At 69.0% G+C, this 55045-nt stretch carries 59 protein-coding genes and 1 pseudogene (2 of these 60 cut by a window edge); 31 read left to right on the top strand and 29 right to left on the bottom strand.

All coding sequences use genetic code 11. From position 1 onward, the window contains the following. Both FB560_RS19930 and FB560_RS19935 read left to right on the top strand, forming a co-directional pair. Positions 1-26: the 3' portion of an ABC transporter ATP-binding protein gene (locus tag FB560_RS19930; RefSeq protein ID WP_141874437.1), read on the top strand. The gene continues 757 nt to the left of window position 1, outside the view; 26 of the gene's 783 nt are visible here — the last part of the coding sequence; the start codon falls outside the window, past its left edge; the stop codon is at positions 24-26. Continuing rightward, positions 23-757, top strand: coding sequence for an ABC transporter permease (locus FB560_RS19935; protein WP_141874438.1), 735 nt, complete (start codon positions 23-25; stop codon positions 755-757). Before FB560_RS19930 ends, FB560_RS19935 begins: the two co-directional genes overlap by 4 nt. Positions 758-775: 18 nt before the next feature. Here FB560_RS19935 and hrpB read toward each other — a convergent pair whose 3' ends face one another. The 3 genes from hrpB to FB560_RS19950 form a co-directional block, all read right to left on the bottom strand. Beyond that, a complete protein-coding gene (gene hrpB / locus FB560_RS19940; RefSeq protein ID WP_141874439.1) occupies positions 776-3328 on the bottom strand; it encodes an ATP-dependent helicase HrpB in 2553 nt (850 codons plus the stop codon). A gap of 207 nt (positions 3329-3535) precedes the next feature. Further along, positions 3536-5140 carry an SPFH domain-containing protein gene (locus FB560_RS19945; protein ID WP_141874440.1) on the bottom strand — a complete coding sequence of 535 codons (1605 nt, stop codon included), beginning with the start codon at positions 5138-5140 and terminating at the stop codon, positions 3536-3538. Positions 5141-5352: 212 nt separating this feature from the next. Next, entirely contained in the window at positions 5353-5781 is a 429-nt protein-coding gene (locus tag FB560_RS19950; RefSeq protein ID WP_141874441.1) for a MarR family winged helix-turn-helix transcriptional regulator, read from the bottom strand. A 262-nt stretch (positions 5782-6043) separates the two neighbouring features. Between FB560_RS19950 and FB560_RS19955 the strand changes: the two genes are divergently transcribed. The 3 genes from FB560_RS19955 (at position 6044) to FB560_RS19965 (ending at position 8144) form a co-directional block, all read left to right on the top strand. Then, positions 6044-6928: a phosphotransferase gene (locus tag FB560_RS19955; RefSeq protein ID WP_141874442.1), complete on the top strand. Its 885-nt coding sequence runs from the start codon at positions 6044-6046 to the stop codon at positions 6926-6928. Positions 6929-7218: 290 nt separating this feature from the next. Continuing rightward, positions 7219-7575 carry a hypothetical protein gene (locus FB560_RS19960; RefSeq protein ID WP_141874443.1) on the top strand — a complete coding sequence of 119 codons (357 nt, stop codon included), beginning with the start codon at positions 7219-7221 and terminating at the stop codon, positions 7573-7575. Between the two features lie 119 nt (positions 7576-7694). Then, positions 7695-8144 (top strand): hypothetical protein, encoded by a 450-nt coding sequence (locus tag FB560_RS19965; RefSeq protein WP_141874444.1) that lies wholly within the window; start codon positions 7695-7697, stop codon positions 8142-8144. 157 nt (positions 8145-8301) lie between these two features. Here the strand turns inward: FB560_RS19965 and FB560_RS19970 are convergent, their stop codons facing one another. Next, the gene (locus tag FB560_RS19970) at positions 8302-9213 is read right to left on the bottom strand and encodes a VOC family protein (RefSeq protein WP_325058573.1); all 912 of its coding nucleotides are present in this window, start codon (positions 9211-9213) and stop codon (positions 8302-8304) included. Beyond that, a complete protein-coding gene (locus FB560_RS19975) occupies positions 9204-9602 on the bottom strand; it encodes a DoxX family protein (protein ID WP_229673030.1) in 399 nt (132 codons plus the stop codon). Before FB560_RS19975 ends, FB560_RS19970 begins: the two co-directional genes overlap by 10 nt. A gap of 66 nt (positions 9603-9668) precedes the next feature. Between FB560_RS19975 and FB560_RS19980 the strand changes: the two genes are divergently transcribed. The 3 genes from FB560_RS19980 to FB560_RS19990 all read left to right on the top strand — a co-directional run bounded on the left by FB560_RS19980 (position 9669) and on the right by FB560_RS19990 (position 11371). Beyond that, positions 9669-10133, top strand: a complete 465-nt coding sequence (locus FB560_RS19980; protein WP_211350008.1) for a MarR family winged helix-turn-helix transcriptional regulator — start codon at positions 9669-9671, stop codon at positions 10131-10133. 90 nt (positions 10134-10223) lie between these two features. Next, positions 10224-10859 (top strand): hypothetical protein, encoded by a 636-nt coding sequence (locus FB560_RS19985; RefSeq protein WP_141874446.1) that lies wholly within the window; start codon positions 10224-10226, stop codon positions 10857-10859. Further along, positions 10856-11371 carry an RNA polymerase sigma factor gene (locus FB560_RS19990; RefSeq protein ID WP_141874447.1) on the top strand — a complete coding sequence of 172 codons (516 nt, stop codon included), beginning with the start codon at positions 10856-10858 and terminating at the stop codon, positions 11369-11371. Before FB560_RS19985 ends, FB560_RS19990 begins: the two co-directional genes overlap by 4 nt. Before the next feature lie 14 nt (positions 11372-11385). On the opposite strand, the gene FB560_RS19995 is transcribed toward FB560_RS19990, so the two are convergent. Both FB560_RS19995 and FB560_RS20000 read right to left on the bottom strand, forming a co-directional pair. Next, a complete protein-coding gene (locus FB560_RS19995; protein WP_141874448.1) occupies positions 11386-11892 on the bottom strand; it encodes a hypothetical protein in 507 nt (168 codons plus the stop codon). A gap of 45 nt (positions 11893-11937) precedes the next feature. Continuing rightward, a complete protein-coding gene (locus tag FB560_RS20000) occupies positions 11938-12843 on the bottom strand; it encodes a helix-turn-helix transcriptional regulator (protein WP_141874449.1) in 906 nt (301 codons plus the stop codon). A gap of 135 nt (positions 12844-12978) precedes the next feature. On the opposite strand from FB560_RS20000, the gene FB560_RS20005 reads away from it, so the two are divergent. From FB560_RS20005 to FB560_RS20015, 3 genes are all read left to right on the top strand, one after another. Continuing rightward, positions 12979-13956, top strand: coding sequence for an aldo/keto reductase (locus FB560_RS20005; RefSeq protein ID WP_141874450.1), 978 nt, complete (start codon positions 12979-12981; stop codon positions 13954-13956). Between the two features lie 212 nt (positions 13957-14168). Next, positions 14169-15191, top strand: a complete 1023-nt coding sequence (locus FB560_RS20010; RefSeq protein WP_141874451.1) for a TerC family protein — start codon at positions 14169-14171, stop codon at positions 15189-15191. Between the two features lie 94 nt (positions 15192-15285). Further along, positions 15286-16557: a hemolysin family protein gene (locus FB560_RS20015; RefSeq protein WP_141874452.1), complete on the top strand. Its 1272-nt coding sequence runs from the start codon at positions 15286-15288 to the stop codon at positions 16555-16557. A gap of 42 nt (positions 16558-16599) precedes the next feature. Here the strand turns inward: FB560_RS20015 and FB560_RS20020 are convergent, their stop codons facing one another. The 6 genes from FB560_RS20020 to FB560_RS20045 all read right to left on the bottom strand — a co-directional run bounded on the left by FB560_RS20020 (position 16600) and on the right by FB560_RS20045 (position 21573). Continuing rightward, positions 16600-17505 (bottom strand): arginase family protein, encoded by a 906-nt coding sequence (locus FB560_RS20020; RefSeq protein ID WP_141874453.1) that lies wholly within the window; start codon positions 17503-17505, stop codon positions 16600-16602. Between the two features lie 45 nt (positions 17506-17550). Beyond that, on the bottom strand, positions 17551-18444 hold the full coding sequence (locus FB560_RS20025) for an SDR family NAD(P)-dependent oxidoreductase (protein ID WP_141874454.1): 894 nt from the start codon (positions 18442-18444) through the stop codon (positions 17551-17553). A gap of 9 nt (positions 18445-18453) precedes the next feature. After that, positions 18454-19680: a Dyp-type peroxidase gene (locus tag FB560_RS20030; protein WP_141874455.1), complete on the bottom strand. Its 1227-nt coding sequence runs from the start codon at positions 19678-19680 to the stop codon at positions 18454-18456. Then, positions 19680-20219 (bottom strand): copper chaperone PCu(A)C, encoded by a 540-nt coding sequence (locus FB560_RS20035; RefSeq protein ID WP_141874456.1) that lies wholly within the window; start codon positions 20217-20219, stop codon positions 19680-19682. Before FB560_RS20035 ends, FB560_RS20030 begins: the two co-directional genes overlap by 1 nt. A gap of 11 nt (positions 20220-20230) precedes the next feature. Beyond that, complete coding sequence (locus FB560_RS20040) at positions 20231-20845, bottom strand: copper resistance CopC family protein (RefSeq protein ID WP_141874457.1); 615 nt, start codon at positions 20843-20845, stop codon at positions 20231-20233. Positions 20846-20964: 119 nt separating this feature from the next. Continuing rightward, positions 20965-21573: a hypothetical protein gene (locus FB560_RS20045; protein WP_141874458.1), complete on the bottom strand. Its 609-nt coding sequence runs from the start codon at positions 21571-21573 to the stop codon at positions 20965-20967. 45 nt (positions 21574-21618) lie between these two features. On the opposite strand from FB560_RS20045, the gene FB560_RS20050 reads away from it, so the two are divergent. Both FB560_RS20050 and FB560_RS20055 read left to right on the top strand, forming a co-directional pair. After that, positions 21619-22038 (top strand): hypothetical protein, encoded by a 420-nt coding sequence (locus tag FB560_RS20050; protein ID WP_141874459.1) that lies wholly within the window; start codon positions 21619-21621, stop codon positions 22036-22038. Beyond that, positions 22035-22445: an arsenate reductase ArsC gene (locus FB560_RS20055; RefSeq protein ID WP_141874460.1), complete on the top strand. Its 411-nt coding sequence runs from the start codon at positions 22035-22037 to the stop codon at positions 22443-22445. The genes FB560_RS20050 and FB560_RS20055 overlap by 4 nt, the downstream gene beginning before the upstream one ends. A gap of 6 nt (positions 22446-22451) precedes the next feature. On the opposite strand, the gene FB560_RS20060 is transcribed toward FB560_RS20055, so the two are convergent. Together FB560_RS20060 and FB560_RS20065 are read right to left on the bottom strand one after the other, a co-directional pair. Continuing rightward, entirely contained in the window at positions 22452-23126 is a 675-nt protein-coding gene (locus tag FB560_RS20060; protein ID WP_141874461.1) for a cation diffusion facilitator family transporter, read from the bottom strand. Beyond that, positions 23126-23461 (bottom strand): ArsR/SmtB family transcription factor, encoded by a 336-nt coding sequence (locus FB560_RS20065; RefSeq protein WP_141874462.1) that lies wholly within the window; start codon positions 23459-23461, stop codon positions 23126-23128. Before FB560_RS20065 ends, FB560_RS20060 begins: the two co-directional genes overlap by 1 nt. 167 nt (positions 23462-23628) lie before the next feature. On the opposite strand from FB560_RS20065, the gene FB560_RS20070 reads away from it, so the two are divergent. After that, complete coding sequence (locus tag FB560_RS20070; RefSeq protein ID WP_141874463.1) at positions 23629-24564, top strand: alpha/beta fold hydrolase; 936 nt, start codon at positions 23629-23631, stop codon at positions 24562-24564. 262 nt (positions 24565-24826) lie between these two features. On the opposite strand, the gene FB560_RS20075 is transcribed toward FB560_RS20070, so the two are convergent. Next, positions 24827-25369, bottom strand: a complete 543-nt coding sequence (locus FB560_RS20075) for a small multidrug efflux protein (RefSeq protein ID WP_141874464.1) — start codon at positions 25367-25369, stop codon at positions 24827-24829. Between the two features lie 156 nt (positions 25370-25525). Between FB560_RS20075 and FB560_RS20080 the strand changes: the two genes are divergently transcribed. The 4 genes from FB560_RS20080 (at position 25526) to thrC (ending at position 29354) form a co-directional block, all read left to right on the top strand. Further along, a complete protein-coding gene (locus tag FB560_RS20080; RefSeq protein ID WP_229673032.1) occupies positions 25526-26725 on the top strand; it encodes a sensor histidine kinase in 1200 nt (399 codons plus the stop codon). Continuing rightward, positions 26722-27324: a response regulator transcription factor gene (locus tag FB560_RS20085; RefSeq protein ID WP_141874466.1), complete on the top strand. Its 603-nt coding sequence runs from the start codon at positions 26722-26724 to the stop codon at positions 27322-27324. Before FB560_RS20080 ends, FB560_RS20085 begins: the two co-directional genes overlap by 4 nt. 46 nt (positions 27325-27370) lie before the next feature. Then, entirely contained in the window at positions 27371-27865 is a 495-nt protein-coding gene (locus FB560_RS20090; RefSeq protein WP_141874467.1) for a methylated-DNA--[protein]-cysteine S-methyltransferase, read from the top strand. Positions 27866-27950: 85 nt separating this feature from the next. Beyond that, positions 27951-29354 (top strand): threonine synthase, encoded by a 1404-nt coding sequence (thrC, locus tag FB560_RS20095; RefSeq protein WP_141874468.1) that lies wholly within the window; start codon positions 27951-27953, stop codon positions 29352-29354. A 92-nt stretch (positions 29355-29446) separates the two neighbouring features. Here the strand turns inward: thrC and FB560_RS20100 are convergent, their stop codons facing one another. The 4 genes from FB560_RS20100 to FB560_RS20115 all read right to left on the bottom strand — a co-directional run bounded on the left by FB560_RS20100 (position 29447) and on the right by FB560_RS20115 (position 31744). Next, the gene (locus FB560_RS20100; RefSeq protein ID WP_141874469.1) at positions 29447-29857 is read right to left on the bottom strand and encodes a VOC family protein; all 411 of its coding nucleotides are present in this window, start codon (positions 29855-29857) and stop codon (positions 29447-29449) included. Between the two features lie 98 nt (positions 29858-29955). Next, positions 29956-30228, bottom strand: coding sequence for a glutaredoxin family protein (locus tag FB560_RS20105; RefSeq protein WP_141874470.1), 273 nt, complete (start codon positions 30226-30228; stop codon positions 29956-29958). Between the two features lie 68 nt (positions 30229-30296). Next, positions 30297-30695 carry a DUF1801 domain-containing protein gene (locus FB560_RS20110; RefSeq protein WP_141874471.1) on the bottom strand — a complete coding sequence of 133 codons (399 nt, stop codon included), beginning with the start codon at positions 30693-30695 and terminating at the stop codon, positions 30297-30299. A 38-nt stretch (positions 30696-30733) separates the two neighbouring features. Beyond that, complete coding sequence (locus tag FB560_RS20115) at positions 30734-31744, bottom strand: FUSC family protein (RefSeq protein ID WP_141874472.1); 1011 nt, start codon at positions 31742-31744, stop codon at positions 30734-30736. 95 nt (positions 31745-31839) lie between these two features. On the opposite strand from FB560_RS20115, the gene FB560_RS20120 reads away from it, so the two are divergent. Together FB560_RS20120 and FB560_RS20125 are read left to right on the top strand one after the other, a co-directional pair. After that, positions 31840-33189 carry a M20/M25/M40 family metallo-hydrolase gene (locus FB560_RS20120; protein WP_141874473.1) on the top strand — a complete coding sequence of 450 codons (1350 nt, stop codon included), beginning with the start codon at positions 31840-31842 and terminating at the stop codon, positions 33187-33189. Positions 33190-33241: 52 nt separating this feature from the next. Continuing rightward, positions 33242-34702, top strand: a complete 1461-nt coding sequence (locus FB560_RS20125) for an MFS transporter (RefSeq protein WP_141874474.1) — start codon at positions 33242-33244, stop codon at positions 34700-34702. Between the two features lie 21 nt (positions 34703-34723). On the opposite strand, the gene FB560_RS20130 is transcribed toward FB560_RS20125, so the two are convergent. From FB560_RS20130 to FB560_RS20145, 5 genes are all read right to left on the bottom strand, one after another. After that, on the bottom strand, positions 34724-35533 hold the full coding sequence (locus tag FB560_RS20130; protein ID WP_170198224.1) for an acyl-CoA thioester hydrolase/BAAT C-terminal domain-containing protein: 810 nt from the start codon (positions 35531-35533) through the stop codon (positions 34724-34726). Beyond that, entirely contained in the window at positions 35517-35663 is a 147-nt protein-coding gene (locus tag FB560_RS20770) for a hypothetical protein (RefSeq protein ID WP_170198166.1), read from the bottom strand. The genes FB560_RS20130 and FB560_RS20770 overlap by 17 nt, the downstream gene beginning before the upstream one ends. Before the next feature lie 125 nt (positions 35664-35788). After that, positions 35789-36958: an RtcB family protein gene (locus FB560_RS20135; protein WP_141874476.1), complete on the bottom strand. Its 1170-nt coding sequence runs from the start codon at positions 36956-36958 to the stop codon at positions 35789-35791. 269 nt (positions 36959-37227) lie between these two features. After that, entirely contained in the window at positions 37228-37632 is a 405-nt protein-coding gene (locus FB560_RS20140) for a VOC family protein (RefSeq protein WP_141874477.1), read from the bottom strand. Positions 37633-37697: 65 nt separating this feature from the next. Beyond that, on the bottom strand, positions 37698-38465 hold the full coding sequence (locus FB560_RS20145) for a siderophore-interacting protein (protein WP_141874478.1): 768 nt from the start codon (positions 38463-38465) through the stop codon (positions 37698-37700). A gap of 100 nt (positions 38466-38565) precedes the next feature. Between FB560_RS20145 and FB560_RS20150 the strand changes: the two genes are divergently transcribed. The 4 genes from FB560_RS20150 to FB560_RS20165 are packed head-to-tail and all read left to right on the top strand — an operon-like array spanning position 38566 to position 42365. Beyond that, positions 38566-39561 carry a siderophore ABC transporter substrate-binding protein gene (locus FB560_RS20150; RefSeq protein ID WP_141874479.1) on the top strand — a complete coding sequence of 332 codons (996 nt, stop codon included), beginning with the start codon at positions 38566-38568 and terminating at the stop codon, positions 39559-39561. A 47-nt stretch (positions 39562-39608) separates the two neighbouring features. Next, complete coding sequence (locus FB560_RS20155) at positions 39609-40595, top strand: ABC transporter permease (RefSeq protein ID WP_141874480.1); 987 nt, start codon at positions 39609-39611, stop codon at positions 40593-40595. A 4-nt stretch (positions 40596-40599) separates the two neighbouring features. Beyond that, positions 40600-41613 carry an iron chelate uptake ABC transporter family permease subunit gene (locus FB560_RS20160; protein ID WP_141874481.1) on the top strand — a complete coding sequence of 338 codons (1014 nt, stop codon included), beginning with the start codon at positions 40600-40602 and terminating at the stop codon, positions 41611-41613. Further along, positions 41610-42365 (top strand): iron ABC transporter ATP-binding protein, encoded by a 756-nt coding sequence (locus FB560_RS20165; protein WP_141874482.1) that lies wholly within the window; start codon positions 41610-41612, stop codon positions 42363-42365. Before FB560_RS20160 ends, FB560_RS20165 begins: the two co-directional genes overlap by 4 nt. 16 nt (positions 42366-42381) lie before the next feature. Here the strand turns inward: FB560_RS20165 and FB560_RS20170 are convergent, their stop codons facing one another. The 3 genes and pseudogenes from FB560_RS20170 to FB560_RS20180 form a co-directional block, all read right to left on the bottom strand. Continuing rightward, on the bottom strand, positions 42382-42588 hold the full coding sequence (locus FB560_RS20170; RefSeq protein WP_141874483.1) for a hypothetical protein: 207 nt from the start codon (positions 42586-42588) through the stop codon (positions 42382-42384). A 24-nt stretch (positions 42589-42612) separates the two neighbouring features. Next, a pseudogene (locus FB560_RS21220) lies at positions 42613-43573 on the bottom strand (DNA-3-methyladenine glycosylase family protein). 34 nt (positions 43574-43607) lie between these two features. Further along, the gene (locus FB560_RS20180) at positions 43608-44309 is read right to left on the bottom strand and encodes a winged helix-turn-helix domain-containing protein (RefSeq protein WP_141874484.1); all 702 of its coding nucleotides are present in this window, start codon (positions 44307-44309) and stop codon (positions 43608-43610) included. Positions 44310-44635: 326 nt separating this feature from the next. Here FB560_RS20180 and FB560_RS20185 point away from each other — a divergent pair, with 326 nt between their 5' ends. The 5 genes from FB560_RS20185 to FB560_RS20205 all read left to right on the top strand — a co-directional run bounded on the left by FB560_RS20185 (position 44636) and on the right by FB560_RS20205 (position 51509). Then, positions 44636-44944, top strand: a complete 309-nt coding sequence (locus FB560_RS20185; RefSeq protein ID WP_141874485.1) for a GNAT family N-acetyltransferase — start codon at positions 44636-44638, stop codon at positions 44942-44944. Positions 44945-44998: 54 nt separating this feature from the next. Continuing rightward, entirely contained in the window at positions 44999-45466 is a 468-nt protein-coding gene (locus FB560_RS20190; protein ID WP_141874486.1) for a DIP1984 family protein, read from the top strand. A gap of 324 nt (positions 45467-45790) precedes the next feature. Continuing rightward, positions 45791-47236: an MFS transporter gene (locus FB560_RS20195; RefSeq protein ID WP_141874487.1), complete on the top strand. Its 1446-nt coding sequence runs from the start codon at positions 45791-45793 to the stop codon at positions 47234-47236. Between the two features lie 113 nt (positions 47237-47349). Further along, entirely contained in the window at positions 47350-48519 is a 1170-nt protein-coding gene (locus FB560_RS20200; RefSeq protein WP_141874488.1) for an exonuclease SbcCD subunit D, read from the top strand. Beyond that, positions 48519-51509, top strand: coding sequence for an AAA family ATPase (locus tag FB560_RS20205; protein ID WP_141874489.1), 2991 nt, complete (start codon positions 48519-48521; stop codon positions 51507-51509). The genes FB560_RS20200 and FB560_RS20205 overlap by 1 nt, the downstream gene beginning before the upstream one ends. A gap of 60 nt (positions 51510-51569) precedes the next feature. On the opposite strand, the gene FB560_RS20210 is transcribed toward FB560_RS20205, so the two are convergent. Continuing rightward, complete coding sequence (locus FB560_RS20210; RefSeq protein WP_141874490.1) at positions 51570-52127, bottom strand: phosphorylase family protein; 558 nt, start codon at positions 52125-52127, stop codon at positions 51570-51572. 109 nt (positions 52128-52236) lie between these two features. On the opposite strand from FB560_RS20210, the gene nadE reads away from it, so the two are divergent. Further along, a complete protein-coding gene (gene nadE, locus FB560_RS20215) occupies positions 52237-53055 on the top strand; it encodes an ammonia-dependent NAD(+) synthetase (protein WP_141874491.1) in 819 nt (272 codons plus the stop codon). Positions 53056-53197: 142 nt separating this feature from the next. Continuing rightward, a protein-coding gene (locus FB560_RS20220; protein WP_229673036.1) for a TM0106 family RecB-like putative nuclease crosses the window boundary here: on the top strand, positions 53198-55045 show its 5' portion. It continues 1623 nt past the right edge of the window; 1848 of the gene's 3471 nt are visible here — the first part of the coding sequence; its start codon is at positions 53198-53200; its stop codon lies off the right edge, out of view.

A 55045-nucleotide genomic window follows, 5' to 3' on the forward strand; every position in this document is an offset into this window, starting at 1 on the left:
CCGACGACGGGGAGGCGTCGGCATGAACGGCCTGCGAATGTTCGCGACAGCCGGTCGGGTGCTGACCCAGCTGCGCCACGATCCACGCTCGATCGCGCTGATGCTGATCGCGCCGAGCCTGCTGGTCGGGCTGTTCGCGTGGCTGTTCAGCGATCAGGAGGGCGTGTTCGATCAGTTCGGCGGAGCGATCCTCGCGCTGTTCCCGTTCATCGTGATGTTCCTGATCACGTCGATCACCACCCTGCGCGAGCGCCGGTCCGGCACGCTGGAGCGGCTGATGACCACCCCGCTCGGCAAGGCCGACTTCATTCTGGGCTACGCGCTCGCCTTCGGTCTGATGGCGCTCCTGCAGGCCGTGATCACGGTGTCGTTCGCAGTGGGGGTGTGCGGTCTCGACGTCGATGGCCCGCTGTGGCAGCTCGGACTGGTCGCGATCGTCGACGCCCTGCTCGGCACCGCCCTCGGACTGCTCGCGAGCGCGTTCGCCCAGACCGAGTTCCAGGCTGTGCAGTTCATGCCGCTGCTGGTGTTCCCGCAGATCATCCTGGGCGGCCTGTTCATGCCGCGCGACCAGATGCCCGATGTGCTCCACGCCATCTCGGACTGGCTGCCGTTGAGCTACGCGATCGACACGATCAACGCGGTCGCGGCGGGGGATGAGGGGTGGGACGTGTTCGGTCCGCTCCTCGTGGTTCTGGCCTTCGCCGTCGGCGCCCTCGTGCTGGCCGCGCTGACGCTGCGGCGGCGCACTCGCTGAGCGCCCGGCAGAGTCCGTTCAGCGGGCGGCGCGGTTCTTGGTGTGCCTGGTCGGTGCGGCGGCCCAGGGGTCCTCGGGCCATGGATGCTTCGGGTAGCGGCCCCGCATCTCGGCGCGCACCTGCGCATAGGGGCCTGACCAGAACGATGTGAGGTCGTCGGTGACGGCGAGCGGGCGACCGGCGGGGGAGAGCAGGTGGAACAGCACCGGCACGCGACCGTCGACCAGCCGAGGTGTCTCGGCCCAGCCGAAGCACTCCTGCAGCTTCACGGCGACAACGGGGCGGGCGTCGAGGTCGTCCGGTGCCGGGTAGGCGATCCGCACGCGGGATCCGCTGGGCACCTCGAGTCGTTCGGGCGCGAGCTCATCCAGCCGCGCGGCCTCAGGCCACGGCAGCAGCCGCCGCAGCGCCGATGTCAGATCCAGCCGTGCGGCGGGGGTTCCGGCTGCCAGGGAATCGAGCTCCGGCGCGAGCCAGGCGTCCAGGGCGGCGAGGAGTCCCGCATCCGACACATCCGGCCACGGTGAGCCCTGTTCGCGGTGCAGCAGCGCCAGACGACTCCGCAGTTCGGTGGCCGCTGCGGACCAGGCGAACATGCCCAGCCCTTCGCGCTGCAGCGTCCGGCGCACGGCATCCCGCCCCTCGTCGGCGGATGCGCGCACCGGTGCCGAGGAACGCAGGATCGCGCCCACGCGGCGCTCACGGCGTGCCTGCACGCGACCTCCGACGAACTCCGCCTCGACGCGGTCGGTGAGCAGGTGGCTCGCGGCCTGCTCCATCTGCTCCTCGCTGAGCGTCGCCGCCGATCGGACGACCGCCCCGGAGCCGGCGGATGCACGACCGGACGCGCGGGCGACGTCGGCGATGGCCAGCCACTCGACCGCCGCGAGCGGACCGGTCACCCCCGCGCGGGTACCGGATGCGAGCAGGAACGTCGCCCCGCCGGCCGTGCGGTCCACGCGGCGGGCGACCCGCTCGGGGAAGGCCAGCGCGATCACGAGGCCGACGCCGTCGAGGTCCGAGCGCACCCCCGGCGTCGCCGCGCTCAGGCGCTCGAGGCGATCCGCATCGCTGCGCCACCGGCGGGCGTCCGCCGTGCGCCCGCCTCGAAGAGTGATGAGCGCTTGCGCGACGTCGGAGTCCGCGGTGCGCAGGTCGCCGCCCAGGAGCGCGACGACCTCGGCGGCGAGTCGAGCGCCCACAGCCGGGCTGCCGTCACGCAGAGCGCGGGCGAGGCGCGGGTCGGTCGGGATGCGCGCCAGGGCACGGCCCTCCTCGGTGGCGCGCCCGTCGTCGTCGATCGCGCCGAGGCCGTGGAGCACCGTGACGGCGTCGGCCAGGCTGTCGGCGGGAAGCGGATCGATCAGCCGCAGACCGGCTCCGCCGGGCGCGCCCCAGCAGGCGAGCAGCAGGGCCGCATCTGCGAGGTCGCTCGACACGATCTCGGGGGTCGGACGCGTGGGGGCCGCGGCGTACGTGCGTTCGTCGACGCAGCGGATGACGATTCCGGGACCCTGGCGGGTGCTGCGGCCGGCACGCTGCACGCACGACGAACGAGAGGCTGCGACGGTCACCAGTCCCGTCATCCCGCGTGCGGCATCGCGCTGCGGGGTACGGGCGAGGCAGGTGTCGACCACCAGCCGCACTCCCGGCACCGTGAGGGAGGACTCCGCGAGCGAGGTCGTGACGATGATGCGGGCCGGCTCGTCCGCGCGACGGCCGCGGATCACGGCATCCTGCTCGGCGGCGGGCATGCGACCGTGCAGCTCCCGCACGTCGAAGGCGTCGGTCGTGTCGCGGATGCGGCGGGCGATCTCCGACACCTCGCGGGCACCCGGTGCGAAGACCAGCACATCGGCGGCAGGATCGTCGCGGCGCAGCTCCTGTGCGGCGGACGCGGTGGTGCGTGCGACGTGATCCAGGAACGCCCAGGTGACTCCGCGTTCGTCGAGGCGCGGTGCGGGGCTCGGGGCCCAGCGCTCGGTGAGCGGGAAGGCGGGTACGTCGTGGTCGACGATCGGGGCTGGCAGCTCGTCGGTGCCGATCACAGCGGCGATGCGCGCGGCGTCGAGGGTCGCCGACATGGCGATGAGAACGAGGTCGTCGCGCAGCTCGCGTACCTCGGAGAGCAGGCCGATCAGCAGGTCGGTCTCGAGTGCGCGCTCGTGAACCTCGTCGATGATCACGGCGTCGACACCCTGCAGGCCGGGGTCGTCCAACAGTCGGCGCAGCAGGACGCCGGCCGTGACGAACTCGACCCGCGTCTCCTTTCCGACCGCGCGCTCGCCGCGGACCGTGAACCCCACGCGAGTGCCGAGCGGCGATCCGTCGAGCTGGGCGAGTCGACGGGCGGCTGCGCGGGCGGCGACGCGACGAGGCTGCGTGACGATGACACGGCCGCTCGACCGGGAGGCGAGCAGCGGGGGCACGAGCGTGGTCTTGCCGGTGCCGGGGGGAGCGCTCACCACCGCTGACGTGCTGGTGTCGAGCGTCTTCGAGAGCTCGTCGACGGCGGCCGCGAACGAGAGTCCCGCGCCGATGGCGGCGAGGTCGAAAGCGGCGGACGTCATCGTCCCAGTCTGCCCCGTCTGCGGCATGCGGGGTTGCCCTCCATAACTCCGGAAAACCGCGTCTGATTCGGTGCGAACAGCTTCTTGGGTCGGCGGCGGCGACGGATCTCCGGAGTTGTGAAGCACGGGCGGGGCGGCGGATATGAAAACAGCGGATGCCGCGACCGAGATCGGCCGCGGCATCCGCTGTCGCGCGTGACGGTGTGACTACTCGGCGTCGGCCGCCGGTGCGGCGGGCGGCGGGGGAGTGGTCGGCTCCGGAACCCGCTTCTGCGCAGGAGCGGGAGCCGTCGCCTCGGCGACGCCGGCGCCGAAGCTGCGACCGACGGCCTGGCCCTGGATGATGCCGGCGAGGTCGAGCCCTGTGGCGGAGTGCACGCTGTCGAACACCGACCGCATCGCGATCGCGCTGTCGGCGCCGACGACCTGCGAGGCGCCTTCCTCGCCCGAGCCGCCGATGATCGACACATTGCCGATCGCGGCGTAGCCCTTCGAGAACTCGGCCATGATCGACGGCAGCACCTCGAGCACGCGCTGCGAGAGGAAGGCGTCCTGGTTCGAGGCGATGGCCTTGGCCTCCGCTTCGAGAGCGGCCGCTCGCGCGTCACCCTCGGCACGGATCGCGTCGGCTTCGGCGTTGGCGCGCAGACGGCGTGCCTCGGACTCCGCCTCGGCCTGCGAGCGCAGTGCGTCTGCCTCACCCTGCGCCTTCGCGACGGCCGCTGCGGCTTCACCATCGGCGCGTGCCTTGTCGGCCTGCGCCTGCTGCTCGGCGATGCGGGTGCGCGCCTCTGCCTGCTTGACCTGCTCGATCGCCGCCGCCTCGGCTGCACGCTCGCGCGTGTAGAGCTCGGCCTGCGCGCGGGTCTCCGCCTCGTACCGCTGCGCGTCGGCGACGCGCTTGACGTCGGCGTCGAGCTGGGCCTGACGGTTCTCGGCCTGCTGCTGGAGCACGGCCTGCTGCGCCTGTTCGCGGGCGAGGTTCTCCGCCTGCTCGGCCTCGGCACGTGCCCGGCCGATGCCGGCGTTGGAGTTCGCGGTGTTGGTGTCGAGCGCGGTCTGCTCGATCAGGTTGGCTTCCTGGTTCGCGATGTTCTTCTGGTTGATCGCACGGTCGGCGTTGGTCTGCGAGATCTCTGCGGACTGACGCTTCGCCTGGATCTCGGGAGCACCGAGCGACTGGATGTAGCCGACCTTGTCGGTGATGCCCTTGATCTGGAACGAGTCGAGGATCAGACCCTGCTCGGCGAGCTCCTGCGAGACGTCGGCGGCGATCTGGTCCGAGAACTTCTTCCGTTCACGCATCAGCTCGACGACCGAGAGCGTCGCGACGATACCGCGGAGGGCACCTTCCAGCTGCTCGGTGGTGAACTGCTCGATGGCCTTGTCCTGCGAGGCGAATCGCTCGGCCGCTCGGCGGACCAGGATGGGGTCGGAACCGATCTTCACGATCGCGACACCGTCGACGTTCAGGGTGACGCTGTCGAGCGACTGCGCCTCCGCGTTCAGGGAGACCTGGCGCGAGCGCAGCGAGATGATCTCGTGGCGCTGCGTGATCGGGTTGACGAGCGACTTGCCGTTCACGATGACCGTGACCGGCGACTCCGACATCTCGGACGTGCTCGACCCGTCGGTGGCGATGACTGCGCGTTGCACCTTCTGCTTGCGCCCCGAGATGACGAGTGCCTCGTCAGCGCGGGCCACCTTGATCCAGCTGCGTGCGAACAGCAGCAGGATGAGCAAGATGATGACGGCGGCGACGATCGCGATGCCGACGATGATGAGGATGCCGACTGCTCCGGCGATCTCCATGGATGACCTCCCTGGTTCCCCCCGAGGGGGCGGTCTCGAGCGCGCCGTGGTGCGCGCCCTCACTCTCCACCCTGCCAGAAAAGAACTTCTGCCGTTCCGCGGAGAGGCTCGGGCGGAGAACTCGCTCTCGGGCGGAGACATCGAGCCCGATCATCCGCCCGACGGGGAGAACTCCTCCCGAGGCGTGGGCGACGGTGCGATGCGGTGGCGGGTCAGCCCTTGCGGAGCTTCTCGGCGAGGTCGCGCAGGGCGCGCAGCTCGTCGTCCTCGAGAGTCGACATCCGCTCGGCGATCGAGCGCCCGTGCACGGTCGCGAGTGAGCGGAACGCCCTCGCACCGGCCTCTGTGGCCCGGATGAGGGAGCCGCGGCCGTCGTCGGGATCCGCGCACTTCGACACGAGTCCGCGCGTGACCATGCGGTCGACCAGCCGCGAGACGCTCGGCTGGCTGATCAGCATGTTCGAGGTGACGTCGCGCAGCCGCGCGGTCATGTCGGGGGAGCGCGTGACGGTGAGCAGCACGTCGTACTCGGCCTGCGCGAGGTCGCCGTGCTCGAAGTCCGTCATCATCTCGGTGAAGAGCTCGTGCTGCGCCCGGAACAGGCTCTCCCAGGCCTCCAGGGCGAGCTTGCGATCGGTCATCCTCACAGAATAGTGCGAACAGTAAAGGGCCGGTCGGAGAGGCTCCCGACCGGCCCTTGTCCCTTGCACCAAGAGTGTCCTGCAATCACATGCGGTGAGTGCCACAGCAAACATTCACCGTGTGATCACTGTATAACGGCGAGGTAACGAATGCAACGGTTTGGTCACGGGAATTTATGAGGGCGGGTCCTTCTTGTTGCCGACGATCAGGTCCGGGCATCGGCGTGGATCTCCGAGAAGGGTCGTCTACTACGCTGGCGCGATGGTTGCCGCTTCCGAAGAGATCACTGCTTCGCTGGTTCGCTCCCTTGTGGCGGAGCAGTTCCCTGAGTGGTCGGAGTTGCCGATCCGCCCGGTGGAAGCTCAGGGGTGGGACAACCGCACCTTCCGGCTCGGTGACCAGCTGACTGTCCGCCTCCCGAGCGCTGACGGCTACGTCGCCGGCCTCGTCCGGGAGGAGCGGACACTCGCGGTCCTCGGCTCCCGCTTTCGCGTCGCGATCCCCTGCGTCGTAGCGACCGGGGCCCCGTCGGCGGCATTCAACCGACTGTGGTCCGTTCGCGAGTGGATCGAGGGGCGCACTTTCACCGCGGTGGGAACGCGCGAACGAGAAACCGCCATCAGTGGTCTGGGCGATGCTCTGAGGGAGTTGCAGGCCTGCGACACGGTCGGAGGCCCCTGGGCGGGAAGCGCATCTGCCTACCGCGGCTGTCACGTCAGCGCGGTCGGCGAGAAGATACAGGGCCGGCTCCTCCTCCTGGACAGACGCCGCGCTGAGGGATGTCGGGCACTCTGGGATGCGGCCGTGGCCACCGTGTGGACCGGGCCGCCGGTGTGGGTGCATGGCGATGTCGCGCCAGGCAACGTGTTGTTCGACAGCAGCGGCCGGTTGGCGGCGCTCATCGATTTCGGGCAGACGTGCGTCGGTGATCCCGCCTGCGACCTGGCCTTCGGATGGTTGAGTTGCAGTCCTCGCGAGCGTGATCGCCTGCACGACCGGCTGCAGCTACCCGAGGATGCATGGTTGCGAGGTGCTGCCTGGGCGCTGTGGAAGGCCCTCATCAGTTCCCCCGAAGAGGTGCTCGCCAAGTACGGGCGCTCACGTGATGCCGTGCTGAGCGATCTGGCCGGCCTGACGACGGGATAGAACGACGCTCTTTCCCGTGTCTCCCCCCTACACATCGTTTTCGCTGCAGCGCTCCCCGTTGCTCGAGGCACTCGTCGCTCACGTGAGCCGGAACTCAGCTCCGGCCGAGACGTCGTATCAGCGCCGCCGCTTTCTGAGCCAGATCGTCAGTCCGATCCCAGCGAGGACGACGACACCTGCGACGATCGCACCGATCATGATCATGTCGGGTATCGAGGGCAGTAGTGGGTGAGGAGAAGAACACCGACATGGCCCTATCCCGCCATGGGGGCTGCAGTTACCGTTGACGCGTGGGCGTAGCAGGGTGGGGACTGGGCGATTGGGCGCTGATCGCTCTCAACGTCGGGCTTTCGGTCTCTTTGCCGATCATCACCAGGCTCAAGCTCGCGACGTCGGCCCGCCTTCGCGAAGCCGTGCTCTATTCGAAACCGGGGCGCATCGCGGCGTGGACGGTGATGCTGTCAGGAGTCGCCTGCCTGAGCGGCCTCCTGTCCGCGCTCCTCGCGGTGCGATACCCGGTGGCTTGGAGCTCGCTGTTACTCGCTGTCGGCGTATTGAGCGCCGTTCTTTGGTATGCGCGCAGGTATCACCGCACACTCCAGCACATGATGCGCGAGCACCAGACCCGAGTCGAGCCGCCGGCCTGAGTCCGCGGCAGAACGGCGCACACTCGCTGGATCGATGAGGGCAAGGACATCAAGAGGATCCGCTGACTCACACGTCGAGTGCGCGGAGCTCGATCGGCGTGGCTGATATCGTTTTCGCCATGTCTGCGCCCGGCGATCGCACCGTGTCCCGTCGCACCGTGATCGGTGCCGACTGGGCCGCCCCTGTTGTCGCCGTCGCCGTGGCGACGCCCCTGGCCGCCGCGAGCGAGGCCGATGCGGTCGCCGTCACGGCCGACACGAGCAGTGTCACGCAGTTCCCGATCTACCTCACGACCACCGAGACCCTGCCCGCAGGCGTCACCGTCACCGTGAACATCGACTTGACCGAGAACCAGTGGGCGATCACCACGTCCGGTTCGATTCCGGCGTCCTGGTCGCAGAGCCGATCGGGCTCACGTGGCGCGCGCCTCGTCTCCGGCGCGATCACCGAGCCTGGAACAGTCGCCTTCGTGCTGGGCATCGCAGGCATCGCCTCCTACGCCGGTACGGTCGTGACCGTCACGGACGCCGGCGGAGAACTGCTGGCCAGCTTCGCCATCCCAGTCTGATCGACGATCCTCCCGCGACCGGCGCCGGCGCCGTCGTCCCCGCGTGCACAACTTCGGAGTCGAGGGGCGACTCGCCGCATCCTCGCCCTGAACGACGGTGTGTCGCCCGCCACCCCCGAAGCTGTGCGCGGGGAGGGCTGAGCAGCGCAACCGCGCCTCAGATCCCCTCCGGCGAGATCACCAACCGCGTGCCCCACGGGTCGGCGAGATGCAGGCTGCGGCCGTCATCGGCGCCGTCGATGCCGTGACCGCGGACGCGTTCCGCCATCGCCTCGACATCCTCTCGGGTCGGCACCTGGATGCGCACGTCTCCGAGTCCGAGCGACGCGGCGCGCGGCCCGGCCCCGGCGCTCTGCCAGGTGTTCATCCCGATGTGGTGGTGGTAGCCGCCCGCGGAGACGAACAGCGCGGACCCCAGATCGGCGGTGATGTCGAGACCGAGCACGTCGACGTAGAACCGCTTCGCGGTCGGGATGTCGCCCACCTGCAGGTGCACGTGACCGATCGCCGCGGTGTCGCCTGCGGTGGTCGCATCCTCGTCGAGCCACTGGTGCAGGAATGCGTTCGGGTCGAGCGGCAGGGAGTCCATCACCACCCCGCCGCCGGGGAGCAGCTGCCACTGATCGCGAGGGCGGTCGTGATAGAGCTCGAGGCCGTTGCCTTCGGGGTCGGTGAAGTAGAACGCCTCGCTGACGAGGTGATCCGCAGAACCCGTGAAGGTCTGCGGTACCCGTTGCGCCATCTGGAACAGCGAGGATGCGAGCTGCTGCGGATCCTGGAACAGGATCGCCGTGTGATAGAGCCCGGCCGCCCGAGGGCTCGCGGTGGGGAGGTCCCGTTCCTGGCGCAGGGTCATGATCTTCTGCGTGCCGCGACCGAGCACCGCAGTGGCGCCCGACTGCTCGAGCACATCGAGCGTGACCGCATCGCGGTAGTAGGAGGTCATGGCGTCGAGGTCGCGCACGAGCAGCTCGACGGTGTCCATCCGGGTGCCGTCGGGCGCGGCTCCAGCGGTCGCGGTCGGTGCTGTGCGCCAGGCTCCTGCCGAGGGCGAAGGTGTCATGCCCATGACACGAATCCGAGCCAGGCGGCGGCGATGGCGAGCACCAGCAGCACGACATTCACCACGAGCGTCTTGACCTCGCCTCGCACGACGTGGGTGACGATCGCGCCGAGCTGCACCAGGACCAATCCGACGGCCGCCAGCGGAGCCAGGATCGTGGCGATTCCGGTGAGCGGGGGCAGGATCAGGCCGAGCGCGCCGATCACCTCGAGGATTCCGATCGCCTTGACGGTCCACAGGGGGAAGTCGGGCGCCCAGGTCAGGCCGGAGTCGGCGAGCTTCGCCGGGGGCCGCGCGATCTTCATCGCGCCGGCGCCGAGGTAGGCGAGCGCGAGGAGCCCGGCGACGATCCAATATGCGATCAACATCGTGATGCCCTTCTGAGGTTCTGCCATCCGGATACGGATTGGTTGTTGCTTCAACTAACGTACGCTGATCCCATGGCATTCCAGGTTCCGAGGATGGATGATCGCGAATCACGTGCCTGGCTCGGTCTGGTGGCTGTGACGCAGCTGCTCCCCGCGGCGCTGGACTCGCAGCTGCAACGCGAGGCCCACCTGACGCACTTCGAGTTCATGGCGCTCACGGCGCTCCGCTTCGCACCGGAGAGCATTCTGCGCATGACCGCGCTCGCCGACGCCACCAACGCGACGCTCACGAGGCTCTCCCACGTCTGCACGCGACTGGAGAAGCGCGGGATCGTGGAGCGCACGCCCTCTCCCGACGACCGACGCGCGACGGACATCCGGCTCACGACCGAAGGTCGGCGCATGCTGATCCGGGCGATGCCCGGGCACATCGAGACCGCGCGGCGCCTCGTGATCGATGCGCTCACCCCCGCGCAGCTGGACGCGCTGGCCCAGATCACCGGGACCATCACCGATCGGCTGTCGGGCGGTGAGGCGAGCCCGCCCCCGCACGACTGAATCCGTCGGCGACACCGAATTCCTTCGGCATGCAACGTTCTCTCCTCTGCCGGCCATGTTCTTGATGAGCCACGATGGACGAGGAGCATCATGAACGATCACGAACTCGATGAGCGGTTGCGCCGTGCCGATCCGGCCGTACCTGCCCCGGAGGCGCTCGACGCGACGATAGATCAGCTGGTCGCGCGTCCGCTCGCCGGACGTGCGCGCCGACCCTGGCGTCCCGTCGTGGCAGTCGGCGGCGCCCTGGTGCTGGTCGGAACGCTCGCCGCGGCAACCGATATCGACGAGTTCCTGCTCTCGGTGCCACCGTTCTCCGGGCTCGAGTACGGGGCTGATTTCCGTCCCGCATCCGGTCTGCCCTACGTCCCCACGGAGGGCCAGGATCGCGGCGAGCAGTGCACGCTGTACGTCGACCTGGGAGGTCTCAGCGACGATCAGGTCGCGACGGTCGGCGACTTCTGGACAGCGGCCGACCCCGCTGCGTTCGCTGCCGCCGTTCACGAGCGGATGCAGAACCCTCGAGAGGAGGACATCGGCTCCCCCGAGGCGATCGAGTCCTGGGCGGTGGTCCAGCAGAGTCTCGCGGTCCTGGATCAGGTGGTTCCCGGCATCTCGTGGGGAGCCGCCACTCCCGGTGACTCCTTCGAACCCGGCGATCCGCACCTGGTCTCCGTCACCCAGCTCTGCCGTGACGACCTCGACGGTCTCGAGCCCGGCGAATGACGTCCAAGCTGCGCGCACCCGTGCCGAACATCACCGCCGACGCCGAACGGATCGAGTCCGTGGTCCGACGCGAAGCGCCGGCGCTGCTGGCGTACTTCGAACGTCGGAGCACTCCTCACGACGCTGCTGACCTGCTGGGTGAGACGTTGCTCATCGCCTGGAGACGGGTGTCGGCCGTGCCCGTCGACGACCAGGAGGCTCGCATGTGGCTCTTCGGAGTCGCTCGTCGTGTGCTCATGACGAGTCGACGGAGCGGCGTGCGACGTCAGGCGCTGACCGATCGCCTGCGCGAAGAAGCGCTGACGCGACCGTCGGTGGCGGAGCCGCAGGACGATCAGCTGCGGGAGGCGCTCGCATCACTCGACCCCCTCGACGCGGAGATCATCCGCCTGCTGCACTGGGACGGATTCGGCCTCAGCGAGATCGCGCAGCACCTCGGCAAACCCGCGGGCACGATTCGCAGTCGCTACAGCCGCGCGCGGGCGGCGTTGCGTGCGGCGCTCGAGCGGTGAGAAGCAGTCCGAACCTAGCCGTGCGCCAGCACCTGCAACCCGATCACGGCCAGCCCGAGCGCCGCTTCGGCGCCGAGCGCGATGAGTCGCTGGAACCAGGTCAGAGGAATGCGTCGCACCGCGACCCAGCCGATCACGATCAGGGAGGCGAGCAGCGCGATGGCGCTCGCGCGCAGGGCCGCCTCGGTGCTCCACACATCCAGTGCGGCGACCCCGAGGAAGATGAACGGCAGCGCCACGGTGCTGAGCGCGCCGAAGCTCGACCCGACAGCATGCCGCAGCTCGGCGCGGGTGAACAGGCGGCCGTGCACCACCAGGTGCGAGACGAGATCGGCGGTGAACACCGCGAGCAGCGTGCCCAGCACGGTGACGATCAGGGTCGTGGCGGACTGTCCGGCCGTCGCGTGGCCGTGGCTGGAGAGAGTGATCACGACCGCGAGGGCGGCGAAGGTGAGGTAGATCCGCTCCTTCAGGTGCGCAGCGCGCGCGGCTCGTTCGGCATCGTCGATCTCGTGAGCCATGTCGGTCTCCGCTCTGTGGGGGCGGATCCAGCGTAATCGGGACGCTCAGTTCGCGGAGGCGTCCGCATCGAGCGCCGGCGAGCTGCCGCGACCACTCGCCTCCGGAGCCGACCACGACGTGAGAAGTGCCAGGGCTTCGGACGAGGTCGAGTCCGGGGCGGCGGTGTACGCGATGAAGCTGAGTCCCAGGTCGTTGCTGAGGCTCATCGCCTCGTACTGCAGGTCGAGGTCGCCCACGAGCGGATGACGGATGCGCTTGACCCCGGTGCGGTGTTCGCGCACGTCGTGCGAGGCCCAGAGGACGCGGAACTGCTCACTGCGCGTGGAGAGCTCGCCGACCAGGTCGCTCAGCGTGCGGTCGTAGGGGGAGCGGCCCGCTTCGGCGCGGAGGAGCGCGACCGTCTGCTGCGCGGCATCGTCCCAGTCGCGGTAGTACTGGGGCGCGCGGGAGTCGAGGAAGACGAACCGTCCGAAGTTCGCCGGCCGCTGCGGCTGAACGAACATCTCCGAGAAGACGGCCTGACCGAGACGGTTGATCGCGAGGATGTCGAGGCGGCCGTTCTGGACGAATGCGGGGACGGTCTGCATGGCATCCAGCAGCTGCTGCATGCCCGGACGGATCTGCGCGGTCGTGGTGCGCGGGCGCCGGCGGTTCGGGTGGGCACCCTGATTCGCGGCGCGCACGAGGTCGTGCAGATGCGTGCGCTCCGCGTCATCGAGCCGGAGAGCACGGCTGATGCCGTCGAGCACCGACTCCGACACCCCGGTGGCGTTGCCGCGTTCGAGCCGGACGTAGTACTCCACGCTCATGCCCGCCAGCAGCGCGACCTCCTCACGGCGAAGGCCGGGGACGCGGCGCCGTCCGCCGAAGTCGGGGAGGTCGACGTCGTCGAGCGTGAGCCTGGCACGTCTGGTGGTCAGGAACTCGCGGATGTCGTTCCGGGTGTCCATGCCTCGACGGTACGCCAGGAGCCTCGGGTGCAGGGGGTCCCTGGCGTTAACCGGATAGGCGCGGTCTCCCGGGTGCTCGGAGACGCGCCGTCTACTGGAGGACACCACCCTCCATCGAACCAGGGAGTCATCCTCATGAAGAACGCACGTCTCGGCTCGCTCGACGTCTCGCGCATCGGACTCGGCGCGATGACCATGGCCGGCACCTATACCGCCGAAGGCAGCCTCGATCACGACGAGTCCATACGCACCATCCACCGCGCCCTCGACCTCGGCGTCACCCACATCGACACGGCCGAGATCTACGGTCCGTTCCTCAGCGAGGAGATCGTCGGGCGCGCGCTCCGGGGGCGACGCGACGGCGTCGTGCTGGCGACGAAGTTCGGCCTCTACGATCACGTCACCGGCAGCCCGGCGATGGACAGCACGCCCGCGAACATCCGCGCCGCCGTCGAGGGTTCGCTGCGACGACTCGGCACCGACCGTATCGACCTCTACTACCAGCACCGCGTCGACAAGGCGACGCCGATCGAAGACACGGCCGGAGCGGTCGCCGACCTCATCGCCGAAGGGAAGGTGCTGCACTTCGGACTGTCGGAGGCATCGCCGGAGACCATCCGTAGTGCGCATGCCGTGCAGCCGGTCAGCGCCCTCCAGACGGAGTACTCGCTGTGGACCCGCGACGTCGAGGAGGAGATCCTCCCTCTCCTGCGTGAGCTCGGCATCGGCCTGGTGCCGTACTCGCCCCTCGGTCACGGCCTGCTCACCGGCCGGATCCGTTCCGTCGAGGACTTCCCCGCGGATGACTGGCGCAAGAGCAACCCGCGGTTCACAGGCGAGAACTTCCGCCGCAACCTGGCGATCGTCGACGAGGTCCGCTCCATCGGCGCCGAGATCGACGCGACGCCCGCGCAGACCGCCCTGGCGTGGCTCCTCACGCGTGGCGATGACGTCGCCCCGATTCCGGGCACTCGTCGCGTCGATCGGGTGGAGGAGAACACCGCGGCCGATGCCGTGGAGCTCACGCCGTCGCAGATCGATCGTCTGAACCGACTCGCTCCGGCATCCGGCGCGCGTCACGATGACGCGAACATGACCTCGATTGACGCCTGAGCGCCCTCTGACGGTCGGCCGGGAGCCTGTTCCCGGCCAACCGTCAGAGAGCACCCTCCGCGACCCCTTAGACTGGGGGAACCAAGGGGAGTACTCCGACACGGTGGGTTCGTCATTACGGATGCAATCGCATCCCGGTTCACCGGTTCCTGATCTCAGGAATGGAGAAGACTTTGGCGCTGCTTTTTGCTACGCCGACTCTGGAGCTTCTCTTGGAAATCACGCCCCTCATCTGGATCATCACGATCGCCGTCACGATCGCGTTCTTCGTCTATGAGTTCTTCGCGCATGTGCGCACGCCTCACGAGCCGACCATCGCCGAGTCCGCGCGGTGGTCGATCTTCTACATCAGCCTCGCGCTGCTGTTCGGCGTCGGCATCGGCGTCTTCTCGGGCTGGACGTTCGGCGGTGAGTACTTCGCCGGGTATCTGACCGAGAAGGCGCTGTCGATCGACAACCTCTTCGTGTTCCTGATCGTGATGACAGGCTTCGCGGTCCCGAAGATCTATCAGCAGAAGGTGCTGATGATCGGCATCGTGATCGCGCTGATCCTCCGCGGGATCTTCATCGCGGTCGGCGCGACCCTGATCGAGAACTTCTCGTGGATCTTCTACCTGTTCGGCGCGCTGCTGCTCGTGCTCGCCTACCGCCAGGCGTTCAGCAGCCACGAGAGCGACCCCGCCAACGGGCGGTTCATGACCTTCGTCCGCCGCCACCTGCCGGTGAGCGACGAGTACAACAAGGACCGCCTGACGGTCGTCAAGAACGGCAAGCGCTTCGTCACCCCGATGCTCCTCACGATCATCGCGATCGGCTTCATCGACCTTGTGTTCGCGGTCGACTCGATCCCGGCGATCTACGGACTGACCGACGAGGCCTACATCGTGTTCACCGCGAACGCCTTCGCGCTCATGGGTCTGCGCCAGCTGTACTTCCTGATCGGCGGTCTGCTGGAGCGCCTGGTATACCTCGCTCAGGGTCTCGCGGTCATCCTCGCCTTCATCGGCGTCAAGCTGGTGTTCCACGCCCTGCATGTCAACGAGCTGCCGTTCGTCAACGGCGGCGAGCCGGTGCTCTGGGCGCCCGAGATCCCGATCTGGTTCTCACTGCTCTTCATCGGCGCGACCATCGCGGTCGCCACGGTCGCGAGCCTCATGAAGACTCGTCGCGATCCCGCATCCGTCTCCTCCTCCACCGACACCATCGCCACACCGACCAACAAGGAGCACTCTTGAGCGCGCAGCGCTGTTCTGACTCTTCGGACTCTGACAGTACGAGCGTCCGGTTCACGCCGGGCGCTCACCCCACGACAGACAGGGCTGCCCGCTGATGGGCGACCTGCTCTGGAACATCGCTCTCGTCTTCGTGTTCGTGTTGATCGGCGGTGTCTTCGCTGCCACGGAGATGGCGCTCGTCACGCTGCGCGAGAGCCAGATCACCGCGATCGGCCAGCGCGGGCGCCGCGGCGCGAAAGTCGCGGCCCTCGCCCGCAACCCCAACACCTTCCTCTCGGCGGTGCAGATCGGTGTGACCGTGGCCGGCTTCGCGTCGGCCGCGTACGGCGCGACCTCGATCGCGCCGTCGGTGGCCCCGGTCTTCGAGTCGTGGGGGATGGCGGCTCCGCTCTCGCTCACCGTCGCGACACTGGTGCTCACACTGGTCATCGCGTACCTGTCGCTCGTGCTCGGCGAGCTCGTGCCGAAGCGTCTGGCGATCCAGCGCAACGCGCAGTTCGCGTATGCGGTTGCCCCTGCGCTGAACGGCTTCGCGACCGTGATGCGTCCGGTGATCTGGCTGCTGTCGGTCTCGACCAACGCGCTCGTGCGCGTGCTGGGCGGCGATCCGCACAAGACCGCCGATGAGATGACCGACGAAGAGGTGCGCGAGATCGTCGCCAGCCACCAGGGGCTTCCGGAGGACGAGCGGCGGATCCTCGACGATGTGCTGTCCCTTCGCGGACGGCAGATCAGCGAGGTCATGCGTCCGCGTCCGGAGGTCGTCGCGCTCGACGAGACGTTCACCGTCGGCGAGGCGATCGCGCAGGCGCGAGAACTGCCGTTCTCGCGCTACCCCGTCTCGGACAAGTCGATCGACGACATCACCGGGTTCGTGCATGTGCGGGACCTGTTCGAGGCCGTCGCCGAGGATCCGACCCAGGCGCTCTCGACACTCGTGCGCCCCATCCTCTACATCCCCTCGACGGCGCGGGTCCTGCCGACGCTCACCCGACTGCGGGCGGAGGGCCACCACATCGCCGTCGTCGTGGACGAGTACGGCGGCACCGACGGGCTCATCACGCTCGAGGACCTCGTGGAGGAGGTCGTCGGCGAGATCTTCGACGAGTACGACACGGCCGAGCTGGAGGTGCCGGGCGGTGCCATCGACGGACGCCTCAACCTGCAGGACTTCGAGGAGGCGACCGGCATCGAACTGCCGCGCGGATCCTCCGACACGATCGCCGGCTTCGTGACCGAGCAGCTCGGCCGCTTGGCCGTCGTCGGCGACACCGTCGAGGTCGAGGGGGCCACCATCCAGGTGGCCGAACTCGACCGGCGGCGCATCGCCCGAGTGCGGGTGACTCAGGCGGCCGACCCCGCCTGAGTCACCTCGGGTCGGTGTGTGCCGCGACCGTGCGCCGAGGCGTCAGGCCGCGTGAACGGCGCTCCCCAGGCCGCCCAGTCCCTCCGCGAGGATGCCGACGAGCAACCGGGCGTATCGCCCCTCGGGGTCGAGATCGGGATCGAACACGGTCACGGATGCGCCGATCGCGTTCGGCGCGAGGGCGCGGAGGAGCGCGGTAAGGTCGGCCGCCGAGAGACCGCCGGGGTCGGGGCTGTCGACGGCGGGCATCACGGTCGGGTCGAGCACGTCGACATCGACCTGAAGCCAGTACCTCGCGCCGGCGACCGCGGCGGACTCGGCCGCGACGAGGGCGGCACCGCGCGAGGCGACGTCCGCGGCCGGCGTCACGCGAGCCAGGATGCCACGCACCTCTTCCTGCTCCTCGTCGTCGGCGCGGTGGCCGATGTGGGCGGTGCGGTCAGCGGAGAAGTACGGCCCCTGTCCGTCGATGTCCGCGACGGCGGGCCAGTGCCGTCCGACCGCCGCGGCGAGTGCTTCGCCGGCCACACTCGCGCACTCCTCGCTGTTGCCGGGGTGACGGAAGTCGGTGTGTCCGTCGATGTGCACGAGCCCGGTATCGCCATGGTGCACCGCCGAGAGCCCTGCGCCGAGGAGCACAGCGCAGTCGCCGCCGATCACCAACGGTGCGGTTCCGGCCTGGAGCGCGGCGGTGATCCGTGCGGAGAGTCGTCGGGAGTGGTCGATCATCGCCGTCTCGTTGCGGACGTGCCCGGCCGTCCTGGTGTCGTCATCGTCGACGTAGCGCCCCGGAAGGACGACGCCTCCGTCACGAGCACCGAGAGTGGCGAATCGGTGGAACAGCCCGGCCTCGCGCAGCGCCTCGGGTGCCTTCGCCGCGCCGGGGACGCTTCCGGGCTGCGGCGGGCGGAGCCCCAGGTTGCTGGGGGCGGAGAGCAGGGTGATCATGCGCTCAGTCTGGCGAGGGGGTCGGACGCCGCCGCCGCTGCGACTTCAGGCCGAGAAGCGCAGCCCGGTGAGGTCTTCGGCGGCGGACCACAGCGCGGCACCGGTGGCGGGGGAGCGTACCTCGTCCGACGCGCGGACGCGGGCCGGGGCGCCCCGGAACTCCAGCGCACCGCGCGGTCCCCAGTAGTCGCCGCACACGACGTCGGCACCCGTGGCCGCCTGCACGATCGGCAGCGCGCCACCGTCCTTTCCCTGCACGACGACGCGGGTCGCCGCAGCGAGCGCGCGCACGAGAGAGGAGACCTCGACCGCACCGGGGCGCTGCGGCGTGAGCGGATCGACCGCATAGCCCGGGTGCGCGCAGACCGCCATGCGAGGGGAATCGGCCCAGCGGCGGTCGAGCTCGAACGCGAACGCGATGAGCGCCGCCTTCGAGCGCCCGTACTGCCGCAGGGAGGATCCCCGCCACGGGTCGGAGAGCGTGGCGGGGTCGATGGCGGCGAAACGGTGGGCGAGCGACCCGACCGCGACCACCCTGGCGTCCTCCGCCAGGGTGTGCTCGAGCTGGGCGATGAGCGCGAAGTGACCGAGGAAGTTCGTGCCCACCATCAGGTCGAGCCCATCGCTGGTGCGGGCCTCGCGCTGCGCGGCTTTGACCCCGGCGTTGCAGATGACGGCGTCGAGTCGTTCGTCGAGACCGGATGCCGCCTCGGCGACGCTCGCGAGGGACCCGAGATCGAGGGGGAGGATGCCCAGATCGGCCTGGGGCACCTGCGACCTGACCGCATCCACGGCCTGCTGTGCGCGCTCGGGCGACCGGCATCCCAGCACGACGCGGGCCCCTCGTGCCGCGAGCTGCTCGACGCACCAGTAGCCGATCCCCGCGTTCGCGCCGGTGACGAGGATCGTGCGGCCATGCAGTTCGGCGGAGGCATCCATCCCCTCAACCTACGCGAGCAGCGTCTCGCCGATGAAGCCGCCCTCGCGGCATCCCGGTGGCACGGCGAAGACGGCGGAGCCGATCGGCGTGGTCCATTCATTGAGCAGGTCGAGTTCGTCGAGCCGCCGCTGCATCGGCGTGAACTGGCGGTCGACGTCGGCCTGGAACGACACGAAGATCAGACCGGACTCCGAGACGCTGCTCCCGGCCGGTCTCTCGTCGTAGTTGTAGGCGCGACGGAAGATCTGCTCTCCGTCCTCGCCCCGCGCGCGCCGGATGTGCGCGAACTGCGGGATGACGGGGAAGCCGATCGCGGTCGTGGCCGCGAAGTCGGGTTCGTCGAACTCCTTCTGCCCGGTCAGCGGAGCGCCGTTCACCAGGTTGCGTCCGACCGACGCCTCTCGTCCGCTGCGGTCCAAGCGATCCCACTTGTCGAGGTCCATCCGGATGCGGCGGATCACGGCGCCCGTACCACCGGCCAGCCAGCCGTCATCCGACCACACCACGGCGTCGAAGCCCTTCGTTCCCGGCAGCGGGTTCGTGGTGCCGTCGACCTGGCCGAACAGGTTGCGCATGGTGGTTCCGGGGCGCTCCGTGCCATAGGCACGGCGGAATCCGTTCTGGCTCCACCGCAGGCTCGTGAAGCTGCGGGTGTCCTTCAGCAGCATGCGTGCCGCGTGCGCCACGGTCAGCGGATCGTCGCCGGCGATCTGCAGCAGCAGGTCACCGTCGCTGAACTCCGGCTGGAGTCGGTCGACCGTGAACGCGGGGAGCGGCGCGAGCCAGGACGGCCCGGTCCCTGCCGCGCGCGCGACGAGGCCAGGGCCGAATCCGAAGGTCACGGTCAGACGCGCCGGGGCCATCGCGAGCTCGGGCTCCGAGTCCGCCAGCGCCGGGGTGCCCTGAGTGAGCCGGGCGGCGTCGTCCGTGAGGATGCGCAGCAACCGGGTGAGTCCTTCACGGTCGGTCGTGGCGAGGAGGTCGAGCCCCAGGAACAGACCGTGCGCCTGCGCCGGGGTGTCGATCCCTGCCTGGTGGACGCCGAAGAAGGGGACGACCTCGTCTCCGTTCATCGGTGTCGTCGGCGTGGGCGCCGGAGTGTCCTGTCGATTGAGCGCGTAGTCGACACCGATCGCCGCGGCCGCGCCGACGCCGGCGACAGCTCCTCCGAGGAGGAACTGCCGCCGGGTCGACCCGGTGCGATCGGAGCGCGCGCCCTCAGCGGGCGCCGGCATCAGTGATCCATGCCCTCGTGCTCGTCGCCGTCCTCGTAGTTCTCGTTCGCGCCCGAGTAGTCCTTCACGGGAGCGGTGAACTCGTACGTCGAGTCGTCGGAGAACGTCAGGGTGACGGTGACCTCTGCCCCGGCCTGCAGCGGTGCCGCCAGGTCCATGAGCATGATGTGGCTGGCTCCGGGCTCGAGGAGAAGGGAGCCTCCGGCCGGGATCACGAACCCGCCCTCGATCTCGCGCATGACCATCTCGCCGGCCTCGTTCTCCACGGTCTCGTGCAGCTCGACCATGCTCGACGCGGCCGTCTCGGCGGAGACCACGGTGACGTCCTCCGCGCCGGCGTTGGTGAGGGTGCCGAACGCTGCTGACATGCCCTCTTCCGCGGACTTCACCCACGCGTCCTCGATCGTGATCGAGTCGCCCGCTGGAGCGGATTCCGATTCGGACGGAGCGCTCGTGGCGGCGCATCCGGTGAGCGCGAGCAGCGAGACCGCGACGAGTGCGCCGAGTCGCGAGAGGGGCTTCAGGGAAGTGGTGTTCATGGGATGACCTTTCACAGTTTTCGTTCTGGGGTGCCGTCGCTCTCGGGCACCTCAGTTGCCGTCCGTGGACGGCGAAGGAATCGATGGAGGGCGAACGCGGCGACGGCGATGACCGCCCCGCCTCCGCCGATGAGCAGCGCGCGAGGCACGCCGCCCGGTTCCTGAGTGGTCTGATCCCCGGGGTCCTCTGCATCAGCGGCGGTCTCTCCGCCGCCTGCTCCCTGCATCGCCATCGGCTCCGCATCTCCGATCGTGAACGGGACGATGCCCGAGATCGGATGCCCGTCTTCCGAGACGACCTGCCACCGCACCTGGTAGCCGGCAGCCGGCATACCCGGATCGACGTCGACGGTCACGGTGTTGCCCGTGACCGCGACATCATCGCCGGCCCAGTCGCGCCCGTCCTCATCGATCACGATGACCACGGCACCCGTGGTCGAGTCGCCGAGCGTCAGCAGCTCGCCGGAGAACGTCAGGACGATGCTCTCGGGGGCGGCGGCCAGCCGCTCGTCGACTTGCGGGGTGCTGTGGACCAGGGCGTCGTGGGCGGATGCCGGCAGAGCCGTCGCGAGAACCGCGACCGCTGCCACCGTCACCCCCACCGTCCAGCGGCGGACAGGAGACATGATGAAGGACCTCTCGACTGGCGTCGTCGAGCGACGCCGCACGTGCGTTCGGAGCGCGCGCTCGGAGGAGACTCCGGGCGGGCGCGGATCACCACCGGCACGGACAGCCGGGGCGTGGATCAGACCGCGAGGTGCGAGGGCGGGGCGCGTCCGCGAAGGGTCGCGAGAAGAGGGGTGCTGCGCAGCGCATCGATCCTCGCGCCGAGGGCGGTGCGCGTCGCACGATGAGGGACGGGTGCGGCCAGGACGGCATCGATGCGTCGCTGCACCCACCGGATGCTCTGCTGTGCGAGGTCGCGCAGACCGAGCAGCAGGCGCTCGCCGCGGTACAGGGCGACGATCGTGACCAGGGCGGCGAAGGCGTGGCCGACCCACATGGTGGCGTCGAGGGCGACGACGGTCTCGGCGCTGCCGGCGATCGCGGGAAGGACGACGGGAGATCCGTGCACGTGCGGCGCGACGACGCCCGCGGAGGACACCGTCCCCAGCACGAAGAGCATGTGGAAGAGGAACTGGCTGATCGCGACCGAGAACGTGAGCCTCAGTGCGGAGAGCCGACGTCCGGCGAGCAGCACGCACACCATGAACGAGAGGACCCAGGGAACCGCGATGCCCAGAGGCCCCGGCATCGCGCCGCCGGCGGAGACGTGGCCGGCGAGCGCGGCGAAGATCGCCACGGACGACGCCGCGAACCCGCGCAGGACCGCGGGTCTCCTGGACTGATGCACGATCCCCATTCTGTCAGGCGGATGTCTACTCGATAGACTCCACGCATGCGGATCCGCCCGATCGATCTCGTCGATGTCCTGGTGTATCTCGTGGTCCTCGGAGCCTTCAGCCAGCTCTTCCCCGCCGTGATCTCCGAGACGTTCCTGCTGGCTCTCCTCACCGCGATCCTCTTGAAGATCGTGCTCGAGATCGTCGTGTGGGTGAAGTCGAAGGCGCTTGCGCGCGTCCGCTCCGAGGGGGCCGTCGCCTCCCGGGTGATCGGCGTCGTCGTCCTTGTCCTGGTGCTCCCGGGGAGCAAGTTCCTCGTGCTGGAGCTCGTCGACCTCGTCTTCGGCGATGCCGTGCAGCTCGGGGGCTTCTTCCTCGTCACCCTGCTGATCATCGTCCTCATGCTGTCGCGCGGCGCCGTACGTCGACTGCTCGCCCGCTCAGAACCCGCCCCCTCGATCCCGGAGTCCTCATGACCGCTGCGGCAACGCCCTCCGTCCTCTTCGTCTGCGTGCACAACGCGGGTCGCTCGCAGATGGCGGCCGGCTTCCTGCGCGAGATCGCGGGCGATCGCATCGAGGTGCGCTCGGCAGGCTCGATGCCCGCCGATCAGATCAACCCTGTCGCCGTCGCGGCGATGCAGGAGGTGGGGATCGACATCACCACCGAGCAGCCCAAGATCCTGACGACCGAAGCCGTGCAGGCGTCGGACGTGGTCATCACGATGGGGTGCGGCGACGCCTGCCCGTTCTTCCCCGGCAAGCGCTACGAGGACTGGGCGCTCGACGATCCGGCCGGCCAGGGGATCGACGCCGTGCGACCGATCCGCGATGACATCCGTGCGCGCATCGAAGTGCTGGTCTCGGAGCTCATCGCACCCTGACCGCGCTCAGTGCGCGTGGTGGTCGTGCGCGTGGTGGTCGTGCTCGTCTTCGAGGAGCATGCCCACCGACGTGGCGCAGGCGTCGCCCCTCCAGGCCTCCAGGCCCTCGCGCACGGCGAAGGCCGCGATGACGAGACCGGCCACGGCATCCGCCCACCACCATCCGAACAGGGTGTTCGCGACGAGCCCGATGAGGACGGCGGCCGACAGGTAGGTGCAGATCAGTGTCTGCTTCGAGTCGGCGACCGCGGTCGCGGACCCGATCTCCCGGCCGGCCCGACGTTCCGCGAGAGAAAGGAAGGGCATCACGGCCACGCTGATCGCCGTCAGCACGATGCCCACGGCGCTGTGCTCCGGACGCTGGGCTGTCACGAGGGACAGCACCGAGGTCGCGGTGACGTAGATCGCGAGGGCGAAGAACGCCACCGCGATCACGCGCAGCGTGGGCTTCTCCCAACGTTCCGGATCACGGCGGGTGAACTGCCAGGCGACGGCGGCGGCCGAGAGCACCTCGATCGTGGAGTCGAGTCCGAAACCGATCAGAGCGGCAGACGACGCGACCGAGCCGGCAGTGATCGCGATGACCGCTTCGATCAGGTTGTACCCGATCGTGATCGCCACGATCAGACGGATGCGCCGGTGCAGGGTCTCGCGCCGTGCCGAGGAGACAGTGGTCGACATCAGCAGGTGCACCCGTCGCCCGAGCAGCAGTCGGGTTCGACGATCAGCACCACGCGCATCAGCTCGTTCAGGGCAGGTGCGAGGTGCTCATCGGCCAGCTGGTACCGGCTGCGGCGGCCGTCCGGCACGCTCTCGACCAGGCCGCATCCGCGCAGGCAGGCCAGGTGGTTCGACATCACCTGACGAGAGACCCCCAGGGAGTCCGCGAGGTCGGCCGGGTACGAGGCGTTCTCCCGCAGTGCGAGCAGGATGCCGGCGCGGGTGGGGTCGGAGAGCGCGTGTCCGAGGCGGGCGACGGCGGCGGTGTGCGTCAGAGAAGCGGGTGCGGTGATCACGGTATCGAGAGTACAGATAATCCTGAATTCAGGCAATTGTGAATGAAGGTCGTGACAGTTGTCACCACGACCGATGACGGCAGGACACTTCTGGGCGGATGTCGTCGGTGATGTGCTGAGAGGACACTGCCGGTCCGGTGCCCCCGGACCCCGATCGATCGGAACCCATGCGGAAGTTCGCGAAGTCCCTGCTCATCACCATCGGCGTCATCGTCGCCATCCCCGTGCTCGCTGTCGCGACCACGGCGATCGTGAACGTCATCGCCACGCAGGTGGAGTCCACCCAGATCACCGCTTACGGGGAGGGGGTGGAGGTCGACGGCAGGACCATGAACGTCGTGGTCGAAGGCGACGGCGAGGAGACGATCGTGCTGCTGCCCGGCCTCGGCACGGCGTCGCCCGGACTCGACTTCCAGCCGCTGACGGACGAGCTGGCGAAGGACCACCGCGTGGTCGTCGTGGAGCCCTTCGGCACCGGACTCAGCGACGCCACCGACAGCCCGCGCACGGCCGAGAACATCACGGAGGAGATCCATGAGGCGCTCCAGCAGCTCCGCGTCACGAAGTACACGCTGATGGCGCACTCCATCGGCGGCATCTATGCGCTGACCTACAGCGCCGCGTACCCCGACGAGCTCACGGCCTTCGTGGGCATCGACAACAGCGTGCCGGATCAGGCGGGCGCCGACGAGCCGATTCCGACAGACGCCATGGTGGTGCTGCGCAACCTCGGCATCACCCGACTGCTCGCCGTGATCGCGGGCGACCCCTACGACGGACTGCCCTACGACGACGAGTCCCGGCGGCAGATGGCGATGCTGAGCGCGAAGAACGCGGGAGCCCCCACCATGATCGACGAGGTCGAACACACCCCGGGCAACTTCGCCGCGGTGAGCGGGGCGGTCTTCCCGGCCGACCTGCCGGTGCTGGAGTTCGTCAGCGCGAACGACACCGCGGAGTGGATCGAGATCCACGAGAAGCAGGCGGCGAGCGTGGAGCACGGCGAGGTCGTGGTCCTCGACGGACCGCACTACCTGCACCACGAGCTGTCGCCGGAGATCGCCCAGCGGACCACCGCGTTCCTCTCGGCGCTGTCTGACTGACCCCTGCAGCGGTTGCCGACCTCGTCGTGGACGGGTCGGCAACCGCTTTCGTGTACCCGCTCCCTCACGGAACCGCCCGCGGATCGTCATCCTCCGTGATCCATCGCCGGGATGCCGCCCGGACCATCGCCGGGACCGCCGCCGGAGACGCCGCACGGTACGGGAGGACGACAACGAAGGATGCCGGGCGCAGCACGCCTCGCGCCCCGACAACGCAGAACACCCCCGCCGACCCGACGGGGGTGTTCTGCGTGTGGTCCGGTCAGCTGACGGCGTAGACCGCGCTGCCGACGATCACGGCGACGATCGTGGTCCAGCCGACGATCGCGACAGCCTGCCAGAGGAGGATGCGCGCCTTGCCGATCCCCGCAGCCGCGAGCATCGTCGCGGTGAAGTGGGTGGGGAGGAGGAGCGGGCCGAGAAGGCTCACCCCGGGAACGCCGTAGCGCTCGAACGCACGCTGGAACTTCTCCGTGCGGGCGGCGCTGCGGCCCGCCTCGGGGGAGGGCGTCTCGTCGACGAGCGGCGCTCCACCACCGGCGATCACGGACTCGCGGCTGCGCGCCCGGTTGACGATCGCCTGGCGGGCTCCGGAGCTCGCGAGCACGAGGATCGCGACGCAGACGAAGTTTCCGATCATGGCGGCGATGGCGGCGATCACGGGAGGGATGCCGCCGATGATGCCGATACCCGCGGCACCTTCGCCCTCGATGAACGGGATGGCGCCGGCGAGAGCGACGATGAGCGGCTGCACGAGATCCGGGACCTGGGCGACCAGGTTCTGGAAGGTTTCGATGAGGTTCATGGTGATGCTCCTGGATGTCGGTGCAACGGTCTCCCCGTCGCGATGATCCCAGTCCATCGCGATGGTGCGTCGAGCGGCAGTGCCGAGCTGTCACCTCTTTCCGGGTGGATCGCACGTGCAATCCGTGACAACTGTCACGCCCGTATCGTGGGTGGGGTGAGCAGCCCTGACGCGCCCCTCGACCCCGCCGCTCCGACGCCGGGGGCCCGACAGCTGTCCCGTGGCGTCACCGCGACCTGGTGGTACACGGCGACGGCGGTCATCGCCTTCGAGCTGGCGCTGATCGGGCTGTGGACCGGCGTCGCGGTGGCCGTCGATCTGCGGGCGTTCGTCGGCATCGTCGTGGGCGGCGGCGGGCTGCTCTGGATCGCCTCCACGATTCCGCTGCTCGTCGACTATCGGCATCGGCTCGACGCGGAACCGGGTGTGCGCTGGGCGCGCCTGATCGTGCCGCTGCTGGTCGCCCTGGCATATGGGATCGCGGCGGGAGTCGTCGCCGGGAGCTGGCAGCTGATGCTGATGCCGATCGCCCAGTCGCTCGTGCTGTTGAACTGGCCGCGTGGCGTGCGCTACCGGGTGGTCATCGCCATGACCGTGGCCCTGGCCTGCGTCGCCGTGGTCGATTCGAACTTCGACGTCTCGGACGAGATCCCGCTGCTGTTCCCGGTGGTCTACACGGTGCTGTTGCCGATCATGACCGTGAGCTCGCTGTGGTGGTGGGACGTGCTGATCACGCTCGACAGGGCGCGGGCTTCGGAGGCGCGCCTCGCCGCGACCCAGGAGCGGCTGCGTGTCGCGACCGACGTGCACGACCTCCAGGGCCATCATCTGCAGGTGGTGGCGCTGCAGCTGGAACTCGCGGAAAGACTGATGCCGCAGGATGTCGATGCCGGAATGGAGCAGCTCCGTGCCGCGCGCGCGAGCGTCGACGACGCCCGACAGGGCACGCGAGACCTCGCGCTGCGTTTCCGCTCTGTTCCTCTGGGCGATGAGATCGCGAACGCGCGCGACCTGCTCCGCGCCGCCGGACTCGATGTCGAGGCGATCATCCCCGCGGATGCCGACGAAGCTCCCGCCGCGGCCCTGGGCCCGGTGATCCGGGAGACCACCACGAACGTGCTCCGTCACGGTGGCGGCCACCGCGCACGGCTCGTGCTCGCGCGGACGGGAGACGCGTGGCGGTACACGATCTCGAATGATGCGATCGGCGCTGCGCCGCAGGATGCCGCAGGCTCCGGACTCGACGGCATCCGACGCCGTATCGATGAAGCGCACGGCGCGCTCGAGGTGCGACGCGACGCCGAGGAGTTCACGGTCACGGTGAGGGTTCCTGCGCACACGGAGGAGACGCGATGATCCGGGTGCTGCTCGCCGACGACGAGGCCATGATCCGCTCAGCGCTCGCCGCGTTGCTGCGCCTCGAAGACGACATCGAGGTCATCGCGGAGTGCGAGGACGGGGAGCAGGCGGTCGCGGAGGCGCTCCGGCTGCATCCCGATGTCTGTCTGCTCGACCTGGAGATGCCCGGGCTCGACGGGGTGCAGGTCTCCGAACGTCTGCACAGGTCGATCGCGACGCGCTGCATCGTCGTGACCCGTCATGCCCGACCGGGCGTGCTGCGTCGGGCGCTGGCATCCGGCGTCGCGGGGTTCCTGCCCAAGTCCCGCGGCGCCGATGAGGTGGCAGCCGTCATCCGCCGCGTCGCCGCCGGCGCGCGCTACGTCGATCCCGAGGTCGCCGCCGATGCCCTGAGCGACGAGCGTTCACCGCTGACGGATCGCGAACTCGACGTGCTGCGCGCCGGACGACGCGGGGAGACCACGGGTCAGATCGCCCGCGCACTCGCCCTGGCGCCGGGCACCGTGCGCAACCACATCTCGGCGATCCTCGGCAAGCTCTCGGTCGGCACGCGCCAGCAGGCGGTGCTGATCGCCGAGGAGCGCGGCTGGATCTGATCGATGGTGCGGCGGCGGTGTCGCCGCACCGGGGTAGCCTCATCGCATGAGCGCGTTCGGATCACTGTCGACCCCGGTGGGTGTGGTCGGCGTCGTGAGCGACGGCTCCGCGATCACGCGGGTCACCTGGCGATCCGATGCCCCCGAGGGCGTCGCCCCGGCGCCGGATGCGCTGGTCGAGGAGGCACTCGCCCAACTGCGCGCGTACTTCGATGGGCGGTTGCGCACCTTCGACGTGCCGATCGACCTCGGTGACCAGACCGTCGCCACCCGCGCGGTGCTGATGGCGCTGTACGAGACGGTCGGCCACGGCGAGACCATCACCTACGGCGGTCTGGCGGCGCGCAGCGGCACGACGGTGCCGGCGCGGGGGATCGGTTCGATCATGGGCGCGAACCCGGTGCCGCTGATCGTGCCGTGCCATCGCGTGGTCGCCGGCGACGGGCTGGGTGGATACTCCGGAGGCGACCCCGGCGAAGGACTCGTGACCAAGCGGTGGCTGCTCGAGCACGAGGGCGCGCTGCCGACGTCTCTGTTCTGAGCGCGGCGGCATCCGTCATCCCGTCATCGGGCGTCGGCCCGGCCTGAGAGAATGGACACGCCGAGTCCCGAGCCGAGGAGCCAACGTGCAGTTCATCTCCACCCGCGGCGGTATGCAGCCGCAGCCGTTCAGCGAGACGCTGTTGGAGGGCCTCGCGCCCGATGGGGGGCTCGCCGTTCCCGAGGTGATGCCGACCGTCAGCCCCGAGACGCTCGAGCGCTGGCGGGCGCTGACCTACCCGCAGCTCGCGACCGAAGTGCTCGGACTCTTCGCGACCGACATCCCCCGCGAAGACCTCGCGCGCATGACGGATGCGGCCTACGCCGCGTTCCCCGAGAGTGTCGTCCCGCTGCGCGCGATCGGCGACGGTCTCACACTCGTCGGACTGTCCGAGGGGCCGACCCTGGCGTTCAAGGACATGGCGATGCAGTTCCTCGGTCAGGTGATCGAGTACGCGCTGGAGCGCAAGGGGTCGGTGCTCAACATCCTCGGCGCCACCTCCGGTGACACCGGTTCGGCGGCCGAGCACGCGCTGCGCGGCAAGGAGCGCATCTCGGTCTTCATGCTCTCGCCGCAGGGGCGCATGAGCGCGTTCCAGCGGGCGCAGATGTTCTCGCTCGACGACGCCAACGTGCACAACATCGCGGTCGAGGGCGTCTTCGACGACTGCCAGAACCTGGTCAAGCACCTGGCCGGCGACCTCGAGTTCAAGCGGTCGCAGAACCTGGGCGCGGTGAACTCCATCAACCTCGCCCGCATCACGGCGCAGACCGTCTACTACTTCTGGGCCTGGCTGCGGGCGACGGATGCGCATGGCGCGACCGAGGTGTCCTTCACGGTGCCGTCCGGCAACTTCGGGAACATCCTCTCCGGCTTCTTCGCGAAGCAGATGGGCCTGCCGATCCGTCGTCTCGTGCTCGCCGCGAACGAGAACAACGTGCTCGACGAGTTCTTCCGCACGGGCGTCTACCGTCCGCGCAGCGCTGCGCAGACCCTCGCCACCTCCAGTCCCTCGATGGACATCTCGAAGGCCTCGAACCTCGAGCGCTTCATCTTCGAGCTCGTCGAGCGTGACCCCGAGCGCGTCGTCGGAGCCTGGCGGGAGCTCGACGAGCAGGGCTTCTTCGACTTCAGCGACCAGCAGCCCCGTTTCGCCGAGGAGTTCGGCATCGTCAGCGGCACCAGCACGCACGCTGACCGCCTCGCGACCATCCGCTCGGTGCACGAGTCCTCGGGCGAGATCATCGACCCGCATACGGCCGACGGCGTGAAGGTCGCGCGCGAGCATGTCGAGGACGGCGTGCCGATGCTCGTGCTCGAGACCGCGAAGCCCGAGAAGTTCGCCGAGACGATCCTCGAGGCGATCGGCATCGAGCTCGACTACTCGCCGGAGCTTCAGCAGATGCTCGATGCGCCCCAGCACGTGACCGAGATGGCTGACGACGAGCACGCGCTGCGCTCGTTCATCGCCGCCCACGCGTTGCGCTGAATCCGACGCCTCGCACTCGCGACGAGACCCCGTTCTGCTGACATCAGCGGACCGGGGTCTCGTCCGTTCTGCGCGCTCGCGTCAGTCGCGGGTCACTCGGGGTCGCCGTGCAGCATCCACGGGATGCCGAAGCGATCCACCAGCATGCCGAAGGTCCCGCCCCACGGCGGAACGTCGAGCGGCATCGTGATGGTGCCGCCGTCGGCGAGCCCGTCCCAGACCTCCTGGGTCCTGGCCTGCGTGTTGCCGCTCAGCGACACCGAGAACCCCTGAGGGATCTCATAGGGCATGCCGTCGGGAGAGTCCGAGCCCATCAGCACGAGGCCGTCCGGGGTGGTGAGCTGTGCGTGCATCACCAGGTCCTTCTGGCTCGGATCCTGGACCATGTCGGGGAAGTCGCCGAACACGGAGATGTCCAGTTCCCCGCCGAGCACGCGCTGATAGAACTCCATCGCCTGGCGTGCTTCTGTGCGGAAGGAGAGATACGGATTGAGGTTGGCCATGAGAACTCCCGGGATGAGTGGCGGGTCGTGTCCGACCCGATTCACGCCCAGTCTGCGACGGCCGTCGCCCCTCCACAAGACCGATCGCGCGAAGTCCCCTAGGTCGACCGGGGGAGCGCTCTGACTGCGGCGGTGAGCACCTGCGGGACCGTCGGCACGCCCTCGGCGCGGAACACCTGGGCCCCGCTGCCGTCGCGGATGATCACGGTCGGGGTGAAACGGATGTCGAGCGCCTCGGCGGCGTCAGGATCGTGTGCGACATCGATCTCGGTGACGGTCGCGTCCGGCAGGAAGCGCACGGCCTCAGCCAGCACTGCACGCGTGCGCGAGCACGCCCCGCAGAACGCGGAGGTGACCAGCGTCAGTTCCATCGAAGCCTCCTCGGGTCGCGTGTCTTCCCTCGGATGCAACAGAGGAGCAGTCGGTGGTGTTCCCCGCCTCAGAATGCCGTGCGCTTGACGAGACCTCGGTTCGTGCGGATGTGCTCGTAGTCCCATTGGATGTCGCGCCCGGCGGCCAGCCAGGCGGCGAGAGCTTCGGTGTCGATCTCGGAGACGTCGTCGTAGCGCACCTCTGCGGCCTGGAAGGTGCCGGACGCGGTGAGGCCGGGGAGTCCGAACGACTGGGCGCTCCAGAACATCAGGCGCACGGCGTCCTTCAGCCGGTGGTAGCCCACGATCGGATTGCCGTCGAGGAACCAGACCGGGTGCGCATGCCAGACCTTGCTCGCCGCCTCGGGGAGCGCCAGTTCGATCTGGGTGGCGAGCACCGCACAGATCTCCTGATCCGAGGGGGAGAGCTTGCGGTGGTAGTCGTCGATCTCGGCGGGACGCGTCATGAACCGAGTATGTCGCTCTGCCCCGCGGAACGCGAGGGTCAGTCGCGCACGGGACTCGCACGCGGATGCAGCAGCCCGGATGCCGCTCCGAGTGCCGCCCCGACGATGGTGTCGATGATCCGCTCGAGAGCCACGTCCAGTGAGCCGATGCTGCCGGTCGCAGCGCCGGTCAACAGCAGCACCAGCGGAGTGATGAACACGAGAGCGAGAGCGTAGTGGCGCACGACGACGAGCTCGATCGTGAACTGCAGCGCGCCGAGGAGCAGGGCCAGCCACAGCCCGTTCGGATGCAGGAGCGAGAGGAGCACGTACACCCCGGCGCCGACGACGGTTCCGAGCATGCGATGCAGTCCGCGCTGGAACGCTGCTCGCCGAGCGGCCGCGACACCGATCACCGCGATCGCCGAGCCGACGATCCAGTATGTGCGCTCCGGGTCGATCACGAGGCCGAGCAGTACCCCGAGCACCGCGACGATGGCGACACGCAGCAGCAGCAGGCGGGAGTCCGCGGTCAACGCAGGGCCGGGGAGGAGCACCCGCAGGGCGCGCGCATCCACCGCCCGCGTGCGGGGCAGCAACAGCGGTGTCATCGCCACCAGGTACGAGAAGACGCACCCTGCCGCCAGCGCGGCCACGTACACGACCGGCGATATCGATCCGGCGCCGACCACATGAGCGGACAGCCCGAACACGAGCACGAAGAACAGAGGGCCGGGAGGACCGAGCCGGAAGCCGAACGCGAGGGCCGCGCTGGCGATCGCGACCAGCACGACTCCGATGCTGACGAGCCAGTCGTTGCCGGACACGAGAACGCCGAGCGCGGCGCAGAGGATCAGGCCCAGGGCGACGAAGGGCAGGATGCGCGCCCTGTCGACCACCGCGGCGGAGCCGGCGAACAGCACGGTGAATGCGCCCGAGGCTGCGATGTACCCCAGGGGCGCCATGCCGAGGAGCGTCATCACCGCGATCGGTGCGGCGATGCCGAGAGCCGCCTGGGTCGCCAGCGGCCAGCGGGGGCCGCGGGAAGGCGCGAAGGCGAACAGACTCACCCTTCTATTGTGCGCCGCCGGAGACTTCTCCCCGCGCGCGGGTACCGATGAGAGCGTCTCGAGGAGCAGCAGCACCGGTAACCCCGATCGCTACGATGGCGAACGTGACCTCAGTGACCGTGCGCTCCGGCATCGACGAACGACTGTCCCGGATGATCCAGCTGCCCACCGTGTCTGCGGAGCTCGACGAGCGCGGCTCCGAGCCCTTCGAGAGCTTCGTGGCGCTGATCGCCGAGCTCTATCCCCTCACGCACGCGCAGCTGACGCTCGAGCGTCATACCGAGTTCGGGCTGCTGTTCCACTGGGTGGGGAAGACGACGGGCCCCGAGGGGCCGGTGGTCCTGATGGCGCACTACGACGTGGTTCCCGTCGACGAGAGCGATGCCTGGACGCATCCGCCGTTCGACGGTGTCATCGCCGACGGCGTCGTCTACGGACGTGGTGCGCTCGATGACAAGGGCCCGCTCATCGTCGTGCTCGAAGCGGTCGAGAATCTGCTCAGCGACGGCTTCGTCCCGGCGAGGGATGTGTACCTCTCGTTCGGCGGCAACGAGGAGACGTACGGACGCGCGGCGCAGGAGATCGCCGAGGTGTTCCGCGAACGCGGCATCGTCCCCTGGCTCGTGGTCGACGAGGGCGGCGCCGTGGTCGACGCGCCGCTGCCGTTCGTGCCAGGACGAGCCGCGATGATCGGCGTCGGCGAGAAGGGCGTCATGACCGTGAAGCTGTCGGCGCGCGGAGAGGGCGGCCACGCCTCCGCACCGCCGTCGCTCACGGCTGTCCGGCGCATCGCGCGCGCGGTGGACCGCCTCGGTCCCGCGACCTTCCGGCCGCGGGCGTCGAGGGCCATCCTGCGGATGCTGACACGGCTGTCGGAGCAGACGCCCGGTCCCGCCCGTCACCTGCTGCGTCTCCTCGGAGCCGCTCCGCTGATCACCGCGCGGCTGTTCGCCCTTCTCGGGGGAGAGCCGGCGGCACTCGTGCGCACCACGGTCGCCCCGACGATGCAGTCCGGAGGCACGGCGGCCAACGTGCTCCCCTCGCAGGCATCCGCCACCGTGAATCTGCGCATCGCGCTGGGGGAGACGACGCAGCAGACCGTGCTCCGCGTGCGACGTCGCATCCGGGACCCGCTCGTCACGGTGCAGGTGGTCGAGGCGAGTGAGCCCTCGCCGGAGTCGTCCACGGACAACGCGCAGTTCGCCCTGCTCGCCGAGGCGCTCGCGGAGTCGCATCCCGGGGTGCCGGCCGTGCCCTACGTCATGATGGCGGCCACCGACTCGCGTCATTTCCACCGGTTCTCGCCCGCGGTGTATCGGTTCGCGCCGCTGGAGATGTCGAACGCACAGCGCGCGTCGATCCATGGCGTCGACGAGAACGTGGAGGTCTCGGCCCTCGAGCGCGGGGAGCGGTTCCATCGTGCTCTCCTCGAACGGCTAGTGTGATCTCACCCGTCCTTCGGTGCGCTTCGCGGCCGAGAAAGAAGCAGGAGACGCGATGACGCGCAACCGGACATTGGGCACCCTCGCGGTCGTCGTGGGGTTCCTCGCCTTCGTCGAGTTCACGAGCGGTGTGCTGCAGGGCTACTACACGCCCATGCTCACCGACATCGCCCGCCACCTGGGCATCCACGATGCCGACGTCAACTGGCTCGAGGGTGCACAGCTCATGCTGTCGGCGCTGGTCGTCCCCGCCTTCGCGAAACTCGGCGACATGGTCGGGCACAAGCGGATGCTGCTGATCTCGACCGCGCTCACCGCGGCGGCAGCGCTCGTGCTGCCGTTCACCGACTCTTTCCCCGTGTTCCTCATCGCGTGGTCGCTCATGGGCTTCTACGTGGTGTGGCTGCCGCTGGAGATCGCCCTCATCTGGTCGCGATCGCGCCGGATGGAGGGTCGCGCGAGCATCACCGCCAAAGCCGCAGGGCTGCTGGTCGCCGCACTGGAGGGCGGTGCGATCATCGGTGCTCTCGTGGGTGGCGCCCTCATCGATGTGCTCCCGCTCACGATCGTGCTGATGGTTCCGGCCGTGCTCATCGTGGTGTGCTTCTTCGTGATCCTGTTCGGAGTCAAGGAATCGCCGGAGCCCACGGGCGGCATCTTCGACACCGTCGGACTGATCCTCATCTCACTGGCGCTGATCTGCTTCACCGGCGGACTCAGCCTGCTGCGCCTCGATGGCGGCCTGGTGAACCCGTGGTCGTGGGCGGTGGTCGTGTTCGGCGTCCTGCTGGTCATCCCCTTCGCGCTCTGGGAGCTGCGCCACGACGACCCGCTGATCGATGTGCGCATGTTCCGCTCGCCCGCACTGGGCCCGGTCTTCCTGACCGCCGGTCTGTTCGGGGTGAGCGTGCTCGGGGCCCAGGCGCCGTTGTCGACCTTCGCCCGCACCGACCCCTCGGTCTACGGTTACGGTCTCGGCACGACCGGCTTCGCGACGTCGCTGATCATCGGCGTGTACCTGATCGCGATGATCGTGGGTGCGCTGTCGTTCCCCTTCTTCGCGCGCCGGATCTCGCCGCGGATCACCCTGATGGGGGCGTCGGTGCTGGTGGGAGTCGGATTCCTGCTGTTCCTGCCCTTCCACGCCACCTATGCCCAGGTCATCACGAACATGGTCATCGTCGGTCTCGGCTCGGGTGCTCTCGTCGCCGCGCTTCCGGCGGCGGCGGCCTCGGCTGCTCCGGCCTCGCAGACCGGTGTCGCGACCGGCCTCACGAACTCGGTCAAGACGGTCGGCGGCGCGATCGCGTCGTGCGTCTTCGGCATCGCGTTGCTCCACGGCGTCTCCGCGACTGCCGGTGCCGCGGAGGGGACGGCAGGTTCCCTGGCCGGCTACTTCACGGTCTGGATCGTGTGCGGTGTCACCGCTCTCGCGGCGGCGGTGCTGCTCGTGTTCGTGCCCAAGACGGCGTTCACGGATCGTCGGGTCGACGCCGAGGTCGCACCGATCGTCTGAAGACGTGCGCGGCCGGCCTGGTCAGCGCGCGCGTAGATCCAGGAGACGGGAGATCTCGCCCCAGGCGAGGCTGCCGAGACGCCGATCAGCGTCGGGAGTGCCTCCCCGTGCCATCGCGGTGCCGCCCTCCGGAGCGGTCTCACCGGGGAGAAGCACGCGGTGTCCCGCCTCCGGCAGGGTGATCAGCATCGTGATCTTCCCCTGAGCGGCCCGTCGGGAGACGATCGCATCGGAGAACCGGATGCTCGGCCACACCCGATCATCGCCGCCTGCGACGAGCAGCACCTCACCCGAGATGTCTTCGACGGCGATAGCCGCTGCGGCCGCTGCATCCGGATCCCGCTCGAGACTGCGCGCGTAGAGACCGAGGTACTCCGGCGGGTCGTCCGTCGGGGTCCACTCGGGGTCGAATGCGACAGCCGGGAGGGGTGTGCCGTCGAGAGTCCAGTGCGACGACCAGTTCCCCGCCGAGAACCCCGACCACACGACCGACGGGGGGGAGAGGGCGATGGTCGCGTCGACCGGCTGCACGGCGGCTGTCACCAACGCGGCCTCGGCGCCGAAGGACGTCCCCATGATCGCGACGCGGTCGTGGTCACGACGCAGAACGTCGAGATGGTCGAAGAAGAGCTCGAGCGGGACGTCGTGAGGTGCGGGACGTTGACCGACCCCGCCGAACCAACGGATCGCGCGGACGCGTGCGCCGTGCGCCGCGAGAAGGTCGGCTCGATGGGTCTCGACCCGCCCGCTCGATCCGGCGAGCAGGAGGACGGCGGTTCCCGAAGGAATGATCGGGTACGCGTCGTGTACGTCGTCAACGTCGTGATGCACGGTCGTCCTCAGGTCGATGGCGGGGGAGCGTCACTCGCGATCCCGTCCGAAGTGTGGAGATGCCGGTGAGCATTCCGAACATCAGCGTGCTGAACGCTCCGATCATGGTCCAGATCTGCGCGTCGTTCATGAATCCCACTCCCTCATGCTGGCATCGATCCGAGGAGTCTGCCAGCGGCCGAAGTGGGGGACGGGCGGCCCCACGGCTCGCATCGCGGAGGTGGGCGGAGAACGTCTCCCCGCCCACCTCCGGAATCAGTCGCCCTTCACGTTGACCAGCTGGCGCAACGTGTGCCGGATGGTCACCAGGCTCGCGGCATCCGCCATCACCTGGTCGATCGGCTTGTAGGCCTGCGGGATCTCGTCGAGGAAGGCGTCCGTGTCACGGAACTCGATCCCCATCATCGCCTCCCGCAACTGATCGTGTGTGAACCTCTTCCGCGCGGCCGACCGGGAGTACTCCCGTCCCGCTCCGTGGGGCGAGGAGTTCAGCGACAGCGGGTCGCCGAGACCCTCCACGACGTACGAGGCAGTACCCATCGACCCCGGGATGAGCCCCGGTCGACCGGCGTCGGCCTGGATCGCCCCCTTGCGCGACACCCACACCTGCTTGCCGAAATGCTTCTCCGACTCGGTGAAGTTGTGGTGACAGTTGATGCGCTCCTGATCCTCCACCACGGTGCCGAGGAACTCCGATACCTGACGGATGACCCGGTCCATCATCTCCTCCCGGTTCAGCAGCGCGAAGTGCTGGGCCCACCGCAGCTCCCGGATGTACCGGGTGAACTCCGGGGTGCCCTCCACCAGGTAAGCCAGGTCGGGGTCGGGGAGGTCGATCCACCACTGCTTCGCCAGCTTCTGCGCGACACCGATGTGGTGGCCGGCGATCTTGTTGCCGACGCCGCGGGATCCCGAGTGCAGGAACAGCCACACCCGGTCGAGCTCGTCGACCGACACCTCGATGAAGTGGTTGCCGGAGCCGAGCGTTCCCAGCTGCAGGCGCCAGTTCCCCGCGTACTGGGCGGGGTCGAAGCCGTGCTTCTCGGCAAGCTGCTCGAGCTCGGCGATGCGCGGCTCGGCGGTGGCGACGACCTTGCGGTTGTACCGGCCGGCCGACAGCGGGATGGCGCGTTCGATCTGCTCGCGGAGCTCGGCGAGGTCGCGACCGTCCAGGTCGCTTCTCGTGAACTGCGTGCGGACGGCGATCATGCCGCAGCCGATGTCGACGCCGACGGCTGCGGGGATGATCGCGCCGAGCGTCGGGATGACCGAGCCGACCGTCGCCCCCTTGCCGAGGTGCGCGTCCGGCATCAGCGCCAGGTGCGGGTGGATGAACGGCATGCGGGCCGTGGTGTGCGCCTGATCGAGTGTCTTCTCGTCGATCAGCGACGCCCACGACAGCAGCCGTGCGGAGAGCCTCTCCATGATTCCTTTCCTTGGGTGATGTGTCAGCCACAGGTCGGGATGCTCATGAAAAAAGCCCCGGACCTGACGGTACGGGGCTGCGCGAAAGCGGATGCTGTCACACGGCACGTGCCGGAGGGTACGACTCGAAACGGTCATTGCGCTTCTGCTGAAGCGGCAATGCCGTTGCGATGGGAAGATTCCGCAGGGCGGTCATCTGTCGTCTCCTCGGCTGTGCGCTGTGCCGGTCGGCACAGCCATCCGAGACTAGGGGGCGACACGCCCGGGAGTCAAGCCGAATCGCGCGGCGGGTTGTACATGAACTCGATGCGGATACCGTCTTCATCCTCGACGAATGAGGCGTAGTACCGGTCGCTGTACCGGGGATACTCCTTCGGTTCGCGCACGGCGGTCCACCCGGCATCCAGCGCCACCGCATGCAGGCGATCGACCTCGTCGCGCGAGTTCATGGCCCACGCCAGATGCTGCCAGCCGACGCGACCGTGCCGGTGCGGGGCGGAGTCTTCGTCCCACATATAGAGGATCATCTCGGTCTCATCGCCGTTGTGCCAGGAGATGGAGTGGTCGTCCTCCCCACCGCTCTGATAACCGAGCGCCGTGAGGATCGGGTGGTACTGCGCGCGCCCGCGCTCGAGGTCGGCGACGGTGATGCCCAGATGATCGAGAAGAGCCATGCGGTCAGTCTCCCCGTCGTTGCGTGGGGGAGCGGGATTGCGCCCGCGCGTGCGGTGGATCGGGGTCAATGCGGGGCGTGGTACTCGGACTCGCCGCGCTTCCAGTAGCCCTTCACCACGGCCTTCGCCGGATCGATCGCCCAGCGCTCGAGCAGAGCGCGGCCGGGCTTGACGATCCCCTGCTCGGCAGCGATGAACACGAACGGATCCTCGCCCACCGCGTCTTCCGAGGTGAGGGAGTCGAGGAAACCGACGAGTGCGGAGCCGGCGGGGGCCTCGCCGCGATGCAGCCACTCGACCGCGATCGGGGCGTCGATGTCGATCTCCCGACCGGCAGTGACGGTCTCGATGACGATGCGGGCCGGGACGTCGGGCGCGATGAGGGCGGCGAAGCGACGGATCGCGGGGATCGCGGTCTCGTCGCCCACGAGGAGCCAGGAGCCGGGAGTGCCGGTGAGCACGGCAGAGCCTCGCGGCCCACCCACGCCGATCGAGGAGCCGAGGGGAGCGGATGCCGCCCACGGCGCTGCGACGCCCTGGTCGCCGTGCACCGCGAACTCCACGTCGAGCCAGTCGGCGCCCCAGGCCAGAGGGGTGTACTCCCGACTCGGAGCGGACCGCAGCTCCTCGATCGAGTCCACCGGTCCGGAGGGGAAGAACAGGCGCATGTGGTCGTCGGCGCCTGGTGAATCGAAGCCGGCGAGGTCATCGCCGCGGAGGCGCACGCGGACGAAATCCGGGGCGAGCCATTCGCGCGCGACCAGGGTGACGGTACGGAAGCGCAACTCCAGGCTGCGGCGCTCGATCGTGAAATCGGATTTCGTCTTGCTCATGGATTGAGGCTAACCTAATTTGTGTGAGGGTAGGCAAACCTAACTCTCCTCCTGCGTCCCTCGCGCGACGCACCGATCCCCGCAGAACAGGAGTCTCTCCATGTCCATGCCCAGAACTCTCCGCGCCACAGGCCTCGGCCTCGTCGGCCTTCTCGCCCTCTCCGGGTGCGCCACCGGTGGCACCGCGGAACCGGAGCAGACGGAAGCCGCCGCGGCATCCGTCACGATCGAGGACAACACCGGTGAGCACGAGATCGCGACGCCGCCCGCATCCGTCGTCGCCCTCGACAACCGCACATTCCAGACGCTCTCCGACTGGGGTGTGGAGCTCTCGGCGGGCGCGGTCGCTCTGATGCCCGACACCGTGTCGTACGTGAAGGACGACGCGATCGTGGATGTCGGCCTGCACAGCGAGCCGGATCTGGAAGCCATCGTGGCCGTCGAGCCGGACCTGATCATCAGCGGTCAGCGCTTCACGCAGCACAACGCGGCGATCGCCGACCTCGTGCCCGACGCGACCATCATCGATCTCGAGCCGCGCGAAGGCGAGGCATTCGATGAGGAACTCACGCGACAGGTCACCGTGCTCGGCGAGATCTTCGGCAAGCAGGACGAGGCGAAGAAGCTGGTCGACGACTTCCACGCCGCCGTCGAGCGCGCGAAAGCCGCCTACGACGCCGCCGACACGGTGATGGCCGTGAACACCTCAGGCGGAGCGATCGGTTACCTGGCGCCGACCGTCGGACGATCGCTCGGGCCGGTCTACGACATCCTCGGGCTCACTCCCGCCCTCGAGGTCGCCGACGCGACCGACGACCACCAGGGGGATGACATCTCGGTCGAGGCGATCGCCGCGTCGAACCCCGACTGGATCCTGGTGCTCGACCGCGACGCCGTATTCGCGGATGAGACCCCCGACTACGTCCAGGCCGCGGAGATCATCGAGAACTCCGAGGCGCTCGCCGGAGTCACGGCCGTGAAGAACGAGCAGATCGTCTACATGCCCACGGACACGTACCTGAACGAGGGCATCCAGACCTACACGGCGTTCTTCGACGACCTCGCCGACGCGCTCGAGAAGAGCGCGGGCAACTGAGGATCCGCGGCGGCATCCGAGGACTCGGGTGCCGCCGCATCGTCATCATGACCTCCACTGCTCTCACCACGTCGCCGCGCTACGCAGGGCGACTGTTCGACGTGAAGCTGCTCATCGGCGTGCTCGTCGTCGCCGCGCTGCTGGTGCTCTCGCTTTTCACCGGGGTGTACGACATCGCGGGTGCCGACGACGGCGCCGAGATGTTCCAGATCACCCGCATCCCCCGCACGATCGCTCTCGTGCTGGCGGGGGCGGCGATGGCCATGGCCGGTCTCGTGATGCAGCTGCTCACGCAGAACCGCTTCGTCGAACCGACCACCACGGGCACGACCGAGTGGGCGGGGCTCGGACTGCTCGCCGTCATGGTGTTCGTGCCGCATCCGTCGATCCCGCTGCGGATGGCCGGTGCGGTCGTCGCCGCCTTCATCGGGACGATGGTGTTCTTCGCATTCCTGCGCCGGGTCTCCCTCCGGTCCTCGCTCATCGTCCCGATCGTCGGCATCATGCTCGGCTCGGTGGTCGGCGCGGTATCCACCTATTTCGCTCTCGCCACCGACTCGCTGCAGAGCCTCGGAGTCTGGTTCGCCGGGAGCTTCACCTCGGTGCTCCGAGGGCAGTACGAGATGCTCTGGATCGTCGCCCTGGTCGGCGTCGCGGTGTTCATCGTCGCCGACCGGCTGACGATCGCCGGACTCGGCGAGGAGATCGCGACCAACGTGGGGGTGAACTACAACCGCGTCATCCTGCTGGGCACCATCCTCATCGCGGTCGCCACGGGCGTCGTGACGGTCGTGGTCGGCAATCTGCCCTTCCTCGGGCTGATCGTCCCCAACATCGTCTCGATGGTGCGCGGCGACGACCTGCGCAGCAACCTGCCGTGGGTGTGCCTGCTCGGCATCGCGATCGTCACGGTCTGCGACATCATCGGCCGCACGATCATCATGCCGTTCGAGGTGCCGGTGTCGCTGATCCTCGGGATCGTGGGCGCCGTCGTGTTCATCCTGCTCCTGCTGAGGCAGCGTCGTCGTGGCTAGCCTCATGACGACGACCTCGCGATCGGCCGGCGCGTTCACGACGCCCGGGGCGCGGCGGCGCTATGTGATCGTGCTGGGGGTCCTGATCGTCGCCGCTGCGGTGTTCGGATTCGGCGTGCTCGCGTGGGACAACCCGATGCCGGTCGGATCCGACGGCTTCTGGCGCATCGCGAAGCATCGCGCCACGAACGTCACCGTCATGGCCGTGGTGGCCGTGGCCCAGGCGGTGGCGACGGTCGCGTTCCAGACCGTCACGAACAACCGGATCATCACCCCCTCGATCATGGGCTTCGAGTCGTTGTACCGCGTGGTGCAGACCTCCACCGTGTACGTGTTCGGAGTCGCAGGCCTCGTCGCGATCCAGGGCATCTGGCAGTTCGGACTGCAGGTCGTGATCATGGTCGGTCTCGCCATGGCGCTCTACGGCTGGCTGTTGTCCGGGCGATACGGGAACCTCCAGATCATGCTCCTGATCGGCATCATCATCGGGGGCGGGCTCGGCGCCATCTCCACGTTCATGCAGCGCCTGCTCACGCCCAGCGAGTTCGACGTGCTCGCTGCACGGCTCTTCGGCAACGTGTCGAACGCCGATGCCTCCTACCTGCCGTTGGCGATACCGCTGTGCATCGGTGCCTCCGCGCTGCTGTGGATGCGAGCCCGACGCCTGAACCTGATGGCGCTCGGCTCCGACACCGCTCGCTCACTCGGCCTGGACCACCGCAGGGAGCTGTTCATCGTGCTGTTCCTGGTCGCGGTGCTCATGGCGACCTCGACCGCGCTGGTGGGGCCGATGACGTTCCTGGGCTTCCTGGTGGCGACGTTGGCGTACCAGTTCTCCGACACGCACGACCACCGCCTGATCTTCCCGGTGGCCGTGCTCACGGCGTTCACGATTCTCTCCGGCGCGTACTTCGTGATGAAGAACGTCTTCTACGCGCAGGGGATGGTGTCGCTCCTGATCGAACTCGTGGGCGGCACCGTCTTCCTCATCGTCATCCTCAGAAAGGGCCGTCTGTGATCACTCTCCAGGGCGTCCGCAAGAACTACAGCAGCGAGGTCGCCATCGGCCCCGTCGACCTGCAGATCCCTGCCGGCGGCATCACGGCGCTGATCGGGCCGAATGGCGCCGGCAAGTCGACGCTCCTGACCATGATCGGGCGGCTCAACGGGATGGACGCGGGCGCCATCGAGATCGCCGGCTACGACGTCGCCTCCACGCGGTCGAAGGACCTCGCGAAGATCGTGTCGGTGCTCCGACAGGAGAACCACTTCGTCACGCGCCTCACGGTGCGCCAGCTCGTGGGCTTCGGTCGATTCCCGCATTCGAAGGGGCGGCTCACGAGGACGGACGAGGAGATCGTCAGCCGTGCGATCGACTTCCTCGATCTGGCGCCGCTCGAAGGGCGCTATCTCGACGAGCTCTCGGGCGGTCAGCGGCAGCGCGCCTACGTGGCGATGGTGCTCGCGCAGGACACCGCATTCGTGCTGTTGGACGAACCGCTCAACAACCTCGACATGAAGCATGCGGTGCAGATGATGAAGCACCTGCGTCGCGCGGCGGAGGAACTGGGGCGCACGATCGTCATCGTGCTGCACGACATCAACTTCGCCGGGCACTACGCGGATCACATCTGCGCCATGAAGGACGGCGCGGTCGTGGAGTTCGGCGTGCCGTCCGAGATCATGACGGACGAGGTGCTCAGCCGCGTCTTCGACACCGCGGTGCAGGTCGTCGACGGGCCATCCGGTCCTCTCGCCGTGTACTACTGAGCCTCGCGCAGCGCGCTCAGAGCTCGATGCCGTGATCCTCGTCGTTGACGCCGGCGTTGTGGCCGCGACGAGACTCGTAGCCCAAGAACCAGCCCAGCCAGACGATCGCAGCCAGCAGCACCCCGAGCCACACGTTCTGGAAGATCAGTCCGACCACGACGCCGATGACGAGCAGGCCGATCGTGACGAGCAGGCGGAGACCGAGGCGCCGGGGTGCGTTCATGCCCCCAGCCTAGGGGGCTGGCGCTCAGCGCTCGCGGTGGTCCTCTGGCGCCAGTCGAGGGCCGCGGCGCGGCTCATGCACCCCGCTGGCGAAGATGAGCCGGATCACGCGCTGGCGATGCCCGGTCCACGGGGCGAGCAGCTCGACCATGCCGTCGTCGTCGGTGCGCTTCCCGGTCAGTGCGTGGCCGACCTCGTGCGCCAGGTGGTAGTCGCCCACGCTCACGGCATCGGGGTCGCCGAGCGCGCGGATGCGCGTCTCGGCCGAGGTCCAGACACCGATGCCGGGGAGGCTCGTGAGCACCCGGTCGCGATCCGCTCCGGTCGGCGCCGCGCGCACGGCGCGTTCGATGCTCTCGCCGCGCATGGCGGCACGCACGATCGTCTTCGATTGCGGCGGTTCGACGCCGGCGCGGTGCCACGCCCACGAGGGGATGCCGCGCCACACGGACGAGGGGGGGAGGGGCGTGCATGGGGCGCGGCGTGGGCCCCGGTGAGCGCTCGCCGAAACGCGACACGAGGGCACGCCACGCGCCGAACGCCTGCATGCCTGTGACCTTCTGCTCGATGATCGCGCAGGCGAGCGCATCGAAGATCTCGTCGGTGCGGGTCAGGCGCAGTCCGGGGTGCCGGCGGGCCGATTCCTCGATCAGGGGGTGCAAGGAGGCATCGAAGCCGTCGGCATCGTCGTCGGCACCGCACAGGCGGGGTACCCGGTCCAGGGCGTTCTCGGCTCCCGGCCCCCACGCGGTCGCGCGGATCTCATCGCCGACGGCGCGCAGGGCGAGTGTCGCCACACCGACAGGCGTGCGGATCGCACGCCAGATCACAGGGCCGTCGATGACGGTGGTCGGGTCGGTGCGCCCCCGGCGGAGCATGCCGACGGTGGCGAGGAGATCGACCGGGTGTGCCGGCCGATAGACGGTCTCCCTGCGCAGCTCCGGAATGGCGGCCTCGGCCGCTCCGGCATCCGCTGTCAGGGTCATGCGCCCACCCTACGTGGCGGGCCTGACACTCGGGTCAGAAGCGGTCGGGCGAAGGCGTGCCGTGGCCGTAGCGGATGACGACGTCGGCGTGCCGGTCGAAGCGGTAGCCGATGCCGCGCACCGTGCGGACGATGTCCTCGTAGCGGCCGAGCTTGGCACGCAGGCGACGCACGTGGACGTCGATCGTGCGCTCACCGGGGGTCTCGTCATCCTGCGCCTGCCACAGGGCGGAGACGAGCTCGCTGCGCTCGATCGTGCGGCCTTCGCGCAGCACGAGATACTGCAGCAGTTCGAACTCCTTGTACGTGAAAGCGGCGGACTCACCGTCGATCAGCACGCGCTTGCGGGAGATGTCGACGACGACGCCGCCCTCTTCGTCGGTGGTGTCCTCTTCGGCTGCGGCCTTGGTGCGGGCGATCGCGCCGGGCTCGTGCAGCGCGAGGCGGACGACGTCGAGGTCGCGACCGCCGGAGCCGTGCGGGGCGAGGGCGACGGTGGCATGCGTCTCGGCGCCGGGGGCGAGTTCGGCGAGCGTGCGGCGCAGCGCGTCGACGAGGAGGGGGAGGCTCACTCCGGCTTCGGCGGCCTTGATCTCGTCGAGACCGACGTAGAGGGCGAAGCCACGGGGGGAGCGGACGGCGGGGAGGTCGGCGGCGGCGGCGAGCGGCGCGGCGGAATCCTGTGCGGTGTGGACGGCGGTGACGGCGGGACGCTCAAGGAGTGCGATGTTCGACATGATGATGAAGTCCTCAGGACGTGAGCCGGTGTGGCTCTGATGCGTTGCATGAATGACCGGGCGAGCCGGGAAGCGAGCAAGGGTGGATGCTCGGAGACTCAGGCCTCGCAGATCGCGAAGAGTCGAGTCGGGCGGGGTGGCTGTTCGTTCAGCGACACATTCGGCAACACATGCCAACGCGACCGGGCATCATCATCCCGGCAGTCCTGTTCGCCTCCTGGGCGGACAAAGGGCTTGCGTTGGTGGTCATGGGGGGATTATGTCGGATCGTGTCGGCCCGTGTCAAAACGACGACACCCTCGCATGGCGGGCGTAACGTGGAAGGGATGACGACTTCGACGCTTGCCTCCGGCTTCCTCCTCACCGATGAGAAGGACGCATCGCGCTATACCCTCCACCGCGACGGCAACCTGGTCAGCGTCCTCGACTACCGCGACGACGGACGCACGGTGGCGCTCACCAGGGCCTTCACCGTCCCGACTTTCCGCGGCCATGGCTATGCCGGTGTCGTCGTCGAGGGAGCGGTGGCCGACATCATCACCCGGGGGGATCGCAAGGTCGACGCGGTGTGCTGGTACGTCGCCGACTGGTTCGATGCGCACCCTGAGCACGCGGGTCTCCTGCGCGTTCGCTGACCTCTCGGGACTGTGACGCTGTGTTACACGGAGTCTTCCTGCCAGGATGAGGGCATGAAACTCGCCGAGGCCCTCACGGCGCGCGCCGATCTGCAGCGCCGCATCGAACAACTCCGCGCACGGATCACTGCGAATGCCCGCTATCAGGAAGGCGAGGAGCCGGCCGAAGACGCCTCCGCACTGATCGTCGAAGCGGATGCCGCTCTGGAGCAGTTGCGACAGCTGATCCGCCGCATCAACGCCACGAACTCGCGCCTCGAGCTGGGTGCGGACGGCACCATGACCGATGCGCTCGCCGCCCGCGACGTGCTCCGCCTGCAGCACTCGCTGTTGGTGGATGCTGCCGCGGCGGCATCCGGTGCGAACGACCAGTACCTGCGCCAGATGAGGTCGGAGCTGCGCCAGATCTCGGCACTTCCGGTCGCCGAGCTGCGCACACGCGCTGACCGGGTCGCGCAGGAGCTGCGCGAGCTCGACAACCGGATCCAGCAGGCGAACTGGAACAACGACCTGGAGGAGTAGCAGCGGAAGTCGGTAGTCACGACGAGGCGGGCACAACCCCTGCCGGAGGGGCAATCCGGCACATGTTGGGCGGAGGGCAGCCCGGAACGCATCGCGCAGCCCCGCACGCCGCACATGTGATCGCGCATCGCGCATCATGCATCACCGCGTGTCGATCGTCGTGACGAGGGTGGGTCAGGGGACCTTCCGCTTATGAATGTCAGCGTCCATGGATAGAGTGGACGTCTGCTCAGCCCCGTCGGCTGAGGTGGTCAGGTGCCCACGGCGCGCTGGTCCGAGGCTCGAAACCTCCGGCATCCTTCACCAGACACCGGAGGTTTTTCCATGTCGTCATCCCTGCGCGCCCGTCCCCAGACCCGATGGTGGGCGCTCATCGTCATATCGCTCACGCAGCTGGTCGTCGTCCTCGACGGCACGATCGTGAACATCGCGCTGCCGCGTGCCCAGGCGGACCTCGGACTCACGGACGGACAGCGCCAGTGGGTGGTGACCGCCTACGCCCTCGCGTTCGGGGCGCTGCTCCTGCTCGGCGGTCGGATCGCGGACTACGTCGGACGCAAGCGGATCTTCATGATCGGCATGCTCGGCTTCGGGGCGGCATCGCTCTACGGCGGTCTGTCGCAGCAGGGCTGGGAACTGATCCTCGCCCGCGGACTCCAGGGTGCCTTCGCCGCCCTGCTCGCACCGGCCGCTCTCGCCCTCCTCACCGTCACGTTCCCCTCGGGGCGCGAGCGCAACACCGCCTTCGCCGTCTTCGGGACCGTCGCGGGTACGGGGGCGGCGATCGGGATGCTGCTCGGCGGCGTGCTCACCGAGTTCACCGACTGGCGCTGGTGCCTGCTCGTCAACCTCTTCTTCGTCGTGATCGGCGTCGTGGGTGGGGCGATCGTGCTCACCGAGAGCAGAGCAGAGGGCGACAACCGCTACGACGTCTGGGGTGCGCTCACCGTCACGCTCGGGCTCGGCCTGCTGGTCTACGGCTTCACCCTCGCCGAGAACGGATGGGGCGACCCGCTGACGATCGCCTTCCTGGTCGCCGGTCTCGCGCTGCTCGGCGTCTTCGTGTGGGTGGAGTCGCGGGTGTCTCAGCCGCTCCTGCCGCTGAGGGTCGTCGCCGACCGGGTGCGCGGTGGGGCGTTCCTGATCCAGGGCGTCGCCGGCGCGATCATGATCGGGGCCACGGTCTACCTGACCTTCCACCTGCAGTTCGTGCTCGGCATGGGCGCGCTCCAGGCGGGACTCGCGAGCTTGCCGCTCCCGATCGCGACGATGGTGCTCGCGCCCGTCGCGACCAAGCTGCTCCCCGTCATCGGTCCGCGCCCGATGCTGATCGTCGGGCCGCTGATCGCTGCCGCTGGGCTGTTCACGCTCTCCGGCATCACGCCGGACGGCGCATACCTCGTGCAGATCGCGCCGGCGCTCGTGCTGCTCGGCATCGGCATGGGGTTCGTCTTCATCCCGCTGCAGAACCTGGCGCTCTCCGGCGTCGCGCCGCACGACGCCGGCGTCGCCTCGGCCGTCGCGAACTCGGCAATGCAGATCGGCGGGTCGATCGGTCTGTCGGTCTTCACCGCGGTGTACGCGGCATCGGTCGGCGGGCACGCGCAGGCGGAGGTGTCGCCTGAGGGCTTGACCGACGCCTACGGCTGGACGTTCATCGCGGCATCGATCCTGATGGTCGCGGCGTCCGTGATCGCGGCGTGCATGATCCGCGGATCCAAGGATGTGCTCCTGCCCGCACAGGGCGACGCCGTGCTCGCAGCGCACTGAGCGGCGGCGGCCGTGGCGTCCGCACCGGCGAGATCCCTGTGATTTCACTGTCAGGAGCGGATGCCACGGCACGCCTCGGACCGAATGTCGGTGGGGGTTCGTACCGTGTGAGTATGCGCATCCTGCACACGTCCGACTGGCATATCGGCCGCACCTTCCATGGCACCTCGACCATGGATGCGCTGGCCGAGGTGCTCGGAGCGCTCACGGAGCAGGTGCGCGAGAACGCCGTCGACGTGGTGGTCATCGCGGGCGACGTGTTCGACTCCGCCACTCCCTCGGCGGCGGCCTACACGCTGCTCGGCGATGCCCTGGTCGCGCTGCATGACACCGGCGCCCGTGTCATCGTCACCAGCGGCAACCACGATTCGGCTGCGCGACTGGGCTTCCAGGCGAGACTGCTGCGCGACGGCATCCACGTGCTCACCGACCCGCTGAGCATCGGAACGCCGGTGACGGTCGAAGACGCCGACGGACCCGTGCACTTCTTCGGCATCCCCTACCTCGAACCGGCGATCGTCCGCCAGCACTGGCCGGAAGGCGATGCAGACGGGCGTCCGCTGCGTTCCCAGGCCCAGACCATGGCGCACGCGATGCAGCTCGTCCGTGCCGGCATGCGTGCACACGAGGGTCGATCCGTGGCGATCGCGCACTGCTTCGCCGCCGGCGTCGATGCGACGGCCGGGCTGGAGCGCGAGGTGCGACAGGGCGGGCTCGACGTCGTTCCGCTCAGCGTGTTCGACGGCCCCGACTACGTCGCGCTGGGTCACATCCACGGGCGTCAGCAGCTCGGCGAGCGCGTGCGTTATGCCGGGGCACCGCTGCACTACAGCTTCGGTGAACAGCACAAGCAGCGCGGATCCTGGATCGTCGACCTCGACTCCGCCGGCCTGTCGGGGGTGTCGTGGCTCGAACTGCCCGTGCCGCGCCGACTGGTGACGCTCACCGGCACCCTCGCCGAGATTCTCTCCGAGACGAATGTCGCCGCCCACGCGGGGGACTGGGTGTGTGCGGTGTACACCGATGTCCTTCCGCAGACCGAGCCGATGCGTCGCCTGCGTGAGAGCTTCCCGTACTGCGCGATGGTGCAGCACCAGCCCGACGTCGCCGCAGTGACGGACGAGCGCTCCTACGTGCAGCGGCTGCGTGCCGCGGTCACCGACGCCGACAGGGTGGAGGCTTTCCTCGAGCACGTGAGGGAGGGGCAGGGCGCGAGCGAGGCGGAAGGCGTACTCATCCGTGACGTGCTCGACGAGCGCGTGCGCGCGGACGCTCTCGTCTGATGCGACTCCATCGGCTCGAGGTCGAGGGGTTCGGTCCGTTCCGCTCCCGGCAGAGCGTGGACTTCGATGCCTTCGCCGATGACGGCATCTTCCTGATCGCGGGACGCACCGGTGCCGGCAAGTCGAGCATCCTCGATGCGGTCTGCTTCGGTCTGTACGGCGGCGTTCCGCGCTACGACGGCGGGGAGAAGCGGCTGCGGAGCGATCACTGCGAGCCGGATGATCCTTCCGAGGTCGTCGTCGAGTTCAGCACTCCGTCCGGGCGGTTCCGTGTCACACGATCGCCCGAGTATCTGCGCCCCGCGAAGCGTGGTGGCGGTCTCACGAAGCAGGCTTCCGCCGTCACCCTCGATGAGTGGACGGATGCCGGATGGGTCGGCCGCGCGGCGCGGGCGGTCGACGTCGGCAATGAGCTCGACGACATCCTGCAGCTGAGCAGGGAGCAGTTCCTGCAGGTGATCCTGCTCGCGCAGAACCGGTTCTCGGAGTTCCTGCTCGCCAACAGCAAGGATCGACAGGCACTGCTCCGTCGACTGTTCGGGACGCAGAGGTTCGAAGACGTGCAGGCGCGGTTCGAGGAGCGACGTCGTGTGGCGGAGCAGGCGCTCGGCGCACGGCTGGCGACGGTCACTGCGCGCGTGGAGGAAGCGGAGCGGCTGGCCGATGAGGCGGAGCTGTGGGGAGAGTCTTCCGAGGACTCCGGCGCACAGGCGCCCGTGGCGCGCGGGAACGCCTCGACCGAAGACCGTCTGGACGTTCTGAGGCGCGCGCAGGCTCGAGCGGAATATCGGGCGGAACGGCGTGCCTCGGAGCGTGACGATGCGGAACGTCGATCCGCGGCGGCCGATGCCGCGCTCGCCACGGCCCGGGAGGAGCAGCGAGACCAGGCGGAGCGCGATCGCGCCCGCACGGCGCTCGCCCGGCTCGAGGGCGAGGAGCCGCTCATCGCACAGGCGCGCACAGAGCTCTCGGACGCGCGTGCCGCAGAGAGCCTCCGTGGAGTGCTGGCGGCTACGGAGCGCGCCCGTGTCGCACTGACTGGCGCGGTCGAGGCCGCGCAGCGAGCACAGGCAGCCTGGGACGCGTTCGGACTTCCTGCGGACGACCTCGAAGCGTGGGCGGCCGAGCGCACCAGAGCGACCGGTGCCTGGCAGCGGGCGCTCGAACTCGAAGGACAGGCCGCTGCGCTCGCGGATGAGCTGCAGACCGCGGAGGCCGCCGTCGACGTGATCGAGGCGCGTCTCGACGAGCGTGAGGCCGATCGCGCGACGCTTCCCCTGCAGACGATCGAGCTGACCACGCAGCGCGATGACGCCCGTCGCCGGGCGGACCGCGCGGCCGACCTCCGCGTCGCGCTCGATCAGGCTCAGGTGCGTGCCGCCGCCGTCCTCGAAAGCGCACGTCTCGACATCGATCAGATCGCCGCGGAGCAGGATCTGGCGCGCGCCAGCGCAGAGCATGCGAGCGCGCAGACGGCCCTCGCACAGCTGCGCAGGAGACGGCTCGACGGTTTCGCGGGTGAGCTCGCTTCAGCGCTCGTCGACGGTGACCCCTGCCCGGTGTGCGGATCGCACGAGCATCCCTCGCCGGCGGCACACGCAGATCCGGTGACGGCCGACGATGTGGCCAGCGCCGAGCAGCAGCGGGACGAGGCCGCGGCGCGCGAGCGCGAGGAGTCGCAGAGGGCCGCGACGCTTCGCGCGGAACTCGCGGTCGCCACCTCACGCGCCGATGGCCGTACCCTCGCGCAGGCCGAGACCGAGCTGGCCGCGATCGCCGCAGAGCACGCGGACAGTCTTGCCGCGGCGGAGAAGAAGGTCGCGCTCGACGCGGAGCTCCAGGAGATCGCGGAACGCGCCGAGCGCCTGGAACGGGATCGGGCCGCAGATCTCGTCGTGCTCGCGTCGGCGCGCGAGCAGCTGGCGATTCTCACGCAGCGCCGGGCTGACGCGCAGGAGCTGATCGCGGAGGCGCGCGGCGACGCGCCGACCGTCGCCGATCGCCTCGCTGAGGCCACGACACAGGTGGCCGCGGCGCGATCCCTCTCCGCGTCCCTCGCAGAACGGGAGCGCCGTGAGGCGGCGCTCGGAGAGTCTGCGGCAGAGCAGGACGCCGCACTCGCCTCCTCGCCGTTCGCCGATGCCGCGGCGGTGCAGGTGGCGCTGCGCTCCGCGTCCGCCCTGGAGAGCCTGGACGCGAGGATCACCGCCCACGCCGTGCAGCGTGAGAAGGAGCGAGCGATCCTGTTCGACCTCGAATTGCGTACGCTCCCGGAGGAGCCGATCGACCTCGCGCCCGCGGAGATCGCGTCTTCGACCGCTCGGGCGGCATGGAGTGCGGCCGTGGACGACGCCGGTCGAGCCTCCGGCATCGTGGAAAGACTCGCCGGGCTCATCGACTCCGCAGCGTCGGAGCATGCCAGGACCTCAGCTCAGACGGCCGAGTTCGAGGTGCTGCGCGGGCTCGCCGACACGATCGCCGGACGCGGGGGCAACACGCGCAAGATGACGCTCGAGACCTTCGTGCTCGCCGCCGAACTCGAAGAGATCGTGGAGGCGGCCAACCGGCGCCTCGGCGACATGTCGACCGGACGCTACCAGCTGCAGCACTCTGACGCTCTGGCGGCTCGGGGCGCTGCCTCCGGTCTCGGGATCGTGGTGTTCGACGCCTTCACCGGACAGACCCGCCCCGCCCAGTCGCTGTCGGGCGGCGAGACCTTCCTCAGCTCGCTCGCCCTCGCGCTCGGTCTCGCCGAGGTCGTCACGGCGCGAGCCGGCGGGATCCGCCTCGACACTCTCTTCATCGACGAGGGCTTCGGATCGCTCGACGGCGACACCCTCGACATCGCGATGCGCACTCTGGACGAACTCCGTCAGGGCGGCCGGACCGTCGGCGTGATCAGTCACGTCGAAGCGATGCAGGAGCAGATCCCGGCGCAGCTCACGGTGCGGGCGACCCCGGAGGGACCCAGCGTCGTCGAGTCGCGCTGACGCCGTCCACGCGTGAGCGTGCGGCCTGCGCCGCTCGCGGTCCGCGGATCGTCGATCCGGTCAGACGCCGTACTCGCGACGGATGACTTCACGCAACTGCACGCTGCAGCGGGCGATCGCCGCGCGGAAGTCGACGAGGGCCCCCTCCTCCGCGCGGTCGGAGATGGCGCGGAACGCACGGATCGGCACGCCGAACTGGTTGGCGACCCAGATGTACGCATAGGTCTCCATGTCGACCAGGCCCGCGCCGGACGGTCGGATGACGGCGGTGATCCCCGCATCTCCGACGAAGCTGTCGCCGGTGGCGATCAGCACGCCCTCCCGGCCCGTGGACACCCGCGCCGGAAGCGACACGTGCTGTCCGGCGATGCCGTCGAGGTCGAAGACATCGTGCTGCAGGGCGCTGCCGACCTCGTGCGCGGTGGCGTCGAGATCGGGGTCGATGCCCCCGGCGGTGCCGACCACGACGACCTCGGTGTAGGCCTTCGCGTCGAGCGCCCGGGTCAGCGCGTATGTGGCCTGGAGCTTGCCTTCACCGGTGACGAGCTGATCGAACCCTTCGAGTTCCGCGGGGAATGCTGCGAGTTCGGAGGCCATGGCGGCGACGAGGAGTTTCACCTGTCCATCCTGTCAGGTCTGCGCATCGGCATCTCGGACGAACGGTGTCGATGTCATCCTCACGTAACACGAAGGGGCGATACTGATTCCAGGAAGAGTGGAGGATCCCGTGTCCCTGCAGAAGCAGATCTCTGAAGCGCTCGGTGTCTCGGCCGAGATCGATCCCGAGGCCGAGGTGCAGCGTCGTGTGCAGTTCCTGGTCGACTACCTGCGCGTGACCGGTGCGAAGGGGTTCGTGCTGGGGATCTCCGGCGGACAGGACTCCACGCTGGCCGGGCGTCTCGCCCAGCTCGCGGTCGAGCGCGTGCGGGCCGAGGGCGGCGAGGCGAAGTTCCTCGCGGTGCGGCTTCCGTACCGCGTGCAGCACGATGCGGCGGATGCCGATGCGGCACTCGAGTTCATCGGCGCGGATGCCTCGGTCGAGGTGAACATCCAGAACGGCGTCGACGGCGTCGAGGAGGACATCGAGTTCGCCGTGACCTCCGACATCAGCGACTTCAACCGTGGCAACATCAAGGCGCGGGTGCGCATGGTCACGCAGTACGCCCTCGCCGGCCACGACGGATTCCTGGTGATCGGCACCGATCATGCGGCCGAGGCGGTGACCGGTTTCTATACGAAGTTCGGCGACGGTGCTGCGGACATCCTGCCGCTCTCCGGCCTCAGCAAGCGTCAGGGCCGCGCCCTGCTGCAGTCGCTCGACGCCCCGGATCGGCTGGCGTTCAAGGTACCGACGGCGGACCTGCTCGATGGGCAGCCCGGTCGCGCGGACGAGGACGAGCTCGGGATCACGTACGAGCAGATCGACGACTTCCTGGAGGGGCGCGAGGTGGCTCCGGACGTTGCGGGACGCATCGAGGCGAAGTACCTCGCCACGCAGCACAAGCGCCACCTTCCGGTCACCCCTGATGACACCTGGTGGCGTTGAGCGCACTGCTCCTCTGCGGATGAGATGACGCTCCGCGGCCCTGCTGCACGGAGATGACGGGTTCGCGCCGCCCACGCGGACGGGCTCGCTCCGGTGTCGGATGTCGCGGCTAGTGTCGAAGCATCCGAGGAAATGGAGCATCGTGCGGATAGACACTCAGGCCCAGCGCGTCATCTGGAGCGCGAGCGACCTCAAGGCCGCGGCCGAGTGCGAGTTCGCGTGGTGCCGCGCGATCGACGCGAAGCTGGGCCGTGTGCCCGCGGTCGAAGAGCCCGAAGACGCGACGCTCGCCCGCGCCGCGCTCCTCGGAGACGTGCACGAACGCAACGTGCTCGCACGGTACATCGCCGACCTCGGTGACGAACAGGTGCATCAGGTCGACAAGGTGTCCTCCGTGGATGCCGAGGCGCTCGCCGCCGCGGTGGCGGAGACGATCGACGCTCTGCATTCGGACGCGCTCGTGCTGTTCCAGGCGGCCTTCGCGACCGAGGAGTTCGTCGGTTTCGCGGACTTCCTCCGGCGCGACGAGCAGCGGCGCTGGCGCGTGCAGGATTCCAAGCTCGCCCGCAAGGCCAGGGTCACCGCTCTCATGCAGCTGGCGGCATACGTCGACCAGCTCGATCGCCTGGGGATCCCGCGGTCCGACGAGGTCGACCTCATCCTCGGCGACGGCACCCTCAGCACGCATGCCGTCGACGACCTGCTCCCGCTCTTCCAGGTGCGCAGGGCCCGGCTGCGCGCGCTCATCGCCGACCGTCGGATCGAGCAGGGTGCGGCGGGCGCTCCGCTCGCATGGGGAGACGGGCGTGGCGACCTGGATGTGGTGGCGTGCGGGCGGTGCGCCACCTGCGAGGAGCAGGTCGTCGCGCATCGTGATCTGCTCATGGTGGCGCGCATGCGTCCGGTGCAGCGCGCCCGGCTGCGCGCCGGCGGCATCGAGACGATCGATGCGCTCGCGGCGGCGATCGACCCCCCCGAGGGGATGAACGTCGATACCTTCGAGAACCTCCGTGCGCAGGCGCGGGTGCAGTTGCGCGCCGACGCGGAGGGTGTTCCCGCGTACGACGTGCACTACGCGGCCGCGATTCACACGCTGCCGGTCCCGAGCAGGGGGGATATCTTCTTCGATTTCGAGGGCGATCCCCTGTACACCGAGCCCGCACCCGACGGTGCGGCCCACTGGGGCATCGACTATCTGTTCGGCTGGGTCGACAACGACGATCAGTACTCCGCGCTCTGGGCGCACACCTTCGCCGAGGAGCGACGGGCCTTCGAGACGTTCCTCGATTTCGTGAACGCGCGTCGGGCTGCGCACCCCGGCATGCACATCTATCACTACGCGCCCTACGAGACCTCCCACCTGGTGGCGATGGCGGCACGGCACGGCGTGAGGGAGAGCGAGATCGATCGGCTCCTGCGCGAGGGCGTGTTCGTCGATCTGTATCCGCTGGTGCTGCGGACGGTCCGCGTGGGGTCCAGGTCGTACTCGATCAAGAAGCTCGAACCGCTCTACATGGGCGATGACGTCCGCACCAGTGACGTGCAGAAGGGCGACGACTCGATCGTGCAGTACGTGGCAGCGCGTGACTTCGCTGCAGCCGGTGAGCAGAGCGAAGCCGATGCCGTCCTGGCGGATCTCGCCGACTACAACCGATACGACTGCGTGTCGACGCGGGCGCTGCGCAACTGGCTGATCGAGATCGCGCGACGCGAAGGCGTCAATCCGGCACCCCCGGATGCGGCCGACGAGATCATCTACGAGCCCTCGCCGAGGTCGGTCGCGCTGCTGGCAGACGCGGAGCGCGCCGCGGCCGCCGGCGAAGACGGACAGGTGCATCGCATCGCGGCCGCCGCCATCGACTACTTCCCGCGCGAGGCGAAGAGCTTCTGGGTATCCCACTTCCAGCGGCTCCGCGAACCTGTCACGATGTGGGACGGCACGCGCGACGTCGTGCGGGTCGATCGCGCCACCTCCACGGTCCGCCGTGAG

Source organism: Microbacterium saperdae, from assembly GCF_006716345.1.
Taxonomy (GTDB): Bacteria; Actinomycetota; Actinomycetes; order Actinomycetales; family Microbacteriaceae; genus Microbacterium; species Microbacterium saperdae.

Excerpts from the sequence above, each read along its gene's own strand:
- FB560_RS19935 (WP_141874438.1), top strand. The coding sequence starts at position 23 with ATGAACGGCCTGCGAATGTTCGCGACAGCCGGTCGGGTGCTGACCCAG.
- hrpB (WP_141874439.1), bottom strand. The coding sequence starts at position 3,328 with ATGACGTCCGCCGCTTTCGACCTCGCCGCCATCGGCGCGGGACTCTCG.
- FB560_RS19945 (WP_141874440.1), bottom strand. The coding sequence starts at position 5,140 with ATGGAGATCGCCGGAGCAGTCGGCATCCTCATCATCGTCGGCATCGCG.
- FB560_RS19950 (WP_141874441.1), bottom strand. The coding sequence starts at position 5,781 with ATGACCGATCGCAAGCTCGCCCTGGAGGCCTGGGAGAGCCTGTTCCGG.
- FB560_RS19955 (WP_141874442.1), top strand. The coding sequence starts at position 6,044 with ATGGTTGCCGCTTCCGAAGAGATCACTGCTTCGCTGGTTCGCTCCCTT.
- FB560_RS19965 (WP_141874444.1), top strand. The coding sequence starts at position 7,695 with ATGTCTGCGCCCGGCGATCGCACCGTGTCCCGTCGCACCGTGATCGGT.
- FB560_RS19970 (WP_325058573.1), bottom strand. The coding sequence starts at position 9,213 with ATGGGCATGACACCTTCGCCCTCGGCAGGAGCCTGGCGCACAGCACCG.
- FB560_RS19975 (WP_229673030.1), bottom strand. The coding sequence starts at position 9,602 with ATGGCAGAACCTCAGAAGGGCATCACGATGTTGATCGCATATTGGATC.
- FB560_RS19980 (WP_211350008.1), top strand. The coding sequence starts at position 9,669 with ATGGATGATCGCGAATCACGTGCCTGGCTCGGTCTGGTGGCTGTGACG.
- FB560_RS19985 (WP_141874446.1), top strand. The coding sequence starts at position 10,224 with ATGAACGATCACGAACTCGATGAGCGGTTGCGCCGTGCCGATCCGGCC.
- FB560_RS19990 (WP_141874447.1), top strand. The coding sequence starts at position 10,856 with ATGACGTCCAAGCTGCGCGCACCCGTGCCGAACATCACCGCCGACGCC.
- FB560_RS19995 (WP_141874448.1), bottom strand. The coding sequence starts at position 11,892 with ATGGCTCACGAGATCGACGATGCCGAACGAGCCGCGCGCGCTGCGCAC.
- FB560_RS20000 (WP_141874449.1), bottom strand. The coding sequence starts at position 12,843 with ATGGACACCCGGAACGACATCCGCGAGTTCCTGACCACCAGACGTGCC.
- FB560_RS20005 (WP_141874450.1), top strand. The coding sequence starts at position 12,979 with ATGAAGAACGCACGTCTCGGCTCGCTCGACGTCTCGCGCATCGGACTC.
- FB560_RS20015 (WP_141874452.1), top strand. The coding sequence starts at position 15,286 with ATGGGCGACCTGCTCTGGAACATCGCTCTCGTCTTCGTGTTCGTGTTG.
- FB560_RS20020 (WP_141874453.1), bottom strand. The coding sequence starts at position 17,505 with ATGATCACCCTGCTCTCCGCCCCCAGCAACCTGGGGCTCCGCCCGCCG.
- FB560_RS20025 (WP_141874454.1), bottom strand. The coding sequence starts at position 18,444 with ATGGATGCCTCCGCCGAACTGCATGGCCGCACGATCCTCGTCACCGGC.
- FB560_RS20030 (WP_141874455.1), bottom strand. The coding sequence starts at position 19,680 with ATGCCGGCGCCCGCTGAGGGCGCGCGCTCCGATCGCACCGGGTCGACC.
- FB560_RS20035 (WP_141874456.1), bottom strand. The coding sequence starts at position 20,219 with ATGAACACCACTTCCCTGAAGCCCCTCTCGCGACTCGGCGCACTCGTC.
- FB560_RS20040 (WP_141874457.1), bottom strand. The coding sequence starts at position 20,845 with ATGTCTCCTGTCCGCCGCTGGACGGTGGGGGTGACGGTGGCAGCGGTC.
- FB560_RS20050 (WP_141874459.1), top strand. The coding sequence starts at position 21,619 with ATGCGGATCCGCCCGATCGATCTCGTCGATGTCCTGGTGTATCTCGTG.
- FB560_RS20055 (WP_141874460.1), top strand. The coding sequence starts at position 22,035 with ATGACCGCTGCGGCAACGCCCTCCGTCCTCTTCGTCTGCGTGCACAAC.
- FB560_RS20060 (WP_141874461.1), bottom strand. The coding sequence starts at position 23,126 with ATGTCGACCACTGTCTCCTCGGCACGGCGCGAGACCCTGCACCGGCGC.
- FB560_RS20070 (WP_141874463.1), top strand. The coding sequence starts at position 23,629 with ATGCGGAAGTTCGCGAAGTCCCTGCTCATCACCATCGGCGTCATCGTC.
- FB560_RS20075 (WP_141874464.1), bottom strand. The coding sequence starts at position 25,369 with ATGAACCTCATCGAAACCTTCCAGAACCTGGTCGCCCAGGTCCCGGAT.
- FB560_RS20085 (WP_141874466.1), top strand. The coding sequence starts at position 26,722 with ATGATCCGGGTGCTGCTCGCCGACGACGAGGCCATGATCCGCTCAGCG.
- FB560_RS20090 (WP_141874467.1), top strand. The coding sequence starts at position 27,371 with ATGAGCGCGTTCGGATCACTGTCGACCCCGGTGGGTGTGGTCGGCGTC.
- FB560_RS20100 (WP_141874469.1), bottom strand. The coding sequence starts at position 29,857 with ATGGCCAACCTCAATCCGTATCTCTCCTTCCGCACAGAAGCACGCCAG.
- FB560_RS20105 (WP_141874470.1), bottom strand. The coding sequence starts at position 30,228 with ATGGAACTGACGCTGGTCACCTCCGCGTTCTGCGGGGCGTGCTCGCGC.
- FB560_RS20110 (WP_141874471.1), bottom strand. The coding sequence starts at position 30,695 with ATGACGCGTCCCGCCGAGATCGACGACTACCACCGCAAGCTCTCCCCC.
- FB560_RS20120 (WP_141874473.1), top strand. The coding sequence starts at position 31,840 with ATGGCGAACGTGACCTCAGTGACCGTGCGCTCCGGCATCGACGAACGA.
- FB560_RS20125 (WP_141874474.1), top strand. The coding sequence starts at position 33,242 with ATGACGCGCAACCGGACATTGGGCACCCTCGCGGTCGTCGTGGGGTTC.
- FB560_RS20770 (WP_170198166.1), bottom strand. The coding sequence starts at position 35,663 with ATGAACGACGCGCAGATCTGGACCATGATCGGAGCGTTCAGCACGCTG.
- FB560_RS20135 (WP_141874476.1), bottom strand. The coding sequence starts at position 36,958 with ATGGAGAGGCTCTCCGCACGGCTGCTGTCGTGGGCGTCGCTGATCGAC.
- FB560_RS20140 (WP_141874477.1), bottom strand. The coding sequence starts at position 37,632 with ATGGCTCTTCTCGATCATCTGGGCATCACCGTCGCCGACCTCGAGCGC.
- FB560_RS20145 (WP_141874478.1), bottom strand. The coding sequence starts at position 38,465 with ATGAGCAAGACGAAATCCGATTTCACGATCGAGCGCCGCAGCCTGGAG.
- FB560_RS20150 (WP_141874479.1), top strand. The coding sequence starts at position 38,566 with ATGTCCATGCCCAGAACTCTCCGCGCCACAGGCCTCGGCCTCGTCGGC.
- FB560_RS20155 (WP_141874480.1), top strand. The coding sequence starts at position 39,609 with ATGACCTCCACTGCTCTCACCACGTCGCCGCGCTACGCAGGGCGACTG.
- FB560_RS20160 (WP_141874481.1), top strand. The coding sequence starts at position 40,600 with ATGACGACGACCTCGCGATCGGCCGGCGCGTTCACGACGCCCGGGGCG.
- FB560_RS20170 (WP_141874483.1), bottom strand. The coding sequence starts at position 42,588 with ATGAACGCACCCCGGCGCCTCGGTCTCCGCCTGCTCGTCACGATCGGC.
- FB560_RS20180 (WP_141874484.1), bottom strand. The coding sequence starts at position 44,309 with ATGTCGAACATCGCACTCCTTGAGCGTCCCGCCGTCACCGCCGTCCAC.
- FB560_RS20185 (WP_141874485.1), top strand. The coding sequence starts at position 44,636 with ATGACGACTTCGACGCTTGCCTCCGGCTTCCTCCTCACCGATGAGAAG.
- FB560_RS20190 (WP_141874486.1), top strand. The coding sequence starts at position 44,999 with ATGAAACTCGCCGAGGCCCTCACGGCGCGCGCCGATCTGCAGCGCCGC.
- FB560_RS20195 (WP_141874487.1), top strand. The coding sequence starts at position 45,791 with ATGTCGTCATCCCTGCGCGCCCGTCCCCAGACCCGATGGTGGGCGCTC.
- FB560_RS20200 (WP_141874488.1), top strand. The coding sequence starts at position 47,350 with ATGCGCATCCTGCACACGTCCGACTGGCATATCGGCCGCACCTTCCAT.
- FB560_RS20205 (WP_141874489.1), top strand. The coding sequence starts at position 48,519 with ATGCGACTCCATCGGCTCGAGGTCGAGGGGTTCGGTCCGTTCCGCTCC.